A 56090-nucleotide genomic window follows, 5' to 3' on the forward strand; every position below is an offset into this window, starting at 1 on the left:
TTTATGATATTTTTTAACTTTTACATTGTATATAGTTGTTTATATTGTTATATATTGTTTATATTGTTATGTACAAAAAAAATAGCAAAAAAATATATTTAGATATATTTATTTTATTGAATTATAAGCTTATTTTAAATATCCCAATTAGATGATAATAGTTTCCCAATTAGATGATTATATTTCCCCAATTAGATGATAATAAATTCCCAATTAAATGATTATATCTTCCCAATTAGGTGATTATACTTATAATTTTGCTTTTTTTTAATTAAAATATCCTAATTAAATGATGATATATTGCGATTTTAGTTGACTTATAGTAATATCCCAATTAAGGGATAATAGTTTCCCAATTAGGGGATAATAGTTTTTAAGTTAATGTAATTTTATTAGATTGATTTTATAAAAAAATTAATAGAAGAATCCCTATAATACAATGATTTCATCCCAATTAAATGATAATAAATTCCCAATTAAAGGATAACAATTAAAAAAAATATAATGATTTTAATAAAAATCCCAATTAGGGGATAATAGTTTCCCAATTAGGGGATAATAATTTTAAAAAAATATTTGATTTTTAGCAAAAAACAAGATAATATCTATATAAATAACTATAATTTTTAGGAGAATTTACTAATAAATTTATTAATTAATATTGTTTTTTTAAACTATTATCATTTAATTGGGATAAATAATAATAGGTAATTACTTTTGGAAGGGGAAAAAGTTGAATAAAAAAATAACTAAGAAAAATAATGAGCCATGGTGGCAAGAAACCATAGAAACTCCAGAAACAGAATATGTAGAGGAGAATTTTTATATAGAAGAAACTTCTATTAAAAATAAAGAATTAATCAGAATGGATATGAATATAGTGCAATTTCCAATTTTCTCTAAAAATACACAGAGGAAAGTAAATCAGGTGGTAAAATATTATTTCAATAAGAATAGGGACACCTATATTACAGTTACTCCATCAGCAGGAAACTACATTCCAGGAGAAACAGAAGAAAAAGTATTTATAGCATTAATGCAGTTAATGAAAGAAAAAGGAATGCCTAGAAAATTTGTTATTTCAGGTGTTGAATTAAGAGATAAATTAAATATAAGTACAATAAGATACGGTAATATAGTTAAGAATGCTTTACTTAGATTATCAGAAACTAATTATAATTTTAAAAATACAATGTATTCGTCAGAATATAATGGTGTTATTAATAAAGAGATAAGTACACCAATACTAACTTTAGAAATAATAACACTGTCATTACAAAAGAATCAACAATATAGAGAAATATACGAAGATAAAAGAATAAAAGAAGTTTACGAAATAACAATAACGGACCATTTTTATCAAAATATAATTCAAAAAGGATATATGGTTTATAATTCAGGTATTCTTTTAAATATTTCGACAAGTACAGCTAGAACAATTTATATGCTTATAGAAAAAATGAGATTTGAAAATATATATTTAAAAATAGATACTATATTTTTAATAAAAAGAATACCATTAAAATATGATAAAAAGCATTTAAATACAACAATTAAAACTTTAGAAAAGGCTTTTATAGAACTTAGAGGAAAAGAGTTGATAGAAGACTTTAAAATAATAAAAGATTCAACATGGGATAAGTCAGAAATAGAAATTTTCTTCCATGAAAAATCAAAAGAAGAAAAGCAACAAAGATTTTTTGAAGACAGAAATGATTTTAGAAAAATTTTAACTGAGACAACAATTAGCGATACTGAGCATGAAATAATAGATAATCTTGAGATTATAGAAAAAGATTCATTAGTAGAATCTAAATCAGAAGTACAAGAAAAAAATAATATAGTAGTAACTGAAGAAATGATAGATAAAATTTTTGGATTAATGCCATCTAAAGCTAGAGAATTAAAAACAATGCCAAAAACTATAAAAGAATCTATAGAAAATTATGGGTATAAAAAAGTTGAATCACTGGCTATATATATGAAAAAAAATAAAGTTGAAAAAATAAGAGCATATTTTTTAAAAGCATTAAGCGAAAATTGGGAAATAGATGAAGAGACAGTTGATATATTTTCAGAAAAACCAAAGATAGAGAAAGCAGTAGTAGTTGAAAAAGAAGATATAAGTCCTGTTGTTTTAGAGAAAATAAACAATTATTTAAATAATTTAACAGAATTAGAAAAAGAAGAATTAGAAAAAAAAGTTTATAGAGATTATATAAAAAAATGTGGTTCAGAAACTAAAATACAAAAATTAGCATTTAACAACGGCAAAAAAAGAATAACAGAAAAATATATACTTGAAAATATAAATTTAGATGAAATAAACCAAGAAGTTGAAGAACCTACAAAAGAAGAAGTTAGAAATGAGCTTAATGCAAATGTAATAGGAGCATTAGAACTTAAAGAATATATATTAAATAGTTTAAATACATATAGAACATTTTTGGATTTTACAGATGAAGAATTTAAAGAATTACATACAAATGTATCTTTTAAAGTAACACCTCACTTTGTAACAAATACTATAACTCTGGAAATTGTAAATAATATTTTAGAAGTTGAGCTTAAAGAATTCCAAAAAAATAGAAAAGGATAATTTTATGACCAAAATAAAAAAATGGAATAGTTATAATATATTTACTATGAATACAGATGTTATTGAATTTGATCCAACAAATTTATTTTATTTATCAAAATTAAAAATAAATAAATCAAATAAAATTGAATTAAAAACATTAGGAATAAATATAGATATTGTTATTGAGTATACAGATTACGGATTTTGTATAAAGACTGAAGACAAAACAATTTCTCATTATTTGATCTCAAATATTTGGAATAATAGTAGGCTAGATTCGTTCAAAAGTGTAGTGTATAATTCAAAGTCTTTAAGAATTTATGATGTTAAGGAACTTTGGAATGAGATTATATTAAATTCTCCAAGAAGTCCATATTGTTTTATTTATAATGAGGCTTGTAGTATTGCATATAAAAAGCAATTGAAGCAATTAAATGAAGTTTTAGATTATATAACATATTTTATAATAAATAAAAGAGCTTAGATATTCTAAGCTCTTTTATTTTTAGAAATCAAATACAAATTTATTATTATCACTGAATTCAATAGATTCAACAGTTTTTTTTCTATTTGAATCATATTCAATACCTAAATCAAAACACACATCTTCTTTTTCCATATTTACAAAATTTTCATAAGTTTTTTTTATTTCTGCTTTTAAAGAGTTTATATAATTTACTGGAGTAAGTATATTAGAAAATATTGCAAAATAAGAATCTTTTTCTGAAGTTCTATAACAAAAGAAGTTTTTATTTAATGCTATATAATCTCTAAGAAAATTATCTCCCTCTAACTTTTTTCTAGTCATAGAAACAAAATTTATGTTTTGGCTAGTATTCAAATCGTAGATGTTGCTTTCAAATTTTATATCTGTAGAATTTCCAATAACAATATCGAGATAACCTCCTCTAAAAGAGTTTAACAAATCGGATCTATCGAAAGAAGTTTCAGCTTTACCTTCTTTTTTAAAAATAGCATTTATTTTTTTAAATACCCCTTCGTTTACACTATTATAGTCACTAGAATTTCTAATAAGCATAACATTGATATCTTCTTTAATTTTATCTAGTTCAGCGATAGCTTGAAGAGCATTGTTTTTTAGATTAGAACCTTCTAATTCAATTGGTAAAACACCTATAACAATAGTAGTTTTTCCAAGTAATTTACTTATATTTTTTGCCGTAGCAACTACAGTACCACTTCCAGTACCTCCACCAAGTGAAGAACAAAGGATTATAATATCTTTATCAGTTGAGCTATTTTTTACTTCTGCAAATATCTTACCAAAGTCATTTTTAAGTTGTTCCATAGCCAAGTTTCTATCTTTACCAGACCCGCCATGAGTACCTATTTTTATTTTTTTAATGTTATTAAGCTGAATCATATCTTCTTCAGCAGTATTTATACCTATAGAATCATAACCATTTTTACCAAAAATTTCAGATATTTTATTTCCACATTGTCCCAATCCAACAACTAAAACATTTTTCTTCATAAATTATTTCATCTCCTTATTTTTTAATATACTCAATCCGAATTTTGTAACAGAATAGAACTTTTTATTTTTTTCTTCATTACTTTGAACACAATTAACCAAACATGATTTATATAAACCATTGATAATTTTGTTTACGGTATTTCTATGATTTTTTGTTATTTCAACTAAATCGTCAACAGTAAATATATTGTTTCCAAGTACTTCTAAATACTTTAAATCTTTTTTAGTAATTCTTTTTAAAATTTCTTCAGCTAATATGTTATCTCCAGACATAATAAACACCTCCATGATATGCTGTATAACTATTGTGTTATTGTTGTTAAGTTGCACAATAGGAAACAAACATTTGATTTTATTATTGTTATTTGTTGTGCAACTATTGTTAAGTTGCACAACACCATATTTTTATAAAAAACTCCTATTTACTTAGGAGATAATAATTGATATACTAATTATATGTGTTAGAAAATATATATAGTTATAAAGTTATATATAGTTTTAAAGCTATATAGCTTACAAGCTATATATTATTTTATTTTTTATTTTTTGTCAACATTTTTTTTGGAGGCGATTTTTATAAAGATCAAATTAAATGAATTTATTAAAGAAAGAGATATAACATTATATAAGTTAGCTAAAGATGCTGGTATAGATTATTCAACACTTCATAACGTTGCTAATAACAATCCAAAATCATTAATGCTACATAACTTAGATAAAATATGTACAGCTTTAGATTGTAAAATAGAAGATATATTAGAATCTGAAAAAGTAGAATTATAAAATAAAGGGGGTTAATAATGTTAAAAATAGTTATAGCAAATAACAAAGGTGGAGTAGCTAAAACAACTTCAGTATTTAATATCATTTCATATTTTGCTAGTAATGGTTTTAAGGTTCTAGCTATTGACATGGATTCTCAAGGTAATTTAACTGAATGTTATGATGTAGGAGATGTTGAGTATACAGCTTTTGATGCGATGAAAGAGAGAGATGTTAGAAAGTATATAATTGAAAATGTAGCTGATAATTTAGATCTTCTTCCAGCTGATTGTATGTTGGAAGCAGCTAATTTAGATTTTTCTTCAGTTATAGGAAGAGAACATCTTTTAGCAAAAGCATTAAGACATGTAGAAAACGATTATGATATCTGTGTAATAGATACAGCTCCAAGTTTATCATTACTTACACTAAATTCTTTAGCAGCAGCTAATAGAGTTTATATTCCTTTAGGAAGTGGATTCTTTGAATTGAAAGGAGCATCAATATTAATGGATGCTATAAAACAAATTAAAGATGGCCTTAATGAGGAGTTAGAAATTGGTGGTATGTTTATAACAAGACATGATTCTAGAACTAAGATATCAAACGACGTAATAAATAAGGTAAAAGATGTATATGGTTCGAATATAATGGATACGATAATTAGAAATAACATAGCTCTTGTAGAATCAGCAGCAGCAGGACAAAGTATATTTGAATATAAAAATAGTAGCATAGGAGCAGAAGACTATAAGAATTTATGTTTAGAAATTATTAAAAAAGAGGGGATAAAAACTAATGGCTAAGAAAAATTTGTTAGATAGAAAAGACCTTACGAAAAGTAGATATACTGGAATAATAGCTAAAGACAAATACGTTTCTATTATAGATTATGACATTTTTGAGATTTCTTCAGAAGAAAAAGATAAATTAATAGAATTTGAAAAAATTGCATTAGATAATGCAAAGAAGATAAATGATCATTTATTTTCTTTAGGGGAAATATTTTATAATGCACAAAAGCTACTAAGCCACTGTAACAAAGGGACTTTTTTAGTATGGATAGACAAGCTAGGATTTAAAAAAACTTTTGTTTATGAAGTCCTAGATAAATATAATCTGTACTTGAAATACAATAACAATAAAGTATTTGAGCTTTCAAATAGATCTGTAAGAGAAGTAAAAAAATTAGATGAAGAAAAAGCATTAGAAGTTATAGTATCTGAAAAACCATTAGAAAAACTTAAAGAGATAAAAGCAACAATAGTTAACGAAATAGAGGAAGCAGTAATAGTTGAAGATCCAGTTGAACAAAGATTGAGAATAATTAATAATAGAATAAAAGAATTAGAAATAGAAATGGAAGAACTTTTAAAAGAAAGAAATAGATTAGAAAGAAATAGAACAAAATAAAAAAAGCCTAGTTATAACTAGGCTTTTTTTGTTAAACATATTTCTTTGAATAATGGTAAACTTTCACACCAAGTGCAAAAAGCTGTCCAATCTTCTTTTAATTTATGGTGTTTTCTCTGAAGATATATAGTTTTTAATTGTAGATATGAAGTAGTTACTCTCATTGTCATTTCAAATCCCATAGGACAGTTAGAGATAACTTTCATATAAACTTCATATTTATTTAATTTATTTTTTATAGTCCAACCTTTATTAATAAAACTTTCAATTAAAATAGGGTTAGATTCTCCTATTTCTCCAACTCTACTACTTCCTGGTATTTCTTTTTCTAAATAACAATAACTATCATCTTTTTCCATTTTATTATAAACTTTTATCCAGTAGTTAAGATTATCTACAACAGATTTATCTACATATTTATTAAAACATTTATTAGTATCCATTTTAACAAGTCTATGCATTTTAGACATAGATGACACTATGTCAGCGAAATGATAACGTTGGAATTGAGGAGTCCAGTATCCAGGATATTTAACATCAAATTGAACAAGAATACCTTTAGCAAAATTATCATGTCCTGTACCAGTGGCAACATTTCCCAAGTTACATATTCTTTTTATTGATTTAGAAATGAAGTTTTCTAAATTATCAATTTTTAATTTTTTTACAATATGTTTAAGAAATTCATCGGAATTTATTTTATCGGCTATTTCCTTATAAGTATATTCATTTATTAAAGATAAGACCGAATTTAAGATTATAGTCTGTGATTCAAATTCGTGCTCGTCCAGTTCTTCTTGTAACATAGGATAACCAGAAGCTATAATTGATTCAGCTATAGCGTATACTCTACTATTTTTAATTTCTAACATTTATATCAACCTCCATTTTTAACAAATTTTATTATAGTTTATTTTATGAAAAAATAAAAACTCAAAGTGCATGAGAATAAAAAACTTTTAATCTTTCCGTCAGACGGAAGGATTAAAAAAAGTGACGAATTCGTCACTTTCAAAATAAACTATTTTCAAAGTCATCATTTTTGATTACACCAATAACATCGTTATTACCAACAAATAAAGCTGTATCTAAAGGTTTGGAAGTGTGCTCATATGCCCATTTAATACAAGTCCTTGCGTGAATAAATAAATCAATTACAAACATTTCATTTTGGATACTCTCTAAATCACTAATATAATCTAAATCAGCACTTATACAATTTAAAGACTTAATATCAAACGTTAATGCTAAAGTTAAAAAACTTCTTAGAGTTTCTCTTTCAACAGCAGTTTTACATCTAAATCTTATTTTTATATGATTATCAAAGTATTTCATTTCTATTTTTTGATTATCTTTAAATACACAATAAACCTTTCTATCTTTAGAACCAGAAAAATAACCATTATCTCCACTGGCTAAAGCTTTTTTTAGTATATAAGCATTGCCTTCAACTCCTGAATAGTCTTTTGTATTTTGGATAGATGTTTCTTTTGAAGAACCCAAAGTTATTTTTATTTTCTTTAAAGTTCCCTCATTATTTTCTTGTAAGATATTATTTATTTTATTTTCAAAAGATGATATAAAATCTAAACTATCATTTGGATTTATAACAATTCTTTTAGTGTGTTCATCAGTGGTTATTAGTTTAATCATTATTACTCCTTATATATAACATTGTTTTAGTGTGAAAAAATACGTGGTTACAAAAGAAGAAGAAAAAATCATATTATTAAGCCTCTTTCTTTTTAGAACCAGTTATTCTATAGTAAACAAAATCATTATCATAAAACTCTATTTTATCAACAATTTTAAAGACATCTAAAACCTTTAATGGGAATATAAGGTTACTATTTTCATCATGCTCTAAAACGGCTATATGGTCCTTTAAATTTAAAAATTTATAATGTGATTCAAAATAAAATAAAACATTATCATCTTTTAAAAGCTCAAACGATTGTAATTCTGTAGCTGTAGTTCCTTCTTTTATCGCATTAACATCTGTTGTTCTTATTTTTTCACTAAGTATTCTAAAAAATTTTTTACCAGTACCCATACATTTATCACAATAAGGATCTGCTTTTTCAATTTCATCAACTATATTTGATATATCTGAAAGTCCAAGAATATTAAGTTCATTTTTAATTTTACTTTCAGGAGATTTCTTTATACAATCACAAATTCCAATATCTCTTAAAAGAAGTACTTTTCTACCTGTAAGAGAGGTTTGCTTAAAACTTTCTTTACTCATTATTCATCACCCCAGAAGTTCTGTATTCTATCTATTTTAAGCCCTTTATAATTTTTAGCAGTGGAGGTTTTCGTAGCTTGTAGATACCTAAAATGTTCAGGTAAATTTTTTTCTAATTCATCAACTTTTCTAGATAGCTCTTTATGAGTTTTTATAAGTTGAGTAGTTAGAGTTTCTAAATACTCGCCATTTTGGAAATCGCCCAATCTAACTTTTAATTTTCCTAAAGAATTTTCTGCTAATCCAGGTGTTAAATTTAAATCTCTTATAGATTTAGTTATAAAGTGTATTATTGTTTTTAAAGTTACATATTCAGTAATTATAGCTTTACTAGAATCATGCTTGATAGTATTACCACTAATCCCAGCTAAACCAAAAGCCAATTTAGAATATCTCCATATAAGAATATTTAAGTCTATTCTCGACTCTTTACCATTATCTATTAATATTCCTAATTCGTTAGACATTTGGATAACATGATATATAGAAGAGTAATAAAATGTAGGTTTATCATGTATATATATTTCTGTAAATTTTTTATTTTTATATATTATCTCAATATCATAAATATTATCTTTAGAAAAATTGTATTCAAAACTATTATTTATAAATCCTTCAGAATCTACATCAAATATAATCCTATCTTTTATTAATGGATAATCTCCATATTGTTCTAATTCATATCCTTTTATATATCCTTTTATATCTGTGAATTTAATATTTTCATTTGAAATTATTTCTATAGTTCCATCAAAAATTTCAATATTAAAATCACTATTGTTATTCTCTTCAGAATCTATACTATGAAGATCCGAAACTATTATTTCTTTAAAAACAATAGAATCATTATTATCAACAAGTTGTATAAATATAAGAACTCTTTCATCAGATAACTCATAATCAAAATTTAATTTAACAGAATTTTTTCCTAATATCTCTGATAAAAAAGGGACTGTATCCCTATCACTTTTTTCAACAACAAATGAGTTATTGTTGTAACACTGTGAATGTTCTACAAGCCCTTCTATAATTAGATGATTAGGAGTTCTTGAGTGTGTCATATATCCTCCTGATATCTATTTTTATTTAATAATTTCTTTTATTTTTTTTGTTTTTACAAGAGTTTCAGCAATTCTAATTAATTCACTATCATTTTTTATAACTAATAAAGGATTTGTTAAATTAAGAATTTCATCACCAATAGAACAAAAATTAACTTCATCTAAAACGAAAGTTCTATCTACAGGAGCAGGAGGAATTACTTCCTCTTCTCCTGGAATTGTTTGTCCAACTAAAACTTCTTCTTCACTTGCAATTTCATCTATAGTTTTTCTTTTAGCCATAAATGATCACACTACTTCTGTAAAGCTGTTTGAGCTTCAGTTAGAGATACAGAAATGTAGTTGTAAATATCTAAAGTATCATCAGTTACAACAATGTTTCTAGCTACTAAAACACCAGCACCTTCATACATTAAAGCAAAATCATATCTTTCTGTTAAATGGATTCTATGGAATTCTCTTAACATGTCATTTTCTTCAGCGGTCTTCACTTGCTCTTCTTCTAAGTGTAAAACAGCTTTAGAAGAATCTAACATTATAAGGTTAGTCATTTTATCTTTTCCACATTTAACTGGTTGTCCTGCGTTAGATCCTTCTTTAACAGTATAAGGAGTTTGGCTAACACCTTTTGTCCAAATTAAATTTTTGTAAATAGTTTGTCCTTCAGAATAGAAAGGTACAAATGGAGTTACAATAAATCTAAAGTTTACATTCATAAGTCCAGAAGGAATAGAAGGTGTAATGTGAGTTTTTTCAGGTCTAGTTCCTGAAATCATAGCTCTGTAAGGATCTAAATCCATTCCAATAGTTCCTTGCGGTCCTCTGAAAATTACTCCACCATTTTTTTCAATAAAGTTTTTCATGATAGGGTCGTTCATGAATACCATCCAACCAATAGTTGAAACCAATACTGTATCACAATAAATTCCTTTTTCAATTCCGTATAAGAACATAGCAAAGAAATCTTTTAAAGTGAAACTTCCATTTAATGAAGAATCCTTAAATGATCTTCCAGTTGTAGATCCTAAAATTGAATCTTCAGGTGCTAAGTTATCAAATAGAGTTGTAGCTCCATTAAAAGTTTTTCTAACAGCTTTAATATCTTTCCATCTTCTTAAAGAGTTTTTAGCTTCAGTTAAATATAATTTTAATAAATTAAATTTAGATAATCTAATAGCTTCGTGCTGTAGATGAACTGCAATTCCAGATCTTCCACATTTTGCTACCATAGCTGCATCTGTAGAAACAGATAAAATGTGTGGCTCTGTATTTGGTCCCATATCTAATGAAGCATTAGCAACTGAACCGATAGCTGGAAGGATAATCTCTTCGTTAGTTCTAACAGCTAATTTTTTAGTAAAATACTGGTGAATAGTTCCTTCTTCTGGTAGTTTTTCGATTGATCTTGTAATTACTTGCCTAGTAATGATAGAACCAGCACCAGTACCAAAGTCTTTTACAGTTTCAGCTAAAGCTGACATATTTTCTTGTAAATCTTTCATAGACATATAGTCACCAGTTACAGGGTCTAATCCATCATTGATTAAAACTTCTGATAAACTCTCTATATCAGAAACAAGTCTTCTTCTGAAAGAAGGGTTTTGAAACTCTCTATTAGAAGTTATTGCTCTTCCAGCATTTTCAACTTTAAATACTCTTTCGAAAGATCTTGCACCATCAGTTAATTGAGTTTCTGATATAGGCATATAATTATCTAATGTTGGGTTTAATTCCATTCTATCTTTTGCTATTTCTTTATTTTTTAAATGCTCATATGATGCGAAATTGAAGTCATTCGCCATGTGAGGGTGTTGTACTAATCCGTTCATGTTAAATTCTCCTTATACTGTGTTTTTAATTATTTTATCCTTTGATAATAGAAATTGTTACAATCTTCTTTTTATAAGTTGCATCTTTTATAACTTCTTCCTGTCCCATAAAATTATAAAGTTCCATAGGGAATCCCATTGTTCCACCGCCATGAACATATGCACCGTAAGAATTATGCATTTCTGCACCTTGTCTATCAAACTCATCTGCATCTTCTATCCACATAACTTTTCCAGCTCTTTGGTTAAGTTTATCAGTTCCTTCTTCCCATCTAATAGGCATACCATAAAATGCTGTTGGATTTTCTGCTAAGTCTGGTGCTCCATCTCCCTTAACATAATCTCCAGGTTTTAAATCATATTTAGAACCATCAGTTTTATAAACTACAGCCATTCTTATTTGTCCAACTCTTCTAAAATCAGGAGACTCTTGATTTATCATAAACTGAGTTCCATTGTAACAAGCAGGATTTTGGAATACATCTTGTAATGCCCACCCTACAGGGAAATTTCCTTTAAATACTCTAGTTTCACCAGATTTAACTCTTTTAGTTCCACTCTTATCTAAAACACCATATTCAGTGTCAAGGTTAGAGTACGTTATAGTAGAATCTGTTCCACCATTAGCTGGGACCATTCTTTTTGACTCAGGGTCAAATGCAACAATCATTCCCATTTTTATAGCTACACCAACATTAAATTCAGGATCTACATAAGCAACTGGTAATCCAAAATCTGGACCTAAGTTTCCTGTAGAACCTAAATTAGGAGATGTATCTTCTGATTGGAAAATCTGACCTTTCTGTCCCCATATAAGTCCTTGTCCATATGGTTTTCTTGTAACTCCTACGCCTCTATTACCATTATAAATTTTGTTATCCATTTTATTATCTCACCTCGCAACTAGCTATTTTAAATCTTGAATTTTTATTTGTAGAAGTAACTTTATTATTTTCGTCTATAACAGATAAAATATTAGGGATATGATTATTAACTCCATCAATATTTTTAATTGCATCTACTAATTGTCCAAACTTTGTTTGTAATTCTTCAAAATCTTTTTTTAGATTTGAATTTTCTGTTTGATCTTCAGTAGTTGCTTGTTCTGTTCCTTTTTCAGTAGTACCTTCGCCATCTTTTGTAGCAGCAGGAATTTCTGGAACTACTTTTTCACAATCAGCTAGAGCTTTTACAACTTTTAAAGCAACTTCAATTTCCTCATCTTTTAGCCCATCGAATAAAGCACTAATTACAGAATCATCTTTAACGCTTAATTTTTGTTTAGCATTAAACATGAAAACCTCTTTTGCAGAGTCTCTAAAATACATCTTTTTTACCTCACTAGAATCATTTTTTTTATTTAAATTTAAGTTAGCTAGTTCTTCATCAGACAATCCTTCAACTTTGCCGCTTTCGATTGTATTATCTGTTGTTATTTGTTGTTCTTTTCCGTTTTGTTCGTTTTCATCTGAAACTATATTGAATATATTTTCATAATCTTTGACATTCGTCAAATTTATTACCTTTTTAGCTTTCGAATCGAAAACAATTAAACTAGATGTGTCATTTGCAGGTCTTTGTACGATACTATCTTCTACAGCATCAAGAGAGCCTGTAAAAGGAACGCACTTAGTATAACTTAAAACTGTAGAGCCATCTTCAGACATATTAGGATAGTTAGTTCCTCTCATATGAGAACATCCATTCCAATAAGATTTATTACAAATATTACAAGTTAAAGAATCACTAATAGCACCTTGAGAAGTAGTCCAATAAGTACCATCAATAATTTTTCTTTTAACATCTAGTGAAGGCACTTTAATCTGGCCAATAACAGAGCCACTTCCATCTCCAAAAGATTTTCTAGAGACGAATTCGTCCAAAACAGCTTGTGGTAATTCAGAATCTCCATATTCAACTTCTAAATCAGAATGGTTAACATACCAAGAATCTGAAAATCTACCCATAGGTTCTCCATAAATATCATGATTTAGCATAAGTGGTTTAGGGTATGGAGTAGTCCATTTTTTATCTTTAGCCATATCTCTAACATGAGAGTCAGGATACATTCTTATATTTATTTCTTTATCAGAAGTAGTAACAAGACTATATACAACCAAATGGTTAGCACTCATATTTATAGAATTGTCAGCTATTTTTTTAGCTTTTGAAGAACTTGAGTCTAAAAAGCTATCAAAGAAATTACTATCGTTTATTTCGTTTTTCTTTTGAATATCTTCTATATCTCTAATAAGATACATTATTTTCACCTCTTTTAATTTTTAACAGAAGCACTAGACTTACCTCTAGCTCCATGCTGATTTGAAGGGTTTGTAGCATTGCTAGCTCCTTCTAAAGTGTTTCCTTGGGTAGCGAATAAGTTGTTGTATAATTTACTTTCATCAACTGTTTCACTTTCCCCTAATTCTTCTCTAACTTCTCCAAGAGTAGTTACTCCAGATAGAAATTTAAATATTGCATGTTTTTCTCTTCTTTCTTTTTTAGTAAAAGTTTCATTAAATTTTAATTTAACAATATTCTGACTATTAACAACTCCAAATAAATCAACTGCTAATTCTCTAAATAATTTAGTATTTAATTGATTTTCAAGTAGTGATTGAATATCCTCAACAACTACATCTTCTTGATTATCAAGAGTATCAGCATCTTGTCGTCCTGCTCCCTTTTCTCCTATATTAGTAGAGTTGCTTCTAAGTGCAGCAAGAACACGAGTTTTAAGGTTGCTGATTACATCAACAGCTTTGTCGTTATATTTAGATTGAATAAGCTCAGGAACAACGTGTCCAGAAATAACTAAATCTTCATTAACGCTAGAGCTATTAAGTTTATCAGCTACTTCATCAAGTTCAATTTGTTTAGCTGGCTTTTTATGATCTCCAACCTTGAATATCATTTTCTTTTCAAGACTATCATAATAATCTTGTATATTTTCTGTTTCAACGTCTCTTAAAATTGCAGCATCTTGAAGAGCATTTGCAGGTATTGGTGTACCAAGCACATGATGAGTTTCTTTATCAAATGATAAATGAGTTATATTTTTATTTGTATATACTGTAGAAACATCTCCTACTTCAAATTGCCACTTTATAACATTTACACCATAAGAATCTAAAGGAGTCCAACCTTTACTAGGAAGAATTGTTATCTTTGCAATTTTACCAGTGGTAATATCAATAGTTTTATGTATAAATACATTTCCAAAACTGATATAGTTGTTAAGTAATTCCTGGAAAAACATTTCTATAGAAGAACCAGAAACTATAAGGATGTCTTCTAAATATTCTTCGAATTGTTCAGCCTTTGACTTATCTCTTGAAATAAATTTAAAACCTGTTTTAGATGCTTTCTGTTTAAAGTTACTTATGGTTCTTGAGATATAACCATCAACCTCTTTAGATTTAGTTATAATATCAACTAATTCATCAATGTTTTCGTTATATTTAGAATCATCCATTTGTTGAGGTTCAGCAGATTTTTTATAAATCTTTTTGAAACTAACAGCAGAAGTAACTTCCTCTTTAAATTTTTGTATAAAATTTTTATCATCTGAAACAGCTAAATTTTTATCACTAATTCTACGATAGCTAAAAATTCCAAGATTAAAAAATTTTTTATTAAAAAAATTACTCATATGTCCTCCTCTTTGTTTTTAGAGTTTAAAATATAAAAAAAAGAGTGTCAAAATAAACACTCTTTAATCTAAATAATTAGAAAATAATTCCATTATTTTAATTCTATTTTCAGTAGATAATGATTTTAAATATTCTATATCTTCTTTTTCAAATCCAGTAAAAACAGATACAAGTTTTTTAACTTCTGTAGGAGTTAATGATTCTATAGTTATTAAAGACTTTTCTAATTTATCTTTAACGATTTTAAGTTGATATCCAGACATAAATCCGAGTTCATGTTTAAGTCTTAATAATACTTCGTTTTCAAAATACTCCATTTTTTCTAGATTATCTTCTACAGCATCATAATCAATATTGTTATAGTCATTTAATGTTTTAGAACAATGAATTATATTTTTTTCCATGTTTGAGACTAGCCAATCAATAAGAATAGGAATAGATTGGAGATAATAATATCGTTCTCGTTCTATCATTTTAATTCTTCTAACTTCTATAGTTTCAAGTGTAGATGATTTCCATTTATCGAATGTTATACCTATTATGAGATTCATAAACTGCATAAGACTATCTATAAAACTATCTAATGTTGAGATATTTGAAGCTGATTTTAGACCAAATGCCTTAGCTATAAGTTCATAAGAAGGTAACATCTTCATTGTCCAATCTACAATTTTATCTTCACTTAAATTTTTAGCTATATATTCTTTTATTTTGTTCTCATTTTTTTTGCTATTATAAAAAAATCTTTTGCTGATATTTCTTAATTCATCTACATATAGTTTGAAATCTTTATTATTAGCATTAATATCAGTAAGAACATTGTATAAGAATATAGGCATTTTAATGACGTCGACATCAATATTATTAGCTTCAGCTTGTAAATGTTTATAAAAATTAACTATATTTAAATATCCATTTCCAGAAGAATTATTTATATCATATGTTATATCTTTTTCTTTACTTTTTGAGAATAAGTAGTTAGCATACATTGAAACTTTCTCATAATAATTAAGATTGTTATATCTTCTTATTAATTCTGCTCTATTTCCAGGAGAGCATTCTTCTCCTTTTCTTCTTATATATTCAAATTCATTAAATCCAAATTTTTCATCACTAAGATAATAACCAGTTAATTCAATTTCTTCTATTTCATCAACAACTAAAAAATTAAGATTTTTATCATAAGTTAAAAAGCCTAAATTCTTAAAAGATTGAAACTGTCCTGAGTTTTCAACTAATTTTATTCTAGTATTGTAGAATTCATAAGTACCAATATCTTTTTTAGAAATATTTATAACTAAATTTAAAGTTTTTATAATATTGTTAAGATCATTTAGTGAATAATTTTTTCCGCCTATATTAATCCCAAAGTTAAATATAAAATCATATATAAGAAGAGTAGTTTGCATTTCAATGCTAGATACACAAGCATTTAAAAAAGACTGTATTATGTTTTCTATAACATCAACAGAAGTAAAATCAACTCTAAACGTCATAGGTGTTGATAACTCATATGCTAAATCTGCAAGTCCTTGAAATATAGAATATACACCATAATTTGATTTACCATCATAACTTTCATAAAAAACTGTTTTAATTTTATCAATAATTTTTGCTGCTTCTTTTTCAACATCTTTTCTTAATTTTTTAGAATGTTCTTGGCTTTTATTAAATTCTTTATCTTTCATGATGGATGTAAAATGATTATTTTTATATTCAACAAAAGGGTATAGCATAGAAAAGAATTTTTCTGTATCAGAATAATCATGTTTCCATTTTTTATTTTTCATATTAAAAAAATGTCTAGCTATTTTTGTTTCTATATCATCATTTTCTTTTTCTATAGTTACCCTTTTAAAACTTTCATTTTTCATACTGCCAAGTAGTAACAATCCATAAATTAAAATAAAAGTTTTATCACAACTAACTTTAGTTGGTTTCATTGGAACTCTAGATAAATAAGCTCTCAAGTTATCATAATCATGTTTTTTCATATTTAAAAATTCTGATTTTTTAAATATGTATGATATAGGATTAACTTCCTCTTTCTCAACATTATATTTATCATTGTAAAAAAAACTATTTATTATAGAGTTGTAGTTTTCAGGTTTTATATTAATATTATTTTCTGCATTTTGAATAGAACCAGTAAGCAAGAAATATGTTCTAGAGAATTCATTTTGTATAGCTAGTTTATATATTTCACAAAATATTTTAACTAACATACAAATATCTATAAATCCATTGGAGTTCTTAGTATCAAAAATAAATTTAGATAAAGAATCTTCTAAAAATTTTAAATTTTGATCTTGGTATAATTTTAAATCAGATGTTTCGTTGCACTTAGATAACAAATTTTTATAAAAGGTTTCAACTATACTTTTTTCACTCTCGATAGTTGAAAGTTTAATAAAAGCATCTAATGAGAATTTTAATTCAACAAGTTTTTTATCCATAGAGTAAGGTTCGATAGAAATGCTGTTTATAGCCGTTTCTAGCTCAATCTCTTTTTCTTCTATAACTTTATCATCAACAACGTTAGCTTTGTCTAAATCAGTTGATAGAAGCCCATTATTTTGATTTATATTATCTCTATTATCTTTCAGAATATTTATTATTCTATAAACTGTATCTGAATACTTATTTAGTTTTTCGCTGTTGTATAAATAATTAAACTCAGTAATGCTATATTTATTTATATCGTTAGTTACAATAATTTCACATTCAGAAAAAAATTTATCAATGGTAGTAGTGTTGTTATAAAATTCAGAGAAAATTAATAGGTGCTTATCATTAAGAATTAGCATTTTTTCTTTATTTTTAAAAACTTCGATTTGACTAGATGTCATAATTTTATTAAATGATGTAGTGAAAATAGATTCAAACAATTTACTTTTAATTTCTTCACTGAATCCATTGTATTTATTATTTATAAAGTCTTTAGCGATAGACTTTATCTGTTCATCTTTAGTCTCCACTTTATTATCTATCGGATTGTTAGGTTTTTTTATTTCAGAATTATTTATGCAAATCATGTTGTCTTGTAGAATTATATCGATAGATTTTAATATGCAATCTCCTACTTTAGTATAATCTTTTACTTTATTACAATCTCCAATATTAGAACCAAAGAAGCTTTCTATTAATAGATATGGAATGGGTGATTTTATTATTGGGTATCCACCTCTTTGTTTGGTTGATGTAATAAGAGGATTTTTCCTTTTTCTTAAACCTAATAAAAGATTGTAATTATTTGTTATTAAATTAGCTATTTTTTCAGAGCATTCAAATTTATTAGAATAGAGAGTTTCTGTTCCATGAGCATTAGTATCTTTAGCTCCATTAAAATGTAATTCAAAAGCAATATCAAATTTATTTTTTTCTATAATACTTAAAACTCTAGTCATTTGTGAAATATAAGAAGAATTAGAAGTTCTATGTATAACAGTAACACAGTCTAAATTTTCTTTAATATATTCAGCAACCTTTTTAAAATAATTAAATTCATTTATCTTTAATGTATTAGAGTATGCTCCACCGTCACTACTATTGTGGCCAACTATTAGAGCAATTTTTATATTCTTCATAAAGCACCTACTTTTTTATTTTTTCAGAAATATCAGTTTTCATAACTTTTAATATTTCTTTTTCAGAAGATAGTTTATTCATCTCTTTTTCAATCTCAGTTTCATCTTGAGAAAATCTACTTCTAAAAAACTGTACTATTGATTGAGCTGCATTTATTATTACAGGATCTTTTGTTAAGCTTCTCATTTTTAATAAACTCCTTTTTTAGTTTTTCAAGGCCTTTTCTATATGTTGAATTTATGTTTTGCTTACTACAGTTGAACTTTATAGACATTTCTATTTCTGTTAATTCTGTAGTATTTATACCAAATTTATGAATAACAAATTGAGCTTCTTTTTTACTGAGTTTAGAGGCTATTAAATCACATAATTCTTCTTCCATCAAAGAAGAAATTATTTCTTCTTCAACATTAGGAGATTCAGGTATATTAGAATAAAAAGCTTCTAAAAAATAATGTTCAGCATATAGGCCATTATCAAAATCTGATATTATTTTTTTTACTCTTTTAGTTGATATAGATGTAGATTTAGATATTTGTTCAACACTCGCACCTTTTTTATATAAAGTTAAAATATTATGCTGATATTCAGGAATTCTTATATTATCATTCTTACTCTTTAAGTATCTAAGAATCATATGCTTAATCCAGTGAGTAGCATATGTAGATAATCTACAATCAGAATCTAAACTAAATCTTCTTATGGCAGTTATTAGTCCTATATTGCCTTCTTGGATTAAATCTTCAAAATTTTCTTTATTGTATGCATTTAACGTTGCTATATTTTTTGCTATTAGTCTTTGGTTACACTCTACAAGTGTTTCTAAAGCATCTTCGTTACCATTAATTTTATAGTCAACAAGAAGTTTATTTTCTTCTTCAAGTGTAAGTAAATCATGTTTTAAATATTCGTTTATTAGTATCATCAAAATCTCCTATGAAATAAAATTAGGTTTAAACTCACTATCACTATAATCAGCTTCAAATAAATCTAGTTCATCTATAAGATCACAATTATAAGAAGCGTATAATCCCATAGTTATTATTTTATTAACATTAGAAGGGTCTGCATTAACATCAACATTTTTATAAGTATCTGAAGCAAACATCTTTGTTAAACTAGAGGGTTGTAATTTTAATTTATAACTATTTTCAAAGTTATTAGTAGCTTTACCAGTATCAGCATCTAAAAGAATATCACTATAAATAATATGATAATTTTTATTAAATAACTCCTCTATATTATTTCTATTCATTTTTCTTTTTGAGCTAATATCCAAAGTAGAGTAAAGGGTAACTATTTCATTTTTTCTAGAATCTTCAGAATAGTTATTATACTTTGTATGATAATGTGTGTAGTTCCATAATATAGCAAAATTTCTATTATAAAAAATTTCAATATCATTGGCATTTTTAGAATCACTTTTTAATTCTTCTATTCCATCAAGAACCAATCCTTCGCCATTATCTTGTATTTTAGGGATAATATATTGTGAGTTACAACCTTGAGTTTCCCTAATTTCTCCAGAAATCCATTCTTGAAGTTTACAAATACCATGTTCTAAAGTTCCACCTATACATAAAGAAGGCATTAGATTTAATTTAACTTTCCACTTCGAAACTTTAAATTCAAAGTTAAGAGAATTCATGTTTATATCAAAAATTGGAGAGAGAAAAGAATGTAACATTTGAATAAGAGAAACTTTTATACCTTGAGGATTAGTACTAGAATATCCTTTATTGTGGCCAGTTCTATATTTTTTATCAGAGCAATTACCATCAGCAGGAGATCCAACAAAACCTAAACTTTTTCTTTGAGGTTTTTCATAATATCCACAAACACTGCCATCTTGTGGTAATGGTGCTCTACCAGTACGACCTCCTCCGATTATCAGAAGAAACATAAGCCATAAATAGTTGACATGGCTAGTATTGCAAAATTGAAAACCTTCTGGGAAGTTTTTATTGCTAGTTATTACTTTTCTTAAACTTTCAGTAGGGTCTTTACCAAAAATATTTATTAAATCCTCAAGAGTAACTCCTTTGAAATTATTTATTTCTTCTTCATAGACTAAACGTTCTTCATCTGTAATATCTTCTGGAATAATAGCTATTAGTTTATCTTTATCAGTTGTAAATTCAATAATGCCTTTGTTGTTATTTATAGAATCGTTGTATTCAAAAAAATCTTTAACTTTATCTATAGGAGCTACCTTATCTAGTGAAACTAAAATCCCAGGTTTAAATTTTATTAAATTATTATTAAGGTCTATATATTCAACAAAAATTTTACTTTTATCATTAATATTAAAAACAATATCATCTTTATGATATATATTTCCATTTGCGCTAACAGAATAATCATTAGAGAAATACATTTTCTCAGTATTTAAATTTCCATTATAATCAAACTCATCAACAATATTTCCTTTATTAAAACCAAATTCATTTAATAAAAAATCCTTAGCATCTATATAAGCTTGTGTAGATAATATTATTTCTCCGTCTTCTTTTTCATAATAGTATGGAGGAAGAGAAGGGATAAGTGTTTTTAAAAAACTATGAAACTTATCTAACTCATCTAAAATTTGTTTATCAAAAAACTTATTAAGCCCTCTAATTTCTGTATTATTAAGTTCATTCTTTAGATTATTATTAAGGGTTTCATTATCTTTTATTAGTGTTTCTATTTCTTCAAGAGTTTCTATTAGTTTATCAACAGGTATTTCATCATCTTGGTTTGGATAAATTATCTTTCTTTCTCTCTCAAAATCTATCTCATAATTTTTTTTTATATTTTTATCTTCATGTTTATAACTAAAAAGGTCTTTCATTAGTTCACCTCAGTTTTAACATTTATAAGTGTTTTCATTCCTGTTTTTCTAATAGATTCTTTTTCTTTTATAAACTTACTCATATTATCTTCTGCATTTTTAAGTAGATTAGATTTCTTATCTTCAACTTTAAATCTCTTTTTATCTGACCTAGTAGCTATCATATTGTTGAGAAGTTTTAATTTATTTTTACTTTCTTTTTCTTTGATATCTAAGTATGAGTTTATTTTCTTTTCATATGATATGCCGAATTCCGTAGGTTTTTCAGATATATCAACTAGAGATGTTGAAGCTATTGCTTTCATACATCTATAAATAATTAAATCAGAAACAACCAATTGAGATACGATAGACTTATCTACTCCTTGAACAGCTATATGAACATCAAATTCTTTTAAATAACCCTCGGTCCAATCAGAAACAAGTTTGTATTCAAAAGGACATAAACACCCTTCTGGTGCATCACCACTTTTAAATAAAGGACAATTTTTAAAACTTTCACAAACAGTATCCATATATTTATGAGGATCTTTCAATTTTTTTATTTTTCTTTCTAATTTTCTAGCCTTTTTTGCTAAATCACTATATCTAGGATCTTCTTTGTCTAACTCTTCTAAATCACTTTGAATATCTTCAAGTTCTTCTTCAAATTCATCATAAGGCTCAGGAACAGAGCAAAGTCTTATAGCGTTAAATTGGTGGCCAGCAGCATCTCTAATAAGATGATTGACTATACCTTGTTTAAGTTCCTCTTTCATATTTATAATTTTTATTAATTCATTTTCAACATTAGGAAATAAATCATCCATGTTGTATTTTTCAAGTTCACCTATAGCAGCTTGTTTTAATTTAAAACTCATAAAATCCTCCTATATAAAATATAAAAAAATAGGGGAAAAATATCCCCTATTACATATTAGAATTGAAGTAATCAATTAAGATAGAAACTATCATTTCATCTGTTATTTCATCATAAGTATTAATCTTTTTTAAATTTATACGATACAATACTAAATCAAATATCTTCTCTGAAAACTCTAATCTATTTTCTTTAGCTTTTATTGTATATTTTTTTAAAAAAGCATCATACACATCGTTGAAATAATTAGATGTTCTAGCATATATCTTTTCTATATTATCCAGTATAATTTTATTGTATCCACAATTATTATAAGGCCAAAAATCAGGAATAAATTTTAATATCATACTACTTTCAGTAGTGTGTATTTTGTTAAATTTAATAAGAGAAATATTGTTATAACTATTATGAAGATTAAATATTGGATACCTAATTATAGAAACAACATCTAAAATAGGTTTCTTTTTTAAACTTAGAATAGTGTCATATTGCTTTATAAATTTAGGTTTATCACTGAACTTTATATTTGTTAAGTCAATTCTCAAGCCTTTTATAGAAGTAATCTTCACTAAAGTGTTAAGCAAAAGATTTTTTTTCATTCATTTCACCATACCAAGACATTCGTAATCCTAGTGATGTTATTTCACCAAAACTCTCTGAAAATCCTTCCTCTACAGTTGCAGTGATTTTAATATTTATAAACTCGTCATTTTCCCAGTTTTTATTTATTAAAAATAATCCATTAGAATCAGGTTTTATAAATGAATAAATACCATTACTATCTTTAACTTCTAAAGTGAATTTAATACACTTTTCAGTTGTTGTTCTAATATAAAAGACTTCGTTTGAGTTGTTACTATCTTTTTTTAGCAAAAACTCGATTTCTTTATCTATAATAGATAAGTTAGTCATAAGGTTTTTGATTGCTTTAGAACTTTTTCTTTCAACAATCAACTCAACACTTTGAACGTCTCCAGAATGAGTGTTCATAGACTCAAATAGGTTAATTCCAGAATTAATAGGAATTAGCTCATTATTTTGTTTTACATAAACTTCCATTAATATCTCCTAAAAATTTAATACTCTGAATAATTCATCTCCATTTAACGACATTAAATTAAACATAACCTTGTCACCTTCTTTTTCAATTTTTTCTCCATTTTGATAATGGAAAGTTAATTTAGAGAATCTTTTAGAGTAAGTAATTTTTTTCAAACCTATAGTACTCAAATCACTTGATACTATTCTTAAATTCTTATTAATCACATCATGTACAATAGAATGACCCTTGAATTTAATTTCTCTTTGAGGACAAATATATGAAATATCATTTTTATCCGTATGTTTGATTGCTTCTTCAATACTCTGAATTCCCAATTTCTCAAATTCTCTAAATATTTCTAAAATCATATCTTTTATAATTATCATAAATTTGGTTATGTTTAACAGTTAAATTTAAACATATAAAAAAATATTATGCAAAATTAGAACCTTTGTCGGCTTATTCTTTTACTTTTTGTTCCAAAAAACTTACTTCCTAATCTACCTTTTTGCGCAGATTGTATATATTTAATTTCTTCGTCAGCAGCCTTAGAATCTTTAACTTCCATAAAATTATCTCTCATATCTGATGTAGTGAATTTTTTAGATAGGTTATATCCATCTCCATTATTAACATTATTTACAAACTCCTCTAATTGGCTAATAGCATTTTCTAAAGAGTCTTGTTGAAGTTTAGATGTCCCATCAGCAACACCAGCTCTTTTAGAACCTTCCAAATTAAATACTTCCTCAACAAATTTTGCAATAATATAGTTACTTAGCATAAGTGCATCTAGTATGTGATCAGTACCAGGTCCAGCAGCTCTAAAGACTGGATTGTCTCTAGCATCATATTTTTCAATCTCATAGTAGTTAAGTTGAGTAGTTAGAAGTTCTCCAAGTTGGTCATCTCCTTTTAAATCTCCTTCTTCCAACGCTGACAATTCTATACTTCCATATTCAAATCTTTGCTGTAATAAATGAACCATAACACCTTTTATTCTTCTATTAATAGGTTCATCAGTCATAGGATGCTTTTCACTTATAACAGATGCAAAATCTATTGGAACAATTTTTTCTTCGTTACCTTCTTGCTGATACATCTTAATAAGAATTTCTGCGTTTAAAGCTCCGAATCCCAAGTCTAGTGCTATCTTTTCACAACCGAATCTTTTATCTAAATCTCTAATCATCATTACTGCTTCTGTTTGAAGTTGTTCTGAGAATTTTCTTTTAGAATCTTCGTTTACTGAATGTCTATACCAAACCTTTGTTCTTTTATTTTTTAGGTTAATTCCTTGTACAACTATTTGAACACCATTTTTATGAGCGTTCCAGTCAACACCAATAAAGAATCTCCAATCTTGTGCATCAGGAATTTCCATGGCACTATATGGATATCTATATGCTCTTAAAGAGTTTTTAATATCAGCTTCTTTAAATACTTTAGCAGTACCTTCATAGAAGTTAGCTTCTATTTCTTGTTCCCAACCTTTTTTAGTATACATTTTTCTAAGCATTTTTTCTTCCCCAGGGAAGTTAGGCATAATAGTATACGGGAAGTGAAAATCTTTAAACTCTTCATCTGTTAAGCACCATTCTTTAAATTTATTAGGTATTTGTGAAGGTGTAGAAGTAACTAAGATTTCAACCTCTGGATGTTCTAGCAATAGAGGGATAACTGCTTCAAGAGATTCTTGATCCATATATCCAGCTTCGTCTATAAACATTTTATCTCCAGATTGTCCTCTGGTAGATGCTCCAGCATTTCCACTTCCAGAACCAGTAGTAAATAATTTAATTTTTGCAGTATCTCCAAAGTTAGGTCTAGGTATTTCTACAACATAAGGTTTTTTTGTAGAACTATAAGTACCTCTATAAACAGAATCATCTAATTTATCTAATATTCTAGCGTGTAGTTCATCACATAAGTTCATGAATGGAGCTAGAATTAATATTCTTGGATTTTTAATGTGTGTATTCATAGCATAGTGAATTGCATCAACAGTTAAAACCTCACTTTTCCCCATTCTACGGCCAAGTCTTCCAACTTTTCTAAGAGCAGTACAAGTAAGCATTTCTTCTTGATAGCCTTGCCAACAATCTCTTTTAGGGTTATGAGGGGACCAATTTAACATATCTTTAGCCCACATTATTTTATTATTTTTATATTGTAATTGTATTTTTTGTTCACTGGTTAGTTGGTAGTATAAATCTCCATATATTTCTTCTAAAGGATAATATTTTTCATCTATTAATCTTTTGGGTATTCCTTTGCAAACGACAGGAAACTCACCATCAACAAAGCCTTTTCTATTATAATGCGATTCCTGACATTTATAGCATATGTCAGCATATTCGACAGGAAACTCATCAACATCTTTAGTTATATCTTCATGTTCTCCTTTATCTTCTTTAAAAAAACTGAGAGTTCCATCATTTTCTTCTATAAATTCTTCAGACATAAAACCTCCTTGAAATTCAATATTAAATCAAATAAAAGTTTTGTCTAAAAAACTGCTTTTTAACTATGGCTTATTCAAGTACTAAAGATGTTTTAAAACTATATACAAAAATAAAGACTTAGGATATAATAGTAAAAGCTAACTAAAAAAGGGATACATAAGGAGAAATAATGAAAAAAATAATAATCGGAATGTTTATAATTGCAGGGGTAGTTCAAGCATTTCCAGGAAACAAAAACATAGAAAATAAAGTATTGAATAGAGAAGAGGTTATATTTGTACCTCCGACAAAGACCGATTTAGTTTTTACTAAAGAAGGAGATTTGTTTACTGGAATTTTATGTACATCTGCTAAAAGTAATTTTAGTGGTAAAACACTTGAATACCTTGAGATAACTGAAGTAAAGAGTGGTTATAGAAGTGGACTACAAATTGTTGTTGAAAAAGATACGTATAAAGTTATAGGAGCGACTTCGTTTATAGGGAATTTAGAAAATGGATTAACGAAAGATGGTAATCAATATATGATGTTTTATAATGGAGCTGCAAAAAACAAGATGCAAATTGATGAAAAAGATAAAGAAGAATTAAATAAAAAAATAGAAAAATTAATAAATGATTATAAAAAAAAGCAGAGATAGTTCTCTGCTTTTCCTATTTATTCTATCTCATAAGAGATTATGATTAATATATGCAACTGAAAACATATACATAATCTAATAGAAAAAATATCCAGTTTTTTAGTTAATATAGTAAAAATAAAAGTTTAATATAACATTAGCTAAGTTATACTATAAAATAGTTAAAATTACAAATCGTTACCTGCTTAGTGCTTGTTCTAATATTTCTTCAGCTAAGTTACCAGATGATAAAACCTTTCCAATTTGATGTGATGTAATATCCATATTCCTAAGATTCATATTATTTATAGCATTAAAACGATCATCCAATTTATAGCTCATGCTTAAATCTACATTTAAACTATGTCTTGTAAAATCAGAATCTATTTGATTCTTTCTAAAATCAACAGCCGTATCAATAGCACTTTTAGCTAATCCAACATAAGGATTAAAAAAATAATTAAGAGCAGCTTTTCCAAACAAAGCTTTAGCTCCACTTTTACCAGCGAATTTTAAAGATAAAGCTAATCCGTCAGTAGCTTCTTTTCCAGCCATTTTTCTAATTTTATTATATACAAAATTGACAGGTGTACTTGTAATCTTATGTTCTCCACCTTTTATTATTGTCTTACTTATATCTTCTATATTATCCCACATAAAAAAATCTAAATATAATCCTGCTACGCTTCCCATCATATTAATACATTCCTCTAGAGCTATTACTTTGAGCTATCATAAGTTGTGCTAATTGCTGTTCTTTTCTTTCTCTTTCTTCTTGTGCTGAAGATACTAGATTGGCAGCTCCACTTATAGCCATTCCACCAGCGGCTAATGCAATTAACTTTCCACCATTGCCTTTCATGAAATTTTTAGCACCTTTAAATATTTCAGTATGTCCAGATATATGTTTTAAGTTATCAGTTGTTTCTTCTGCAACACCTTTTAATTTACTTATATCTATATCTTCATTAGATAGATTCCCTTTTATTTTTTTCAATTTATCATTAACAGCATCTTTTATAGCACCATTTGAGTTTTGAGTATCTTTTTCAAGTAAAGCTTCAGCAGTTTTACTAAATTTAACACCATTATCTAATGCATGACTTATATTTACTTTAGTTAACTCATCATCAAGATTACCTTTCAATGCTAAATCTATTCTTTTGTCTATTATAGCTTTTGATATTTCAGGATTCTCTTTAGCATACTTTCTGGCTTCTGCACCATTTTTCCATGGACTTCTAGATTCTTTTACTTCTAAAATATCATTCATTATATCCATGTCATTAGAGCTATTAACCTTATCTACAAGATTATTTATGCCATCCTTATCATTTATAGTTTTTGTTTTAATATCTTTTCCAAAGCTATAAGTACCAGTGCTTTCATCTCCTATTCCTAATATATCAGCAACGTGTTTAACTTTATCAACTCTTTTAGAACCAATATCTTTTAATTCTCCTTTATAGTTGTTACTAATAATTTTATCAAGATCATTGTTACTAACGCCTTCTAGAAATTCACTAGCAACAGAATCAGTTTTAACTCTGCTTAATTCAGATATAGCACCAATTTCTTTAGAAGTGAAATCATCAATTTTAGCTCCACTTGCTATTTTATTATTGATGTTACTAACTTCTTTTTCATTAAGAACGCCACTAAATTTAGAGGCCATTTGTTCCTCTATTGTTGAACCTCTTTTACCACCATCTACAAGATTATTTAAGCTATCTATACCTTTTTTAAAATCATCAGAAATATCTGATAATTTTTCATATTCAGTTCCGTTAGCCAAATTATAATTAGATAGCATTGATTGAGTCTCAGAATGATTAATTAACCTTTTATTATAGCCACTTATGTCAACATCTTTACTGACTTCTCCTGTTTCTAAGAAATTCTTAACACTCTTATCTTTCAATTCGTCTTCTGATAATAATCCTTTAAGAGAATTTCTATCGCCTTCATTTACTATAATCTTTCCATCAACAATATTCGCATTCATAGAACCGTTAGTATTTTTATCAAATAGAGAAAGTTGATCTTTGGTAATATTAGAGAAAGTTCCATCATAAGCAGATGCAGCATTATATAAATTAGAATAAGCATCAGAATCAGCACCAACACCAGAAGCTTTAACTTTTGCAGCAGCACCAATTATACTTTTAGCGTCACTATCTAAATCTACACCTTTATTTTTTAATTCTATTAAATTATCTATGCTATCTACTCCAAATTTAACTTCATTTTCTTTTAAATATCCACTATACCCATTAGCACCTAATCTGGCATTAGCTACTGGACCGATATTATTTATGTTATCAATGAAGCTATTTACTGTTGGTTTATCTACTACTTCATCTATTTTACTTAAATATTGAACTCCTCTAGTGGAACTTCCTGAAACTTCATATTTATTAAAGCCAGTAGACATAGCTTGGTTGAAATCATCAAATCCATTAATACCTTTTAAACTTTTATTAACATCTATTCCATTTTCTTTAGCGTCATTTATAAGGTTATCATAAGCATTAAGAGTTGATTTAGCTTGATTAAATCTTTGTATTTCATCACCAGTAAGTATCTTTTGACTTTCCATCTTAGGAGAGAGTTCAACCATTGTATCTTTAGCTTTTTTTATAGAGTCATATTCTTTATTGAAAGTTCCAGCAAGCACGCCTTCTAACTCTTTATTTGGAGCATTTCTAATGCTATCCATCTCGTTTAATAATTGACTTGTTAATTGATTTTTATCCCAGCCTTTATCTGGCAGATTAGGAATAATATCATTTGGATTCATATTATTATCAATCATATATTTAGCTAGTTTGGAATTGTTACTAGCGAATCCCTCTCCAGGACCTATTGCCATTCCCAACTCACCTAAATCAGCTTTAGACATTTTACTTTTGGTTTCTATTCCCATTGTATTAGCTAAATCTATAGCTTGAGATTTTGTATAGTTTCCACCGAAAAAGTCATTGATTGAAGTTGTTTTAGGATCTGATATATTTGGGGTAAATTTATTTATACCAGTATTGTATCTTTCTAATGCTTTACTTGGGAGATTCTCATCACCTATAACTAAATTGGCTCTCCCTCTCAATTCTTCTAATTCACTCTTACCGACTTCTGTTGAAAACTTATCACTATTTATAGCGGATAATGTGTATTCCTTATCAAGTATAGGAGTATCATAATGTATTGCATTACCCGATATACTGGCAGCTTTCTTTAAAGCTCCTTTTGCATTTCCATCTGAATCAAAATAATTTTCACTACCGAATATTTGTCCATATGTAGTGCTACTATTAATTCCACTATATTCAGGAAGAGAATCCTTTAGATTGTACTTTGAAGAATTTATTGGAGCTGTTGGGACTGAGTGTTGAGCTTGAATAGGGTTAACGTATTCTTCAACTGTAGTAGTTTTTTTAATGGGTCTAGAAGTCCCAGACGTAATTTTTATATCGGCCGTTTCTAAGCCACCGTCTCCTATCTCAACTGATTCTGGCTCAGAAAACGAACCAGAATTGATATATGCATCAAATATATCCATTTTATTATTTCACCTCTTTTTAGTTTTATATCAAATAATTTTACAACCATTATCAAAACTAATAAAAAAAGTAACAGTTAAGACAAATAAACAAATTTACCCTGTGGCTGGAAAAATTTTATTAAGTGCGCACATGGGTACCAGGTACTATATCTGCGATTAGTACTTCATACTTCGAGCCTCCCCCCCTCGTACTCGTATGTATTCTGGAGTATCCATTATTTGTGTAGTCTTTAGGATTGCATAATAAATATAAAACTTGGAGGAAACAAAATGCAAAAAGTAAATTTCATATCAAACAACATCACAATCGAGAAGAAGAAAAACGAGGGGAAAGAGTACGCATCACTGAGATATCAACATGGAGATAAGTACATGTACATAACAAGTGCGTTAATAAAAGACTTAGAAGAAAAGAATGTAGAAATATTAATAGATAATCAAAAGGTAATCCAAACTGAAAAGGGACTTTACAGTGGATTCTGGAAAAAAGTATGTACTATAAAATTTATAGAACAAACTCAAAATGAAATAGTAAAAGACTTATATGTTAAATAAGTCTTTTTTTATTTCTAAACTCAGTTAATCAATCATAGTTAACGGTTGGGGAATTGAGTTGAGAAATAAAAATAAATATAAAACTTGGAGGAATAACAATGAAGAAAATAGTATTAGCAATTTTATTAGTAGGGACAGTAGTAGCGGGAACAACAGTGTATACATCAACAGACAAGTATAAAGCTGAGAAATCTGTAAAGGTTGTTACTAATAAAATAGAGAACATCATAAGGAAACAAACAATGATGTCTAAGAATCAAAAGCATGGAGCTAGATATACAAGACAACAATGGGACGATATGCACACTGAGTTAAATCAATTAAGAAAAGAATTAGCTGAATTAGATCAATCAAGAAGAAATTTAGACAAATAATAAATGGCTAGAGTGAAATAACTCTAGCTTTTTTTAATAAAAACCTAACCCTGTAAGTAAACGGTTGGGATATACCATTATAAATAAAATACCAAAGGAGAAATGAAATGAAAAAGACAATAATTGAATTAAAAGATGGTTTAGTAGGAAGATTAGCAAAAAAGGAAATAGCAAAAATAGCATCACAATATAAGTTAGATATAGTTAATGATGATGCAGAAGTAGTGCTTAAACAAATAACAAGTGTGAATGCACTTAACTACTATAGGAATGTAAAGGATAATACATTCTTATTTACTGCAGATGGAAATGGAATAAAGTTCTATTCACCTAGAACTACTAAGATTGGTAGAAAGTTCGTTAAAGGTAGAAAAGAAGGAATAAGAACACAATCACCTTTAACAGTAGATGAGGATAAGGCTAATACGTTAGCAATAGTTGATTATCTATTAGGTAGAACAAATGAAATAACGATAAAGAACGTAGTATGTCAGCATACATGGGACATACTAGGAATGCTTAATAAGGGAAGATTATTAGATATGGATAAAGCATATTTAATTAAAGAACTAGGGGTATCAGAAAAAGAGATAGAAACACTGATACAAATAGTAGTAGCTCAAACCAACTTTGATTCTTCTGCGTTATCAGAGGTATTCAGAAAGGTGGATACTCTGTATATGTTAGGTAAACCATTACCAAATATAGGAGATAGCTTAATTGCTAACTTGATTAATGCAAGTAGTAAATTGCGTATAGTAAACGCGATTTCAAAAGGGACGAATTCGTCTCAAGAAGAGAAGGATATAAAGATAAAAGGAATGATAGAGAAGGTACAAGAAGAGTTTTCTAAAGCCAAGAAAACAGTAAGAATGTCATTACAAGGAAGTAAGGCATTTGGGAAATATGCAAAAGAAGGCATGGAAACTAAAGGTGTTTATTCACTATATATACCTGATGATACTCTAGCTGATGACGAGATAAGAATACCTCATCCAATGACAGCAGGAGGGAGAGAAGACTATCCAAAATCAGGAGAAGTTATAACAGATGTAAGACATCCAATTACTACTATAACTTTAGGATTTAAAGTAGTTGGATATACATTTGATGGTTCTATAAGAACTAATACAAAAGTATGTTTAGCATATTATGGGGATGCTGATGGAGATGCACATGCAACTCTGTATGGAGCTTGGATGAAGTACCTTAACCACGGAACTACAGAAGACTTAGATAAGTTTGCTAATGCAATGGGTCTTAAAGTAGAAGATTCATCAGCAGGATTCAAAATATCATTCGATGATTTAATTGTAGATCCAATTGATTTACAAACTAATCAAGAGAAATTAGCAGAAGACGGATTAGCACAAGGAGCTGCAAAGCTAATAACAAAATCAGTTACAGGAAGTTTTGGAGCTAAAGAGAGAGATTTAGTATTCAACACTATTTGTAACGATTGGGATATATCAGCAAAGGATATTCATAACAAATCATGGTTATCACAGATACCAGTACAATCTAAAAATATATTAGAGGATTTAAGAGCTGGAAACATGGATGATATGACTAAGAATACAATAAGACTTTTTGATTCAATGTCTAAAGATACATTAACAGCATCATCATCTATAGCAACATTATTAGATATGAATAGAGATGAAGCGTTTAATCTTCTGAATGAACTTAAAGGAATACAAAAAGTTACATTTAGAGGAACAGTGAAACAAGATGAAGTTAAGGAAGAAATAAACTTAGCTGAATTATACAATTTAAAGTTTTAATTAGGAAAAAATAAATAAAAATACCAGAGGAGAAGATTGATATGATGAATAGAATGATAAATAACATAAAGGCAGCAAAAGTAGCAGGAACTTTTACAGGAAAAGAAATGAACCCAAAGAAGTTTGATGAATCAACAGTCTTTGGACCAGGAGATGTTGTTACATATTTCAATAACAGACCTGTAGATAATACAGTTGTAAGAGATGTAGTAATAGAGAGAAAAGAAGCTAAAGAAGTGGAAGAGATTTATGTTCAGAGAGATTTGTACTCTACTGATGATATTAACTGGTTACAAGAAGTAACTAGAATGGATTTAACATCAGTAGGATTTATTTCAGCTGATGTAATAGAGTATGAATCTGATGAGGATTTAAGAACTATAGTTATAAAAATGGCTAGTGGAATTATAACACCAATATATTTCCCTAGAACTGATTCTAATGTAGGAGTATATACAAACTCTAAAGGAAGTTTATCATATGTAATAGATGGAAGAGTTATTATAAATAAAGGTAAACTAGAGTGGTTATCAACTAATCAAGAAGCTTTAATAGAGTTTGAAAAAGAGAAATTAGCAAATGGTAGAAAATCATTCTCTAAGATTTTATCTGAGAAGCAATGGAAGATAGAAGATATGGAGAAAGCACAAGAAACAGGAGATAAAATAATAAAAGCAATAACTTGGATAGGAGAATGTAGATATATATCATTCCCACAATTCAATGATAATTTCCCTATAAATGTAGTATGGGGAGCTATTGAAGAATGGAACTGGGAGAATATACTATCTCAATATCCAGAGGTAAGAAAACAAATAAGAATATCTTCATTAGCACAGAATGGTATAAACGCTAGTGCTGGAAGATTATTAAATGATGGAACTATAGGAGAAGCTAAACCATTCTTTGGAACTAAAGCTAAATTTGATATATCAGCAAATCAATTAGTAAAGAATTTTAAATCAGCTAAGAAAAATAAAGAAAGATGCTTAGTTGTATTAGCAGAGTTAACTATTCCAGGAACAACAAGTCCTATGAATGGTTTAGGAAATACATTAGCTACTAAATCAGCTTATGATGAATATAAATCATTATTAACTGATGATAAAGCTAAAAGTAAAAAGATAACATATCCAGCACATAAAGTATTTATACAAGCTGGAGATAGAGAAGTAGTAAGAGTAAAAGGAGCTACTTCAATAATAGATGCTAAAGCTACTAAAGCGGATAATAGCATTGAAGAGAAAATTGTAGTTTTACCACCGAGAGAATATACTCCAACAGGAGAATTAGGTGTGAAACTAGATCCGTTCAAGTTCTTATTAGCTTGTACAGATAATCCTGTACAAATGGTAGAGCTTGAAGTAAAAGTAGGTACAGAAATAATAAAACAAACTGTACCAGCAATATATTGTGATGTATATGAAGATGCATATCATTCAGCAGTATATTCACTAAGAGTAAAAGAGCAAAATTTCTTTTACTATGGAGCATTATATGATATGTTCAAAAACAACGGATGGAACAAAATGGCTACAGCTATATCAGTAATGCTAGATCACCAAAAGATAGCTCAAGCTATGAATTTCTCAGATTTAGAAAAGATAGCTTTTGAAGAAATAACAGAAGATGAAATATTCAATTAATTGAGGAGTCGAAAGACTTCTCTATTTTTATAACTAACAACTTGGAGGAATAACAATGAAGAAAGTAGGAAATAAAATAATAGGGACTAAAGGAACTGAATTAGAGATAGTATTAAGTGGATTAGCAATGTTAGGTATATATGATCCTTCAGATGATATGGTTAAAGCATTAATGGAAGAGGGAGAATATGAAGAAGTAAATAAAAAAGAAGAACTAGAAAAGATAGCTACAGATTCATTCAAAAATACAAGAGTAGATGATATAAGAGAAGTTATAACAGATGATAATTTCTTTGATTTTGAAGAAGAAACAAATAATGAAACTATAGGAGAATACATGTCATATTTATTTTCAGATAGTTGGAATATATATAAAGCTCAAGTTAGGAGAGGGATTGCTGTCGAAGAAACAGAATTAGAATTTCTTAATAATGGAAAATGTAAAATGAATAAAAGGACTGTAAGCGGTCCTACTATAAGTTATCTTAGAATAATTGTAAATGAAATAAAACCTACTATCACAGGAATGGATGGAAAAGTTTATTCATCAGTAATTACAAGAGAAGAAAAAAATATAAAAATGGTTAGATTTATAATAAAAGAAGAAACAGGAGAAGTAACAATTACATACTATTTAAAACAAAGGGAAACACTAGCAAAAGAAAGAGAATCAGCTATGTGGAGATAACAACAAGGTAATAGAGAGAGACGAATTCGTCCCTTTTCTGTTACCTTTTTTTCTTAGCCTACTGTTTACCCTATTTTTTTCTCTCTCCTATCAGCTGGTCTTTTTCTATAGCGTGTTGTCCTATCCTTTCTACTGCCTACTGCCTACTGCCAACAGCCTATAGCCTAATGGGGGGGTTCTTCTTTTTATGTTTTTTTTATAATATTTTTTATATATTTATAAATTTATAAAAAAAATTAAATCTTATTTTAGATATAATTTAAACTATTATTATTTAGCTAATTATAATAGAGATTATATAAAAGAATGCTAGTTATTCATTACTAATAAGCATTTGAAAACTTCGGTATTGATAGTCTAGTCCACTATTAATAAAGGAGTATAAGGGACTTATAAAATTATTGGACCAATTTTATAATAGAACTTATGGCTGTATATAAATCTACAATATACAGCACCTAACCTACGGGAAAATATAGAAATAATGTAGGATATTAAATAACAATAATAGAAATCTATACCTAAGCTAAAGATGACAATTTAGCGAACAAAGTATAGTTATAAAACTTCTTTACAAATATAAAAAAGTAGAAAATTTATATTTGTAAAGGGTCAGGGTTTTATAAAAAATAAATTACGCTCAAAAGCTAGTGGAAGTTATGACTCTATTAGCTTTTCGTTTTTTATTATTCATTCGATTACATCATATATTAATCCCCCATTTTTTCGCCGAAATATATGGTGTAGTCAAATGAGTAATAAACATTTATAAGTTGCTATGGATAACTAGAATGCATGATACATATTCCTCCAAGTTTATGAATTTAGTTTCTAGTTATCTTTAGAAGTTTATAAAACTTCATTTTCTCTTTTGATATTTTTATTTATTTGATTGGAGAGGTGGTATTCTCCAGTCAACCTAATTAAGATATCAAACAATTAATAGGAGGCTCGGATGTTACCAATAGGAGAAAGAATTATAATAGTAGGAGAATTTTTAGTTGGTGGAACAGAAATAACACATTTTATAACAGCTGAAAAGATTGGAGAAGAGTGGTTAATGACAATAGATGTAGAAAGATACAATAAAAGTACAAAGAGCGTGTCTGAATACACAACTACAGTTCTGTCATGTCAAGAAAAATTAACAGAATACTTAAACACATTAAATATGAACAGATATATTAGATTAGCATAGGAGGAATAGAAATGAAATTTGGTTTAAAAATAGGAAATTTAAAAGTATTAGAGGCAGTATTAGAAAATGTGGAGTTTGAATTCGATGGATCTTATCTAGAATTAAAAGATGCAGCAGCAACATTCTTATCACAAATACAACTACAAACTATTCCATCAAATGGAATTGTAAACGATAAGATAATCGAAGAAAAACAAGAGAAACAAACAGATAAAAGTTTAGAAGAAAAATATAACATCACAAAAGACCAAGCTGAAAAATTAGGTGAGTCATTAAATCAACTAGGAATAAGCGAAGAAGTACTTTTGAAATTAGCAGAAGACTTCAAAAAGGGAGGAAACAGATAATGTCAATAAATATAGCAACACCAGAATCACTAAAATTAGCAGAAACTTTAAAAGAGTTATTGCCAAATGAAGGTTATTGTTTGATGGGAATACATGAGAAAACACACGTATGGGCTAGAGGGATAAATAACCTAGCAAGAACAAAGCCTATAACTGTTAAAGACTCACAAGAAAAATCAGCAGAAATTTTATCAACAGGTCAGATTGGATTCTTTGGAAATTTACACAATTGTACAAAGCCAGAAAATCTAAATGACTTTAATCTTGCACCTACAATGGTTGATGATGAGCATGATACTACAGTTAAGAAACTTGTATTAGCAGGAAAGAAAATAAACAAATTAGGACAGACAGTTATTAAGATGACTGCTGTAATTTGGAGAGAGTACACTGAAGAGGAGAAGAAAGAGTACGAAGCGAAGAAAGCTCAAGCTCAAGCAATTGATTTAGGATATACTAAATCTGAAACAGATGTAATAGCATCATTAATAAGTGGATTTTAGATATAGAATTTAGTGGCTACTCATAATGGCCACTTTTTTATATATCTAAAACGAATATAACTAGGAGGAATATATATGTTTAAATTAATGGGAAAAACTTTAAAGAATTTAGGAAAGAATACAGCGATAGGAATATATAGTGCAGGAAAAACAGCTACAAATTTTGTAGGTGAATCATTAGAGAATGCAAAGTTTGAAGCTACACAAGAAGAACTAAAAGATTTTGAGGAGCAATTAGAGTTTTTACCACCCGATGAAAGAGCAGCAGTTTTAGAAATGGCAAAGCAGAAAAGATTAGAAGCTATGGCTGATTCAAAAGCTAAGTTAGTGGTAACTAACATGCAATTAGCTCACAAGAAAAGTAAAAAGGAGGGAGAAATTGATCCAGCTACCTTAAAGGCATTAGCTAAGATTTTACAAGCACAGAAATAAATGGTAATATAGATTTAGTGAAATCCAATATAAACATTTGGTTTGACAGATAACCCAATTAAAAAAACTGTCACATTAAATAATTATTGATAGTTGAATCTATCAATTCCCTTGCAACTTTTTTTTAATAAAATTAGAGATGAGTTTCCCATAGTTCTCATCTCTTTTTTTATTTATAAACTTCACTATTGCTGTAAGCAAGGTGAGGAAAAAACTTTTTCAAATGTTGCTAAATATTAAATTTTCATTTGAGACGAATTCGTCTCTTTTTTTATTTCCACAAGGTGAGGATAAGAAAAAATAAAAAAAAGCTACGGTTATTACACCATAGCCAAAACAAAAGGAAGATACATAAATGTATCATAAGTAACACTTACATAAGTAAGTTCACAAGTTACTATAACAGTTAAAATAATACTGCGATAAAAAAAAGCGGCAAAGCTCATAATCGCATTCGAAACTTTTTAAAAAGGTACGCTAACTTCTACAAAAGATTATCATAAGTTTTTTTCGAAGTCAAAATACCTAAGTTTAATTTTAACAAGCACAGATTTTATATCTCGCAATTAATTGATAAAACAATAAATTTTATAAGAGTATTTACAGATAATTACTAGATGATTATGTAGATAGTTTTATAAATAAATTTATATTATCAAGGTGAGGAAAAAATTTTATTTTTATCTGTCGCATATGTCATAACTAGGTACAAATAGCTATTTTTAATATTTACAATAAATTTCCACTATTTTTTTATGTAAAAAAATACCTAATTCAAAATCATGGCTAAACACCAGCTTATAAAAACATTTAAATAACTAAAAGAATCTTTATATTTTCCCTCTCCTAGTACAGATTAAAACCCTTTATAGTTATTAGTGCGATTTTGTGTTTATATGTAATTTATTATATAATAATAAAACTGCATATTTTTTTGTAAAAAATGACAAGCTAAAGATAAGTTTTTCCTTTTATTAATATACCTATAAATCTAGCATTAATCGAGGTGCGACAAAAACCTCTTATAAATACATTATAAACAGATTATAAAAATTAAATTTAAGGCTTATAAGAGCCATTTGTAGAGCGTTTAAGCTATTAATGGTAAATTTATATTTGTTAAATTTAAAATGCTTAAAAATAGATTATAGAGGTGTATTTAATGAAGAATAATTTTATCGGAATTGATAAAGAGTGGCAAGGTAAGAAATATAGAATGGTTTTTAAATTGCCATGTAAAAAATGTTGTTTTTTCCAAGATGATGAGTTATGCCTAGCTAGTGAAAAGGTATTAGGCAAATGTATAACAACAGATAAAACAAAAGGAGTATTTATAGAAATATTAAAGGAGTAATTATGTTAGATGTAATGAATTATGTATTGGTATCTATAGCACTTGGTTTAAACGCTTATACTGGGTACATCATAGGTAAAGGTTCTAAGTCACTAGAAGAAATGGAAAAGGTTATAAAGCTTAATATGCTTTTCAAAAAAACTTATTTAGTAAAACGTACAGTAGGTGGCTACTATCTTTATATAAAAGAAATTGATTGTTGCAATAAAAAGAAATTTAAAAACTTAAAACAAGTTAAAGAATATATTATAGGAGAGAACAAATGGGAAGCATAGGAATAAATCTTACTTTTGCAATTTTAGGATTTGCATCACTTCAGCTTGGAATAAAAGTTGCTAAGAAAAATAAAAATTTAAAAAGAATAGAAAAAATACAAGAAAAATACGAAGGATTATTCTTTATTACAATGGGAAGAAATGAAGTAGTTTTATCAGGATATACAGATAACTTTAAATCATCTATAATGAAAACTTTTAAAAGTATAGATGATTTAGAATATTTTATAAAACATGAATATAAGAATGATACTAGGGTAATTTTACTGGAGGATTAATTATGAAGTTTGTGTTTTTAACAAGACAAAGTAAAGGTATAGGTAAAAATGGTAGACCAAGTAAAGAAACAAGAAGAATGAAAGTTAATTTAGGATATAAGAAGCGTAATAATAGTTATTCAGCTAAATTGACTCTACCTTTATTATGGTTGAATGATATGGGATTAGATTTAGAAAACAAAGAAATAGATGTTAGTTACGATCCTAGAATGAGAAGAATAATAATAGATAGAATAAAGAAAGATGATAAGAAAATATTAAGTGAAGAATTAAAGGAGGGTAAATAATGATTAAAAAATCAAATAGAGAATATCTTAGCTTAGGAGAAAATCAAAGAATTATAGATTTTAATTTATACAATGAAAAAGATCATAGAAAGGTTTTTAATAAAATAGTTGATAAATATTTAGATTATAGTAAATTCCCAATTAAGAAAATTGTTTACAAAAATATAATGAATAGACACTATTATCAAATAAACAATAATGTTTTAGTAACTATATTTGAAGGAGTAGACGAACAAGATTTAGGGATTTTAAAATCTGTTGAATTAAAGATTAGACCTAGTAGAGAATTACCTAAGACATTCGATATGATAAATAAGGATACTGAATTTTGTAAAGAAGAAATTCCTGATGATGAAATATACCTAGATAGAAATTGTACTAATATTTTTGTAGTAAAACATTATAAGGAGAGAGTTAATTTAGTAGGTGGAGTTACAGGAGAAACAGCTTTTAAAACTCAAGAAGGAGCTAAAGAATATTACCAAAAGTTAAAGGAAGAAATTGTAGGTAAGTTCAAGATAGAGAATGAGAATGTAGATATGCTTGAGTATAGTTTTGAAGATGAAGGAGTTACTTGTACTGGATTTATCTTTATAAAAGTACAAGAGGTATTAAGTTAATTTCCCTCTCCAAATAATGAGAGATGAATATAAAGGAGAGTATTATATGAAAACTATTTTAACATTACCTAGTATAAAGAGTGAAGATGTTGAGAAGATTATCTCTTTCTTTAAATATTATGATAAACATTCATTTATAACAAAGGAACATTTAGTTGATAGAACTGAAATAAGTATGGAAGTAGCTGATGAAGTTATAAATTTATTATTAGAAAGAGGGATATTCAAAAAAGCTTATATATTTTGGTGCAAGTGTGATGAAGAACAACTGAATGTTATATATGAAGAAGAATATAACAAACTAGATTATGAAATGTGTGGATATTGTTGTAAAGAATATATAGGAGAAATAGCTAAGAAACAATATAAATTAAAATATCAGTTTCAAGTAGATGGTTCAGAATTATGCTTAGAGAAAAAAGAGACGAATTCGTCTCAAACTTAAATAGATATAATAGAAAAAAATTAGATTAGAGATAGGAGAGTAATTTATGTTTTCAGGAGTAGATATTGATGGAAAATCTTTTACAGATTGTTTTGAATGTAAAAAAGGAGCTAATGGAGATTTAAGTTGTTCTCCAGGAAGCAAAGTTAAATCTGTAATGCAAGGTATGTGTTTTTACGGTGATTTATTAGACGAATATAAGAAAGATGAAAACAAGATAACTTTAATATTTTTTGATACAGAAACTAATGGAATGAGTTCAAATAATAGTGTTCTTTCTATAACAGCAACGAAAGCACAAATGGATAAAGAAACATTTGAGATAGAAGTATTAGAAGAATTTACAAGATATTATTTTGCAGTAGAACCATATAATCAAGGAGCTATATCAGTAAACGGACTTACATATAATAAAGTAATGGAATTAAGGAGAGAGAATAAATCTAATTATGCTAACTACTTTAAAGATGATACAGAGGATTTGGAGAAGTTTTTCGGAGATGCTAAACATTTTATAGCTCATAATATAGATTTTGATTCTAGATTTATTAAAAGAAGCTTAGACTATAAGTTCTGTACTATGAAGTTAAATACATCAAAAGTAGGAATTTATAATCCGTATAAAGGTAATTTTAAATGGCCGAAATTATTAGAAACAGCTAAACACTATGGAATAAATATACAGGAAGAAAAGTTACACATGAGTTCTTATGATGTTGAGTTAACAGTAGAAGTGTTTAAGAAAATGTTAGAAGACGAATCTTTAAGCACATATATAAAGAACTTTGTATTAAACAACCAATCTTGTACAAATGAAATTTAATATTAGGAGAAAAAATGATAAAAGAAAAAGATTTTTTTGAAAGAATTGCAAAGGCTGGAATAAAAGATGAAGGAGATATTTTAGATTCATATAATTTATTCGTCTTTCTAGGATTATTAACTAAAGAGGGATATTGCTTATCTTTAACATGCGGAGAAGAAGATATAATAACATTTAAGAATATGAAAACTAATAACAAATTAAAGCTAAAAGAAATTATGTTGATAATTTCAGGAGTACCAGTAGAAGAAATTGAAAAAGAGACGAATTCGTCTCATTTATCACAAGGCGACAATAATGGAAAAAATTAAAATAATATTCCTAATAGTAATACTTGTATTTTGTGGGTTGAGTTTAATTAGTTATGCTGTTGATATTTTTAATAGGATGCTTATGTGGAGAATATTAAAAAAACATAAAGGTGATTATGTAATAGGAGTTATAAAAAGAAATTATGATACTGGTAAATTTGAAAAGTTATCTTATATACAAAGAATAGATCAAAATGGGTACTCACATTGGGATTTATCAGAGAAAACATTGTTTTTTAACTCTCAAACTGATGCTTTAAAAGCAATATATAAACATGAGTTTTCTAGTTCTTTAACAGTTTTACAATTGTAGAATGGAGATATAATGGTTAAATCAAAAATTATAAAAGATAAATATAATGATTTAAAATCATGGGAGATAATAAAACTTTCAGGAGGATATTATTTAAAGCAATATATATGTGGAAAACAATTTGGTAGAGGAATAAGAACTACTAAAAAATTTATTATGCAGATTTTAGATATAAAAATAGAATTTAAGAATGGAGAACTAATAATTGAAGAATAATGAGAAAGTATTAAGTAGAGAAGATAGGTTTTATGATACGGCAGCTCGTTGTTATAATTGCAATCATAAATTATTAGATGGAGATAATGATCCTTATTGTGAATTAGATAATATGACTGTAAATGATAATTACTGGTGTAATATGCATGATTAATATATGGAGGGAACAATGGTAACAAGATTTGTAAACTTAGTAGTAAACATTAATATTTCAGAAGAAGAGTTGAAAAAAAGACACTTAAATAAGGAAGAGAATTATGATGATATTTGGTATAAGTGCATTGGTGTGGTTGTAAGTGAAAGAGATTCAAAAACACAAAGAGTTAGTTTGAAATTAGAATCAGTTGAAGGAGAAGACTTAGAGAAAATCTTATCTTTAGAAAGAAAACAAAGTAAAGTCCCTCTCCTAAACGTTTCAGCATATATCTATAATTTAAATCAGGAATATAAAGATTTAATAGCATTAATACCATTGCAAAATGGAGAAATGTTTTCTAGATATTTAACTAACGACTTAGATATATATGAAGATGATTTTACGTATGTTGAAGAAACAACAGATAAAATAGCATACTCAGAAGAATGGAGAGAATGGGAGTTTCATGATTATAAATGGGTAGCAATTATAAGAGAAGAACAAAGTGGAGGATATTCTCAAAGAACATATGCTTTAAAAGATTTAAACAATTTAAATTTATGTAAATAAGGAGATTAATATGATTGATATAAAATTAGGAAGGAGAACATTTATTGGAGGGATTATCCCATTAAATGACGAAGAAAAATTTAAACTTTATTTAAACGCTCAAGAAGATATGGAAAGTGTAGTTGATTTTTTTGAAACATCAGCAAATTATAAAGAGAATTATCCAGAAGGTAATCCAGAAAGATTTGAAATAGAATTGGAAGATGATGAAGATTGCGAAGAAAAAGTTTCTAAAGTTTTATTCAATGGATATAAATATGCAATCAGATTATTTAAAATAGAGTTCTTTGGAACTTCAGAAAGGCTTGTATTTGTTAGAAGTTTAGAAGGACTTAATTTAGAAAAATACTAGGAGGAAAAATGAACTCAGATTTAGCATTAATAATAACTACTACTTTGGCAGAGTTAGAAGAGCAAACAAAAGGAAAAGCTTTTTTTAGCATTGAAGAGAATACTTGTCTTGGAGGAATTATTGTAAGAGGAATAGAGTACAATGAGGATTCAGTAATAGAGAAATTAAGTAAAATGCATATAAAATTAGGATTAAGATCACTAAATCATTTAGGTATTGGAAAGAATATAATAACTTTTTATTTGGATGTAAGAGAAAATAGATTAACAGAAGAAGAATTAGAGGAGTTAGAATTTGAAGAATTCTAATAATTTTCAAATGAATAAAATAGTTGTAGATTCTAATACTTTTGAATACCCTAAGGTATTAGAGTACAAATCATTATATAAGTATAATGATGTTGAATTATTCTTAAAATATTCATCAACTAGATTATGTGAAGGATGTTATTTTTATAAAAATAAAATACTTTGCCATAATGGATTTGAAAAATTACAGGAAAATGGAGTAATATGCCAAGAAACTTGGTTTAATGGAAACGAAATTAGAAATTTTATATTTGTTACAAAACAAGAATACTTGATTTATAAGGAGAGTTTAAAATTGAAAACAGAAAGAGAAAAATACATAGGATACATAAAAGAATATTCTGAAGAGTTAGGATTAGAAGAGCCAGATTATGAGAAAATGTCTTTACATGAACTATCAATAATGGCAGACGGATTATTAGAGATATTAGATAAATAGTGGAGGGTTTATGTATTTAGCAATTTTTTCTTGGTGTGATAATGAAGAAAGAGATTTTGGAACTGATTTTAAAATTAGTGACAATTTAGAAGAAATTAAAAAATATTCTTTAGATATTATGAGAACAGAATTACCATATCTTCCAGAAGAAGATTTGTTAGAAAAAATGGATGATATGGGTAATTGGGAAAGTACAAATTCTCGTGTAGACATTCATAATATAAAACTTGATACAATAGGAGAAATAACAAAAGATTTAGAAAATAAGTTAGTTAAAGTTGATGAGTCTGAAGATAACAAATGTTTATTAGTTAGATTTAAGAATGGTAAATATGATTGTTTAAAAACATCTAAACTAAATATAGTAGGACAAAAATTAGAATACCATACACTAGAATCAGTTTGTTTAGTTGCAGATGAGCTGAATAAAAATAATGAAATCTAAAAAGAGACGAATTCGTCTCTTTTTATTAAAAAAGGTGATTGTAATGACAGAACTAAATTTTTTATCAATTCATTTAGAAGCTGGAAATAAAATATATATAAGAAACGATAAGAAAAATTTAAAGTACATGGATGAAGGCTATGTTAGAAGAATACCCTTAGTAGATATCCTGAAAAATAGTTACATAGATATAAAAACACATAAAGTAGGTAAATACAAAGTTTATGAACTTTATGTAGAGGAAGAACAAGAGTATTGTATAAATTGTAACAAAAGCTATAAGGAAGACTCTACAAATGAATTATATTGCGATTTAGAAGAAGTAAAAGTAGATTTATATTATAAATGTAGATTTTATAATGGTGATCACCTATGAGAATAAAGTATACTCAGGGAGATAGTAAGATTTTTAGCGGAGAAAATTTTGTACAGAATGGCTTGTTATATAAAAAATCAGGTTATTCAAGTAATCAAAAAAGAATTAGAAGAGATTACTTGAGGGAAGATGGAAAAAGATTCTTTATTTGCAGTTCTGGCTTGAGATTAAACAGGACACTAATTGAATATGAATTAGTAAAAATAAATGGTGAAATTATAGAAAGAATAGTAAAATAGAAAGGGGAGGTGATAATATGAGTTTTCTTATTCATTTACCCGATTATTTAAAACAAGTTATGTTAAAACAATTAATAGTTAAAAGAAGTAAGTTAATAGAAGAATTTAAAATAGCAACTGGTTCAGAAAAAGAAGAAATAGAAAATAAAATTTTAGAGAAAAATACTAGGATAGACAGGATAAAAATAAACTTAGAAAAGAAGAATAAATATTAGTAATGGGAGGGGCGCAAATGAATTTTAAACAGACTTATTTAAAAAAAATGAAAGAAAAGAAATATATTATCGGAGGAGAGTTTGTTTATTATGTTAATAGATTAGGTTTAAATTATAATATTAGAATTAAAGAAACAATGAATTTATTAAATTTCTATAATTTAAAACTTAAAGAAACTGAAGCTTTGTTAAAAAGAAATAATTTAAAATTAAATTTTGAATTTGATGTTTTAACAGAGGCATTAGATGTTATTATCACGTCCTCTGGCTTTGTATATGATGTGGTAATTGATAGGCTTGTAAAGATGAAACTAACAGCTTATAGTTCGAAAAACAAATTTGATTTAGAATGTGATAAAAAATATGGTGATATAAGAGTAGCATATCAATATTTAGAAACAATTATAGGTTATTATTATAACTATTGTATAGAAACTGCTAATGTCTTAGAAATAGATGAGGAGATCAGATTAGCAATTATATACACAAAAAATTTATTACGTTTAATAAGAGAAAATACAAAGAAAAAAGAAAGTAAATACAACAAATTCGTAGGAATGAATTTAAAAAATTATTCAAGATTAGGAGTATAAGATGGAAAAGAAACCTTCGGAAGAATCAATATTATTAATAGAGGCAACAAAAGGATTTGTAGATAAAATATCATCAAAATATGACATTTTAAAAGTTGATGATAAATTAGTTTTAGTTACAAAAGATAGAAATAAAGGAATAGAGCTAGAAAAGTTATTTGAATCGTATCTAGATAGAAGTTATAAATCTAATAATGGAACTTCAGAAGATTTATTTAATAAAAAAATATAAAAATTTTAGAGGTTGGTAACAATCTCTTTTTTTTAAGGAGGTTTTATGTACGAATGCATATATTGCAAAGAGATAGAAATTGGATATTATGAAGAAGAAGAAATTTATAGGTGTAATAATTGTAAAAAAGAATCCATATTTATGGGAGATTTAACAGATGATATTTGTTAAATAAATTAGTTGTTGAAACAAAAAAACAATAGTTCGGCTGAATAATAATTGACTTTTAAAGTATAATATAGACAAATATTAATAAAGGAGAAAAACATGAGTTTAATTATGATTATAATATATTCTATTCTTATAGTATTTTATTATTTATTTGTTTTAAATAATAATTTGGAAGATAGAAGAATTTTTATTAATTATTCAGAAAAAAAAATTGTTGTTATAAAAACTTTGTACGGTTGGTACTTTGTATCGGAAAATAAAAATATCTTTTTAAAAAGTAAAACTTTAGCTTTATTTTATCTCTTATCTAGGGGATATATACCAAAGTAAAATATTTTTATCAAAGGAGAAAATTATGTCACAAAAGTTAAAATTATTGCTGTTTTTATTAATTTTAAATTTAATTTATTTTTATAAATTTAGTAACTTTAACTATTTTAAAATTTTAGCATTAAATACATCAATTGTTACTACATGTATATTTTTTAATAAAAGAAATGTAAAAAGAAATCGATATAAATATTATTTTAAGTAAAGTATGGTTTTTCCATACTTTTTCATTTTTTTGTAAAAAATAAAAAACTAAAGTAACATATTAAAATAAAATTTTAAAAGGAGAATAAAAATAAATGAGATTTTTTACAAAAATTTTAATATTGATTATGTTGGTTTTTGCCATATTAGAAGCCAAAAGTTTTAGAAGTTCATCGAGTACAAGTTCAAGATCAAGTAGTTTTAAATCATCAACAAGCTCCTCCTCAAGCACTAGAATATCATCACCAAGTAGAAGCTCTACAACCACGATAAAGGCTGTTAGACCTACAACAACAACTCACAAGTCTATACCTAAAGTTAACACTGTAAAAAGTACTAATAAAACAATAAAAACAAATGTTAACAATACTAACAAGAATACTATTATTAATAACACTACAATTGTTAATAAAAATGAAAGTAGAAGTTCTAATGATAGATTTGTAAATGGATTAATTATTGGAAATATGCTTAACAGACCTTCAACTCAAACTGTTGTAGTTAGTCCAACTTCATCGTCTATTGTTAGGGAACATGAAGTTATTCAAGAAGATCATATTTATTATAAAAAAAGTCCAAATGTATTTGAGATATTATTGGGAATAATAGCTTTCTTAATAATAATTTTTATTGGAATGTTCATATTTCTATAATATTTAAGAGGTGAAAAAATGATAAAGATGTTTATAAAATTAATAATTAAATTAATAAAAGGTAAAGGCAGTAAATTAGAAAAAAGGCTTATGAGAACAGAAGCTTATTGGGATGGAACTATTGAAGAGGCTAATGAAACCCAAGAGAACATAGAATCTAAATATCATAAAGCTAAAGGTATTTACGAAGCAAAATCGGAAGAGTTATCAATTGTCCAAAGAAATTTAGAAGAAATGTCTGTTAGTTTAAATGAAGCTAAAGAAAGATACAAAGAAACTAAATCAGAAGACGATAAAATTATAGCTAAAACTACATTTGATGAATATAACAAGCTTTTATCTGATGAGAGTATTTTAAAAACAGAAGTTGAAAGATTATTTAAAGTATATCAAGATTTTAGCTCTATTAGAGATAATGCAATAGAAACATTAAATGAACAAAAAAATGCAGCAAATGAAAATAAATCAAAAGTTGAAATTAGCGAGACTATAAATGAGTTAACAAAAGGTATTGATAAAATAAAACCAATAAATGAAAAAGCTAAATTTGAAGTAAATTCAAAATATTATGAAAATAAATCAAAGTTAGATTCAATGTCTTCTAAAATTCCAAAAACAAATAAAACTAAAAAATTTGAAGACTTTTTAAATTCTTAGGTGATTAAATGTTAACAGGAAGAAGTAAAAATCACCTAGACATATTAGAAGTTCTTTGGTTTGAACCGTTTGATAGTTTATTAATATTAGAATTAGATAATTATTCTAAAAACAGATATGGAAGTTTTATGAGATCTACTCAAGATGGAGTAGAGTTTAAAGTTAGCAATAAAATAGTAAAGTGTTCTTTTCATAAATTAATGGATGAAGAACATAAAAATAAGTTTATTAATGAATTATTATATTTAGGAGTTAAAGATAATAAAAAAGCAATAGCATATTTTCATGCAACATATTGCTTGATAGAGTTAATTTTAAATGGTGCAGATATGATAATAATAGAAGCTTATATAGAAGATAGATTTAGTATTAAATTATCTGAAGAAATAAAATTAAGCATAAATAATTATTTAAATAAGAATGAAGTGTGATGCACTTCATTTTTTATTTGTAATTTTTACTATATTAAAAATATCTGCTATAGTATAAAAAATACATATAATGAAGGAGAGAAAATGACAGCAAGGGATAAAGAACTACTTGGTACAATAGAATCTTGTATTGAAAAACTAGGTTTAGAACCTAAAAATATCATAGAGAGTATAAAAGAAGAATTGGAGTTAATGAAAGATTAAGAGGTGATTTAAAATAGCATCAAATTGTATAAATTGTGATAAAGCAAAATATTTTTATTTAGCAGACAATTCATTAATAGTAGAATGTTTATCTAATGGCTTAGGCACTTTGCAGAACGATTGCTTAAATTACAGAAAAGGAAATTCTCTATTTATGATGAGTATTGATTTTTCCAATGAATATCTATGTTCTTTAACAAAAGAGATGGATGAGCATCTTAAAGATGAAAAATTAAAAGAGTATTATTCAACTTATATTTATTTAACTGAAAAAGACGTTGAAGAAGTTGAAGCAAAAGATAAAAAAATAATGGCTCTTAGATTTCCAGGAGCTACAATAGGCTGTATAAAAATAGATGATGATTTTATTATAAAAGATATTGTATTGTACGAAGATATAAGTTTTGATCCTTTTAAATCAAGTGTTAAAGAGGCAATTAAAAAATATATTGGTAGAAAAATCAAAATAATAAAACTTTAAAAAGAGACGAATTCGTCTCTTTTTGTCTATATATATTTTTTGTTATATAATCATTTTTGAAATTAACTTAAATTCAAGGAGTGAAAATCAAAATTGAAAATAGTTTTAGAAAAAACGCTGAAAAAAAAGAATGTAACAATATATAGATTATCTAAAGAGCTAAATTTGTCATACAAGACAACATATAATCTTGTAAAGGGTAATACAAATACTTTAAAAATAGATATATTGAAAAAAATATGTGAAATACTAGATGTAGATGTAGCAGATATATTGATAAAAAAAAATGTTAAGGAGAAAATATAAATGAATTTAGTTGTATTAACAGGACGTTTAACAAGAGATCCAGAGGTTAAGTTTGGACAAAGTGGGAAAGCTTATACTAAGTTTAGTTTAGCTGTGGATAGAGCTTTTCAAAAAGGAGAAACTGATTTTATAAATTGTGCAGCTTTTGGTAAAACTGCTGAACTAATAGGAGAATACCTAAGAAAAGGTAGTAAAATGGGAGTAACTGGCTCTTTACTAATGAATAGATACGAAGTAAATGGAGAAAAAAGAACGAGTTACGAAGTTGCTGTAAATAATATAGAGTTTTTAGATTCTAAGCAGGAAAATAACTCAGGGAATTCAAGTGGTAATAATAACAACAATAATAACAATAATAACAATAATAGCTCACAATATTCAGGTCCTAATGATTTTGGTGGAGGATTTGACGAGAATGACTTTCCATTTTAATAATTAGATAGTATAAAAAATGTTATAATCGTTAATAAAAGATATACTACTTCCAATTGGAGGTGGTTATAGTGAATTATGATAATGTTAGCGATAAATTATTGGATATTCTAAAAGTTGTTATGAATTCAGAAGAAATAACTTTAGATACAGAAATGGATTCTTTAATTAGTACAACAGAAGAAATCCTAGATATTTGTATAAATATAGATTCTATATTTTTTATAAATTGTAATTACAAAGTAATAGAAGATAGTTTTACAGTAAAAGAAATCCTAGAACATATATTGATTTTATTGGATTAAAATAAGTTTATAAAAAGCAAAAAAGTGCAGGGATTGGGTAGATCCTTGCACTTTTTTATTTACTTCTACGAATGTAAAACAATCAAATACTTACTTAGACACTATACAACTTTTTTTATATATAGTCAACTTTTTTTCTATTTTTATGGATCTAAGATTGTGAAAAAAGTATTTTTAAAAAGTTGAACACCCCCTTATAGAGAGCATGTTTGTGAAAGGTATATGTTATTTTTTTAAAAATCTGATTTTGTATTTTGATTTTTATAATTTTGAATATTATCATTATATATAAATATATATTAAGGAGAGTATTTATGAAAAAGATATTTTATAATAAAGATGCAAAAGACAAGATAGAAGAAGCCGTAAATATAATTTATGAAGCTGTAGCTCATACATTAGGACCGAAGGGAGGGAATACAGCATTCAGTATATCGAATTCAACCCCTATAGTAACTAATGATGGCGTGTCAATAGCTAAAGAAATTTCCGTAAAAGATCCAGCTATAAATATAGGAATAGAACTAATAAAACAGGCAGCAATAAAAGCAAATGAAGAGGCTGGAGACGGAACTACGACTTCAATAGTTCTAACAAAGTTTATATTTGAAGAAGGAATGAAATTAATAGAATTAGGTGCAAACCCAATATCTTTAAGAGATGGGATGTACAAAGCACTTAATGAAATATTAGAGTTAATAAGTAAATCAGCAAAGGCCGTATCAACAAATAATGATATACTTAATATAGCTACAATATCATCTGGTTCTAAAGAGTTAGGAGAAGTTATTTTAAAGGCTTTTAGTGAAATAGGAGAAGATGGGATATTACAGGTGGAAAAAGGCAATAATGAAAAAACATTTATAAATACTATAAATGGTTTTCATATATGTACTGGACCTGTTGACGAACATTTCTTAAAAGAAAAAGAATTAAAGTTGGAAAATTGTTATATACTTAATACAAACATTGATTTTGATAAACCAAAAGCAATAAGAAGTTTGTTGAATATGTTAAACAATCAAGAAAAACCTTGTATATTAATAGGAAATTCTTTCTCGCAAGAAGTTATAAGCAACCTATTAATAAACTTCCAAAGAGATATAGTGTGTATTCCTATAGAAGCACCAAGTTTTGGGCCAAAAAGAACTGAAGTTTTAGAAGATTTAGCTTTTATAACAAAATCAGAATTAATAGATAAAAACGACAATATTCATTTAGAAGTATTGACAGAAAAGGAATTAATAAATAAACTAGGTGTAGTGAAAGAATTAAAGATAAAAAAAGATTTGATTATTTTCACAGAATTGCTTGATGAAAAACTTTTGAAAAAAAGAGTTGAAGAATTGAAAGAAAAAAATGTTGATAAAGAAAGAATCTCTAAGTTAGTTGGAGGAATATCTACAATTTATGTGGGTGGACTTTCTAGATTAGAGGTTGATGAGAGATATTATAGAGTTGAAGATGCAATAAATGCAACAAATTCAGCAATAAAAGAAGGTATAGTTCCAGGAGCAGGAAGTGTATTTTATAATATTTCTACAACTAAAATTTCTTTAAAAGAAGAAACGGATTTTGACAAAGGCTATAATATGTTGTACAAAGTTCTTATAAATCCATTTGAAGTAATATGTAAAAATAGTGGATTACAAGTAAAAGAATTATCTTTTGTAAATAAAGAAAATAGTGGAATAGATGCATCAACAGGAGAAATATGCAATCTTATAGAAAGAGGTATAATTGACCCCGCAAAGACTTTAAAATCTTCATTAAAAGCTGCTGTATCTGTAGCATCAACTATTTTAACAACTAATTGTATAGTTGTTGATGAAGAAGAAAAGAAAGGTTATAAAAGTTTCTTATAGAAACATAATTATATAATATAAACAAACAGGAGGAAACAAAATGACAAAAAAAGAATTCGCAAAAGTATTATTTGAAAAAGGTATATTTTCTTCAAAAGCTGAAGCTGAAAGAAACTTCGATACAGTTCTAGAGACAGTAGAAGAAACATTAAAGGCTGGAGAAGAAATTAACTTTATAGGATGGGGAAAGTTTGAAGTAGTTGAAAGACCCGCAAGAACTGGAAGAAATCCTAAAACAGGAGAAGAAATTAAAATTGAGGCTAAGAAAACAATCAAATTTAAAGCAGGGAAAACTTTATTAGATAAAATAAACTAATTTAATAAATAAATTTAGAGGAAGAGCATATTGCCTTCCTCTTTTTTATTAAAATATAAACATATATATTTTATAGTTTTTATAAAAATATTTTTTAATAATATTAAGAATTAAGAAAACTATAAAGTATATATAATTTAGGAGATATAAAAGAGATATTTTCAATATAAAATAGCTAATAGATAATACATGGAGGGATTAAAACACTATGAAAAAAATTTTTACTTTAATTATAGTACTATCATCATTTGCTTTTGGAAAAGGTTTAGATAATGTTTTAGATAGTAAAATTGAAAATGAATTAAGAAGAAGAAATGTGATTCAAGTATCAAATTATAAAGTTGATTATGATGTTGATGTATATGCAAATCAAATGAATATAGAGATTGAATTTGATGGAATAAGAGAACCAAAACTAGATTGTAAAAAGATCGCATTAAAAGTAATAACTATAGCTAGAGAAATTGCTCCAAATATAGATGATATTTATATTGATATTAAATTTGATCCATTGATAGGAGAGGATAGAGTTTTATTTTCAAAAAGATATTCGAAATAGTATAAAAACGGGATATTTATTTATCTCGTTTTTTATTTTTTTGATTGTATGTATTAAAGTATTAATATATAAAATTTAAAAAATAATAGGAGAAGATGATGGATGAGATAAATAAAGAAAATTTAATAAAAATTATAGAAGATTCTATAAAATTTAAAAATATCAATAGTGCAATATTATCAGTAACTTCAAAAGATGAAGATAAGGAAGTTATTATAACTGATGAATCAAAAATTAAAGAGTTTACATTCCCGAGAGGAGATATAATTAAAATTGCGTTATATTTTATTGATAAAGAAGATAGAGAACGTGAATTTAAGGTGGTTTAAATGAGTATAGGAAAAAGAATAGGTAAAACTGTATATATACATAAGAGATATATAGATAGATTGGATAGCGAATATCAAAATATGTTACAACTTATAGAAAACAAAAATAAAGAATTTTACAATAACTTATTAGATAAATCTACAATTATAAAATTTGATTCGAAAGAATTATCTTTTATAGAATGTATAAATTTTGATAAATCTTTAAATCCTCAAATAAGAAAATGGCATAAATTTTCATTTGAAAATGATAATTTTAAATATTTGGGATTCAAGACAAATTCAGCTACCAATCCATTGATATTACATAAAAAAGAATTAATGGTATGCAATGATTATGATGGTTTTTCAGTTGACTTGGCTAAAAAGTGGGATAATATGTTATTTACATCTAACATTTTAGAATTTTCAGAAAAAAAGAAAATAGGAAGATTAAAATACTGGAAAAACGCTATCACTCTTTTTGCAAAAGAAAATAAAATAATTTATGATAACTTTATTAAAGAATGGGAAGCTTCATTTAATAAAAAGGTTCAATAAATATAAGGAGGATGCAAAAATGTGTTACATAATGTTGCATGAGTCAGTAAGAATTAATTGCTCTGATAAAAGGAATTTTATTCCAGAAATTAAAAGAAAAACTGAAAAAGGAGAAGACGTATGGAAACCTTATGGATATTTTAGTACTTTAAATCTAGCAGTTGAAAAGGTAATTGATTTAAAAATATTTTCAGATAATGTCAATTATCAGTTAAAAGGGTTTATAGATAATTTTAAAAAAGCTAAGGAAGAATTAATAGAAACAGTTGTAAAAAAAATAGAAAAAGAACTGAAGTCTTGATTTTTATATTTATTTTCAATCATGTTATAATTCCTATTATTTTTTATGTAGGAGGTAAAGATGAAATTAAATTATAATTTTTTTGAAGTATTAGAAAATATAGATGGAAAAAAAGAAGATGGAACAACGTTTCCTTTATTAATGAAAGGTGAAATAGTAATGAGAGTAGGTGGAGGATTAGTAGCACCTTCATTACCTATTTCAACTTTATATACGGTTCCTTACCAAAAATTATTTGATAAAAAAGTTATTAAATTAATAGATAACGAGAAAGAAATTATTGAACTGAAAGATGTATTTAAAGATTTAATAACAGAGGTTAAATTAGAAGTATCTACTTCTGTTTTAACAATGTTAGAAACTCATGCAGAGTTTATAGACATACCAGAACATTTAACAGCATATGTTAAGAGTATATTAAAATTAAAATAGGGCAGATTTATCTGCTCTTTTTTTTTGGAGGAAAAATGATGGAAAGTAAAAAATTATTAACTGTTGGAATAAAAAATTCACTTCCTTTAGAACTTACAATGCTTTTATGGAATTTACATCAAAATAAAAAAGATAGAGATTATTTAACTGTATTTAAATTTAAAAAAGAGAACGGGATTTTAATAGCAGAACATAGGCAAGAAGAACCAGAATATTCAAAAGAATATGAAATAAAAATTGATATAGAAGAACCAGAAACTATATTTATAATAGATGATGTTATAGATAAAATTAAAATATCAACTATGATGTTTGCATCAGAATATTAATATAGTTCAATGATTTTGTATTTTAGCATTTTAAGTTTTAAAATTAGTGCAGGAGGTTTTATGAAAATTAAAATAAAGAATTATCAAAGAATAGAAGATTTAGAAATAAATCTCTCTCCTGGTATTAATTTAATAACAGGAAATAGTAACAATGGAAAATCATCAACAATTAGAGCTATTAGAGATTTTGTATTTAATAAATTTTCAAATGACAAGATAAGACATGGAGAAACAAAACTAGAAGTCACTTTAGACGACGTAAAATCGTTTAGAACTAAACTTGGAACAGTTTTCGATATAAAAGGCGAACTAATGGAGAAGGTTGGTAGAAATCCACTACAAGAGGTTTATGACATTTTTAAAATAAGTGAATTGGACGTTAATGGAGTAAGTATAAAACCTAACTTTTGGTTTCAAATGGATAAACCTTTTTTATTTGATAAAACCGCAGGACAAAAACATGATTTGATAATAGGATCTAAAAATGATAAATATTTAAAAGCTTTAAAATCTATCAAGAATAATCAAAACTATTTATCTAAAACAGAAACTAAATCAATAAAAGATTCTATTAACTTAATAAAAAAGCAGAATTTAGACACAGAAATAGAACTTGGAAAATTAAAAGGAATAGAAGATTTATATAAAGAAATAGAAGAATTTGAAAAAGAAAAAATCAAATATGAGAAGACAATGTCTATTATAGGAGAATTAAAGAGATTAAATCAGAGTTCTTCAGCTTTAAAATTAACATTAGAAAATATTAATTCACTTTTAACTGAATATGATATTTATTCTGAAGAGTTTAAAGATATAAATAAAACTATAGATATTATTTCTAAGTTAGATGATTATGAAAATAACATAAATAATTTGAA

The 56090-nt window shown here is 26.8% G+C and carries 75 protein-coding genes (1 of these 75 running past the window's edge); 53 read left to right on the plus strand and 22 right to left on the minus strand.

Annotated elements, in window-relative coordinates:
- The first annotated feature begins 733 nt into the window (after positions 1 to 733).
- Both ACRCYC_RS04310 and ACRCYC_RS04315 read left to right on the plus strand, forming a co-directional pair.
- The gene (locus tag ACRCYC_RS04310; RefSeq protein WP_438533032.1) at positions 734 to 2599 is read left to right on the plus strand and encodes a hypothetical protein; all 1866 of its coding nucleotides are present in this window, start codon (positions 734 to 736) and stop codon (positions 2597 to 2599) included.
- Between the two features lie 4 nt (positions 2600 to 2603).
- On the plus strand, positions 2604 to 3065 hold the full coding sequence (locus ACRCYC_RS04315; RefSeq protein ID WP_438533034.1) for a hypothetical protein: 462 nt from the start codon (positions 2604 to 2606) through the stop codon (positions 3063 to 3065).
- 21 nt (positions 3066 to 3086) lie between these two features.
- Here ACRCYC_RS04315 and ACRCYC_RS04320 read toward each other — a convergent pair whose 3' ends face one another.
- Positions 3087 to 4076: a tubulin-like doman-containing protein gene (locus ACRCYC_RS04320; protein WP_438533035.1), complete on the minus strand. Its 990-nt coding sequence runs from the start codon at positions 4074 to 4076 to the stop codon at positions 3087 to 3089.
- Between the two features lie 3 nt (positions 4077 to 4079).
- Complete coding sequence (locus ACRCYC_RS04325) at positions 4080 to 4352, minus strand: hypothetical protein (protein WP_438533036.1); 273 nt, start codon at positions 4350 to 4352, stop codon at positions 4080 to 4082.
- 273 nt (positions 4353 to 4625) lie between these two features.
- On the opposite strand from ACRCYC_RS04325, the gene ACRCYC_RS04330 reads away from it, so the two are divergent.
- The 3 genes from ACRCYC_RS04330 to ACRCYC_RS04340 are packed head-to-tail and all read left to right on the plus strand — an operon-like array spanning position 4626 to position 6254.
- Positions 4626 to 4862 carry a helix-turn-helix domain-containing protein gene (locus ACRCYC_RS04330; protein WP_438617954.1) on the plus strand — a complete coding sequence of 79 codons (237 nt, stop codon included), beginning with the start codon at positions 4626 to 4628 and terminating at the stop codon, positions 4860 to 4862.
- Between the two features lie 17 nt (positions 4863 to 4879).
- Positions 4880 to 5647: a ParA family protein gene (locus ACRCYC_RS04335; RefSeq protein ID WP_330112463.1), complete on the plus strand. Its 768-nt coding sequence runs from the start codon at positions 4880 to 4882 to the stop codon at positions 5645 to 5647.
- Positions 5640 to 6254, plus strand: a complete 615-nt coding sequence (locus tag ACRCYC_RS04340; protein WP_330112464.1) for a hypothetical protein — start codon at positions 5640 to 5642, stop codon at positions 6252 to 6254. The genes ACRCYC_RS04335 and ACRCYC_RS04340 overlap by 8 nt, the downstream gene beginning before the upstream one ends.
- 17 nt (positions 6255 to 6271) lie before the next feature.
- On the opposite strand, the gene ACRCYC_RS04345 is transcribed toward ACRCYC_RS04340, so the two are convergent.
- The 18 genes from ACRCYC_RS04345 to ACRCYC_RS04430 all read right to left on the minus strand — a co-directional run bounded on the left by ACRCYC_RS04345 (position 6272) and on the right by ACRCYC_RS04430 (position 25831).
- The gene (locus tag ACRCYC_RS04345) at positions 6272 to 7126 is read right to left on the minus strand and encodes a hypothetical protein (RefSeq protein WP_438533038.1); all 855 of its coding nucleotides are present in this window, start codon (positions 7124 to 7126) and stop codon (positions 6272 to 6274) included.
- A 139-nt stretch (positions 7127 to 7265) separates the two neighbouring features.
- The gene (locus ACRCYC_RS04350; protein WP_438533039.1) at positions 7266 to 7907 is read right to left on the minus strand and encodes a hypothetical protein; all 642 of its coding nucleotides are present in this window, start codon (positions 7905 to 7907) and stop codon (positions 7266 to 7268) included.
- 76 nt (positions 7908 to 7983) lie between these two features.
- A complete protein-coding gene (locus tag ACRCYC_RS04355) occupies positions 7984 to 8502 on the minus strand; it encodes a hypothetical protein (protein ID WP_438533040.1) in 519 nt (172 codons plus the stop codon).
- Positions 8502 to 9563 carry a hypothetical protein gene (locus tag ACRCYC_RS04360; RefSeq protein WP_438533041.1) on the minus strand — a complete coding sequence of 354 codons (1062 nt, stop codon included), beginning with the start codon at positions 9561 to 9563 and terminating at the stop codon, positions 8502 to 8504. The genes ACRCYC_RS04355 and ACRCYC_RS04360 overlap by 1 nt, the downstream gene beginning before the upstream one ends.
- Before the next feature lie 21 nt (positions 9564 to 9584).
- Positions 9585 to 9845, minus strand: coding sequence for a hypothetical protein (locus ACRCYC_RS04365; RefSeq protein WP_330112469.1), 261 nt, complete (start codon positions 9843 to 9845; stop codon positions 9585 to 9587).
- Between the two features lie 11 nt (positions 9846 to 9856).
- Positions 9857 to 11392 carry a hypothetical protein gene (locus tag ACRCYC_RS04370; RefSeq protein WP_438533042.1) on the minus strand — a complete coding sequence of 512 codons (1536 nt, stop codon included), beginning with the start codon at positions 11390 to 11392 and terminating at the stop codon, positions 9857 to 9859.
- Between the two features lie 34 nt (positions 11393 to 11426).
- A complete protein-coding gene (locus tag ACRCYC_RS04375; protein ID WP_438533043.1) occupies positions 11427 to 12275 on the minus strand; it encodes a hypothetical protein in 849 nt (282 codons plus the stop codon).
- A gap of 4 nt (positions 12276 to 12279) precedes the next feature.
- Complete coding sequence (locus ACRCYC_RS04380) at positions 12280 to 13653, minus strand: hypothetical protein (protein WP_438533044.1); 1374 nt, start codon at positions 13651 to 13653, stop codon at positions 12280 to 12282.
- A 14-nt stretch (positions 13654 to 13667) separates the two neighbouring features.
- Positions 13668 to 15044, minus strand: coding sequence for a hypothetical protein (locus ACRCYC_RS04385; RefSeq protein WP_438533045.1), 1377 nt, complete (start codon positions 15042 to 15044; stop codon positions 13668 to 13670).
- A gap of 63 nt (positions 15045 to 15107) precedes the next feature.
- A complete protein-coding gene (locus ACRCYC_RS04390; RefSeq protein WP_438533046.1) occupies positions 15108 to 18632 on the minus strand; it encodes an N-acetylmuramoyl-L-alanine amidase in 3525 nt (1174 codons plus the stop codon).
- Positions 18633 to 18639: 7 nt separating this feature from the next.
- The gene (locus ACRCYC_RS04395) at positions 18640 to 18819 is read right to left on the minus strand and encodes a hypothetical protein (RefSeq protein WP_438533047.1); all 180 of its coding nucleotides are present in this window, start codon (positions 18817 to 18819) and stop codon (positions 18640 to 18642) included.
- Positions 18755 to 19558, minus strand: coding sequence for a sigma-70 family RNA polymerase sigma factor (locus ACRCYC_RS04400; RefSeq protein ID WP_438533048.1), 804 nt, complete (start codon positions 19556 to 19558; stop codon positions 18755 to 18757). Before ACRCYC_RS04400 ends, ACRCYC_RS04395 begins: the two co-directional genes overlap by 65 nt.
- A 9-nt stretch (positions 19559 to 19567) precedes the next feature.
- Positions 19568 to 21466: a hypothetical protein gene (locus ACRCYC_RS04405; RefSeq protein ID WP_438533049.1), complete on the minus strand. Its 1899-nt coding sequence runs from the start codon at positions 21464 to 21466 to the stop codon at positions 19568 to 19570.
- Positions 21466 to 22326 carry a hypothetical protein gene (locus tag ACRCYC_RS04410; RefSeq protein WP_330112478.1) on the minus strand — a complete coding sequence of 287 codons (861 nt, stop codon included), beginning with the start codon at positions 22324 to 22326 and terminating at the stop codon, positions 21466 to 21468. The genes ACRCYC_RS04405 and ACRCYC_RS04410 overlap by 1 nt, the downstream gene beginning before the upstream one ends.
- Positions 22327 to 22375: 49 nt before the next feature.
- Entirely contained in the window at positions 22376 to 22924 is a 549-nt protein-coding gene (locus tag ACRCYC_RS04415) for a hypothetical protein (protein WP_438533050.1), read from the minus strand.
- Complete coding sequence (locus tag ACRCYC_RS04420; protein ID WP_438533051.1) at positions 22902 to 23384, minus strand: hypothetical protein; 483 nt, start codon at positions 23382 to 23384, stop codon at positions 22902 to 22904. Before ACRCYC_RS04420 ends, ACRCYC_RS04415 begins: the two co-directional genes overlap by 23 nt.
- Before the next feature lie 9 nt (positions 23385 to 23393).
- Entirely contained in the window at positions 23394 to 23753 is a 360-nt protein-coding gene (locus tag ACRCYC_RS04425; RefSeq protein WP_438617956.1) for a hypothetical protein, read from the minus strand.
- A 56-nt stretch (positions 23754 to 23809) separates the two neighbouring features.
- Positions 23810 to 25831: a hypothetical protein gene (locus tag ACRCYC_RS04430; protein WP_438533053.1), complete on the minus strand. Its 2022-nt coding sequence runs from the start codon at positions 25829 to 25831 to the stop codon at positions 23810 to 23812.
- 170 nt (positions 25832 to 26001) lie between these two features.
- On the opposite strand from ACRCYC_RS04430, the gene ACRCYC_RS04435 reads away from it, so the two are divergent.
- Positions 26002 to 26472, plus strand: coding sequence for a hypothetical protein (locus ACRCYC_RS04435; protein ID WP_438533054.1), 471 nt, complete (start codon positions 26002 to 26004; stop codon positions 26470 to 26472).
- Positions 26473 to 26649: 177 nt separating this feature from the next.
- Here ACRCYC_RS04435 and ACRCYC_RS04440 read toward each other — a convergent pair whose 3' ends face one another.
- Complete coding sequence (locus tag ACRCYC_RS04440) at positions 26650 to 27147, minus strand: hypothetical protein (RefSeq protein WP_438533055.1); 498 nt, start codon at positions 27145 to 27147, stop codon at positions 26650 to 26652.
- 1 nt (position 27148) lies between these two features.
- A complete protein-coding gene (locus ACRCYC_RS04445; RefSeq protein ID WP_438533056.1) occupies positions 27149 to 30010 on the minus strand; it encodes a hypothetical protein in 2862 nt (953 codons plus the stop codon).
- 273 nt (positions 30011 to 30283) lie between these two features.
- Between ACRCYC_RS04445 and ACRCYC_RS04450 the strand changes: the two genes are divergently transcribed.
- The 47 genes from ACRCYC_RS04450 to ACRCYC_RS04680 all read left to right on the plus strand — a co-directional run.
- Positions 30284 to 30568, plus strand: a complete 285-nt coding sequence (locus ACRCYC_RS04450; protein WP_438533057.1) for a hypothetical protein — start codon at positions 30284 to 30286, stop codon at positions 30566 to 30568.
- A 98-nt stretch (positions 30569 to 30666) separates the two neighbouring features.
- Entirely contained in the window at positions 30667 to 30942 is a 276-nt protein-coding gene (locus ACRCYC_RS04455; protein ID WP_438533058.1) for a hypothetical protein, read from the plus strand.
- Between the two features lie 107 nt (positions 30943 to 31049).
- Positions 31050 to 32726: a hypothetical protein gene (locus ACRCYC_RS04460; RefSeq protein ID WP_438533059.1), complete on the plus strand. Its 1677-nt coding sequence runs from the start codon at positions 31050 to 31052 to the stop codon at positions 32724 to 32726.
- A 41-nt stretch (positions 32727 to 32767) separates the two neighbouring features.
- Positions 32768 to 34372: a hypothetical protein gene (locus tag ACRCYC_RS04465; protein WP_438533060.1), complete on the plus strand. Its 1605-nt coding sequence runs from the start codon at positions 32768 to 32770 to the stop codon at positions 34370 to 34372.
- A 55-nt stretch (positions 34373 to 34427) separates the two neighbouring features.
- Complete coding sequence (locus tag ACRCYC_RS04470) at positions 34428 to 35060, plus strand: hypothetical protein (protein WP_438533061.1); 633 nt, start codon at positions 34428 to 34430, stop codon at positions 35058 to 35060.
- A 955-nt stretch (positions 35061 to 36015) separates the two neighbouring features.
- Positions 36016 to 36258: a hypothetical protein gene (locus ACRCYC_RS04475; RefSeq protein ID WP_438533062.1), complete on the plus strand. Its 243-nt coding sequence runs from the start codon at positions 36016 to 36018 to the stop codon at positions 36256 to 36258.
- 11 nt (positions 36259 to 36269) lie between these two features.
- Complete coding sequence (locus ACRCYC_RS04480; protein ID WP_438533063.1) at positions 36270 to 36605, plus strand: hypothetical protein; 336 nt, start codon at positions 36270 to 36272, stop codon at positions 36603 to 36605.
- On the plus strand, positions 36605 to 37108 hold the full coding sequence (locus ACRCYC_RS04485; RefSeq protein ID WP_438533064.1) for a hypothetical protein: 504 nt from the start codon (positions 36605 to 36607) through the stop codon (positions 37106 to 37108). The genes ACRCYC_RS04480 and ACRCYC_RS04485 overlap by 1 nt, the downstream gene beginning before the upstream one ends.
- Positions 37109 to 37183: 75 nt before the next feature.
- On the plus strand, positions 37184 to 37540 hold the full coding sequence (locus ACRCYC_RS04490; RefSeq protein WP_438533065.1) for a hypothetical protein: 357 nt from the start codon (positions 37184 to 37186) through the stop codon (positions 37538 to 37540).
- 1162 nt (positions 37541 to 38702) lie between these two features.
- Positions 38703 to 38894 carry a hypothetical protein gene (locus ACRCYC_RS04495; protein WP_438533066.1) on the plus strand — a complete coding sequence of 64 codons (192 nt, stop codon included), beginning with the start codon at positions 38703 to 38705 and terminating at the stop codon, positions 38892 to 38894.
- Positions 38895 to 38896: 2 nt separating this feature from the next.
- Positions 38897 to 39169 carry a hypothetical protein gene (locus ACRCYC_RS04500; protein ID WP_438533067.1) on the plus strand — a complete coding sequence of 91 codons (273 nt, stop codon included), beginning with the start codon at positions 38897 to 38899 and terminating at the stop codon, positions 39167 to 39169.
- The gene (locus ACRCYC_RS04505) at positions 39157 to 39447 is read left to right on the plus strand and encodes a hypothetical protein (RefSeq protein WP_330112497.1); all 291 of its coding nucleotides are present in this window, start codon (positions 39157 to 39159) and stop codon (positions 39445 to 39447) included. Before ACRCYC_RS04500 ends, ACRCYC_RS04505 begins: the two co-directional genes overlap by 13 nt.
- 2 nt (positions 39448 to 39449) lie before the next feature.
- Complete coding sequence (locus ACRCYC_RS04510; RefSeq protein WP_330112498.1) at positions 39450 to 39734, plus strand: hypothetical protein; 285 nt, start codon at positions 39450 to 39452, stop codon at positions 39732 to 39734.
- On the plus strand, positions 39734 to 40354 hold the full coding sequence (locus ACRCYC_RS04515; protein WP_438533068.1) for a hypothetical protein: 621 nt from the start codon (positions 39734 to 39736) through the stop codon (positions 40352 to 40354). The genes ACRCYC_RS04510 and ACRCYC_RS04515 overlap by 1 nt, the downstream gene beginning before the upstream one ends.
- A gap of 46 nt (positions 40355 to 40400) precedes the next feature.
- Positions 40401 to 40799 (plus strand): hypothetical protein, encoded by a 399-nt coding sequence (locus ACRCYC_RS04520; RefSeq protein ID WP_438533069.1) that lies wholly within the window; start codon positions 40401 to 40403, stop codon positions 40797 to 40799.
- 46 nt (positions 40800 to 40845) lie between these two features.
- Positions 40846 to 41622, plus strand: coding sequence for a 3'-5' exonuclease (locus tag ACRCYC_RS04525; RefSeq protein WP_438533070.1), 777 nt, complete (start codon positions 40846 to 40848; stop codon positions 41620 to 41622).
- A 14-nt stretch (positions 41623 to 41636) separates the two neighbouring features.
- Positions 41637 to 41933: a hypothetical protein gene (locus tag ACRCYC_RS04530; protein WP_330112502.1), complete on the plus strand. Its 297-nt coding sequence runs from the start codon at positions 41637 to 41639 to the stop codon at positions 41931 to 41933.
- Positions 41920 to 42246, plus strand: a complete 327-nt coding sequence (locus tag ACRCYC_RS04535) for a hypothetical protein (RefSeq protein ID WP_330112503.1) — start codon at positions 41920 to 41922, stop codon at positions 42244 to 42246. The genes ACRCYC_RS04530 and ACRCYC_RS04535 overlap by 14 nt, the downstream gene beginning before the upstream one ends.
- A 12-nt stretch (positions 42247 to 42258) precedes the next feature.
- Positions 42259 to 42462 carry a hypothetical protein gene (locus ACRCYC_RS04540; protein WP_330112504.1) on the plus strand — a complete coding sequence of 68 codons (204 nt, stop codon included), beginning with the start codon at positions 42259 to 42261 and terminating at the stop codon, positions 42460 to 42462.
- The gene (locus ACRCYC_RS04545; protein WP_438533071.1) at positions 42452 to 42616 is read left to right on the plus strand and encodes a hypothetical protein; all 165 of its coding nucleotides are present in this window, start codon (positions 42452 to 42454) and stop codon (positions 42614 to 42616) included. Before ACRCYC_RS04540 ends, ACRCYC_RS04545 begins: the two co-directional genes overlap by 11 nt.
- A 15-nt stretch (positions 42617 to 42631) precedes the next feature.
- Positions 42632 to 43168 carry a hypothetical protein gene (locus ACRCYC_RS04550; protein WP_438533072.1) on the plus strand — a complete coding sequence of 179 codons (537 nt, stop codon included), beginning with the start codon at positions 42632 to 42634 and terminating at the stop codon, positions 43166 to 43168.
- A gap of 10 nt (positions 43169 to 43178) precedes the next feature.
- Complete coding sequence (locus ACRCYC_RS04555) at positions 43179 to 43520, plus strand: hypothetical protein (RefSeq protein ID WP_438533073.1); 342 nt, start codon at positions 43179 to 43181, stop codon at positions 43518 to 43520.
- A gap of 8 nt (positions 43521 to 43528) precedes the next feature.
- Positions 43529 to 43828 carry a hypothetical protein gene (locus ACRCYC_RS04560; protein ID WP_438533074.1) on the plus strand — a complete coding sequence of 100 codons (300 nt, stop codon included), beginning with the start codon at positions 43529 to 43531 and terminating at the stop codon, positions 43826 to 43828.
- Positions 43815 to 44267: a hypothetical protein gene (locus ACRCYC_RS04565; protein WP_438533075.1), complete on the plus strand. Its 453-nt coding sequence runs from the start codon at positions 43815 to 43817 to the stop codon at positions 44265 to 44267. Before ACRCYC_RS04560 ends, ACRCYC_RS04565 begins: the two co-directional genes overlap by 14 nt.
- Positions 44268 to 44277: 10 nt before the next feature.
- A complete protein-coding gene (locus ACRCYC_RS04570; RefSeq protein WP_438533076.1) occupies positions 44278 to 44712 on the plus strand; it encodes a hypothetical protein in 435 nt (144 codons plus the stop codon).
- A 43-nt stretch (positions 44713 to 44755) separates the two neighbouring features.
- Complete coding sequence (locus ACRCYC_RS04575) at positions 44756 to 45088, plus strand: hypothetical protein (RefSeq protein WP_330112511.1); 333 nt, start codon at positions 44756 to 44758, stop codon at positions 45086 to 45088.
- Positions 45085 to 45327, plus strand: coding sequence for a hypothetical protein (locus tag ACRCYC_RS04580; protein WP_330112512.1), 243 nt, complete (start codon positions 45085 to 45087; stop codon positions 45325 to 45327). Before ACRCYC_RS04575 ends, ACRCYC_RS04580 begins: the two co-directional genes overlap by 4 nt.
- Positions 45328 to 45344: 17 nt before the next feature.
- Positions 45345 to 45542: a hypothetical protein gene (locus tag ACRCYC_RS04585; protein WP_330112513.1), complete on the plus strand. Its 198-nt coding sequence runs from the start codon at positions 45345 to 45347 to the stop codon at positions 45540 to 45542.
- A gap of 17 nt (positions 45543 to 45559) precedes the next feature.
- Positions 45560 to 46135: a hypothetical protein gene (locus ACRCYC_RS04590; protein ID WP_438533077.1), complete on the plus strand. Its 576-nt coding sequence runs from the start codon at positions 45560 to 45562 to the stop codon at positions 46133 to 46135.
- A 1-nt stretch (position 46136) separates the two neighbouring features.
- Positions 46137 to 46367 carry a hypothetical protein gene (locus tag ACRCYC_RS04595; RefSeq protein ID WP_330112515.1) on the plus strand — a complete coding sequence of 77 codons (231 nt, stop codon included), beginning with the start codon at positions 46137 to 46139 and terminating at the stop codon, positions 46365 to 46367.
- Between the two features lie 45 nt (positions 46368 to 46412).
- Positions 46413 to 46538 carry a hypothetical protein gene (locus tag ACRCYC_RS04600; protein WP_330112516.1) on the plus strand — a complete coding sequence of 42 codons (126 nt, stop codon included), beginning with the start codon at positions 46413 to 46415 and terminating at the stop codon, positions 46536 to 46538.
- 629 nt (positions 46539 to 47167) lie between these two features.
- A complete protein-coding gene (locus tag ACRCYC_RS04605; protein ID WP_438533080.1) occupies positions 47168 to 47725 on the plus strand; it encodes a hypothetical protein in 558 nt (185 codons plus the stop codon).
- Positions 47726 to 47743: 18 nt separating this feature from the next.
- The gene (locus ACRCYC_RS04610; RefSeq protein WP_438533081.1) at positions 47744 to 48382 is read left to right on the plus strand and encodes a hypothetical protein; all 639 of its coding nucleotides are present in this window, start codon (positions 47744 to 47746) and stop codon (positions 48380 to 48382) included.
- 8 nt (positions 48383 to 48390) lie between these two features.
- Complete coding sequence (locus ACRCYC_RS04615; RefSeq protein ID WP_438533082.1) at positions 48391 to 48813, plus strand: hypothetical protein; 423 nt, start codon at positions 48391 to 48393, stop codon at positions 48811 to 48813.
- Positions 48814 to 49171: 358 nt separating this feature from the next.
- Entirely contained in the window at positions 49172 to 49498 is a 327-nt protein-coding gene (locus ACRCYC_RS04620; protein ID WP_438533083.1) for a hypothetical protein, read from the plus strand.
- Positions 49499 to 49591: 93 nt separating this feature from the next.
- Positions 49592 to 49804, plus strand: coding sequence for a helix-turn-helix domain-containing protein (locus tag ACRCYC_RS04625; RefSeq protein ID WP_330112526.1), 213 nt, complete (start codon positions 49592 to 49594; stop codon positions 49802 to 49804).
- A complete protein-coding gene (locus tag ACRCYC_RS04630) occupies positions 49805 to 50236 on the plus strand; it encodes a single-stranded DNA-binding protein (RefSeq protein WP_438533084.1) in 432 nt (143 codons plus the stop codon).
- A 71-nt stretch (positions 50237 to 50307) separates the two neighbouring features.
- Positions 50308 to 50541, plus strand: a complete 234-nt coding sequence (locus ACRCYC_RS04635) for a hypothetical protein (RefSeq protein WP_330112528.1) — start codon at positions 50308 to 50310, stop codon at positions 50539 to 50541.
- Positions 50542 to 50855: 314 nt separating this feature from the next.
- Positions 50856 to 52406: a chaperonin GroEL gene (gene groEL, locus ACRCYC_RS04640; protein WP_438533085.1), complete on the plus strand. Its 1551-nt coding sequence runs from the start codon at positions 50856 to 50858 to the stop codon at positions 52404 to 52406.
- Positions 52407 to 52446: 40 nt separating this feature from the next.
- Complete coding sequence (locus ACRCYC_RS04645; protein ID WP_438533086.1) at positions 52447 to 52722, plus strand: HU family DNA-binding protein; 276 nt, start codon at positions 52447 to 52449, stop codon at positions 52720 to 52722.
- A 208-nt stretch (positions 52723 to 52930) separates the two neighbouring features.
- The gene (locus ACRCYC_RS04650; protein WP_438533087.1) at positions 52931 to 53281 is read left to right on the plus strand and encodes a hypothetical protein; all 351 of its coding nucleotides are present in this window, start codon (positions 52931 to 52933) and stop codon (positions 53279 to 53281) included.
- A 98-nt stretch (positions 53282 to 53379) separates the two neighbouring features.
- Entirely contained in the window at positions 53380 to 53610 is a 231-nt protein-coding gene (locus tag ACRCYC_RS04655; protein WP_330112532.1) for a hypothetical protein, read from the plus strand.
- Entirely contained in the window at positions 53611 to 54150 is a 540-nt protein-coding gene (locus tag ACRCYC_RS04660; protein ID WP_330112533.1) for a hypothetical protein, read from the plus strand.
- Between the two features lie 19 nt (positions 54151 to 54169).
- Positions 54170 to 54451, plus strand: coding sequence for a hypothetical protein (locus ACRCYC_RS04665; protein ID WP_330112534.1), 282 nt, complete (start codon positions 54170 to 54172; stop codon positions 54449 to 54451).
- A gap of 60 nt (positions 54452 to 54511) precedes the next feature.
- Positions 54512 to 54883 carry a hypothetical protein gene (locus tag ACRCYC_RS04670; protein WP_330112535.1) on the plus strand — a complete coding sequence of 124 codons (372 nt, stop codon included), beginning with the start codon at positions 54512 to 54514 and terminating at the stop codon, positions 54881 to 54883.
- 35 nt (positions 54884 to 54918) lie between these two features.
- Positions 54919 to 55212, plus strand: a complete 294-nt coding sequence (locus ACRCYC_RS04675; protein WP_330112536.1) for a DUF960 family protein — start codon at positions 54919 to 54921, stop codon at positions 55210 to 55212.
- A 60-nt stretch (positions 55213 to 55272) separates the two neighbouring features.
- A protein-coding gene (locus ACRCYC_RS04680) for an AAA family ATPase (RefSeq protein WP_438533089.1) crosses the window boundary here: on the plus strand, positions 55273 to 56090 show its 5' portion. 268 nt of this gene lie beyond the right edge of the window; only the first 818 of its 1086 coding nucleotides appear in the window; its start codon is at positions 55273 to 55275; the stop codon falls past the right edge of the window.

This window comes from Paraclostridium sp. (assembly GCF_051657365.1).
Lineage (GTDB): Bacteria > Bacillota > Clostridia > Peptostreptococcales > Peptostreptococcaceae > Paraclostridium.

Excerpts from the sequence above, each read along its gene's own strand:
- ACRCYC_RS04320 (WP_438533035.1), bottom strand. The coding sequence starts at position 4,076 with ATGAAGAAAAATGTTTTAGTTGTTGGATTGGGACAATGTGGAAATAAA.
- ACRCYC_RS04590 (WP_438533077.1), top strand. The coding sequence starts at position 45,560 with ATGAATTTTAAACAGACTTATTTAAAAAAAATGAAAGAAAAGAAATAT.
- ACRCYC_RS04490 (WP_438533065.1), top strand. The coding sequence starts at position 37,184 with ATGTTTAAATTAATGGGAAAAACTTTAAAGAATTTAGGAAAGAATACA.
- ACRCYC_RS04390 (WP_438533046.1), bottom strand. The coding sequence starts at position 18,632 with ATGAAGAATATAAAAATTGCTCTAATAGTTGGCCACAATAGTAGTGAC.
- ACRCYC_RS04475 (WP_438533062.1), top strand. The coding sequence starts at position 36,016 with ATGTTACCAATAGGAGAAAGAATTATAATAGTAGGAGAATTTTTAGTT.
- ACRCYC_RS04380 (WP_438533044.1), bottom strand. The coding sequence starts at position 13,653 with ATGTATCTTATTAGAGATATAGAAGATATTCAAAAGAAAAACGAAATA.
- ACRCYC_RS04410 (WP_330112478.1), bottom strand. The coding sequence starts at position 22,326 with ATGAGTTTTAAATTAAAACAAGCTGCTATAGGTGAACTTGAAAAATAC.
- ACRCYC_RS04615 (WP_438533082.1), top strand. The coding sequence starts at position 48,391 with ATGTTAACAGGAAGAAGTAAAAATCACCTAGACATATTAGAAGTTCTT.
- ACRCYC_RS04555 (WP_438533073.1), top strand. The coding sequence starts at position 43,179 with ATGATTGATATAAAATTAGGAAGGAGAACATTTATTGGAGGGATTATC.
- ACRCYC_RS04395 (WP_438533047.1), bottom strand. The coding sequence starts at position 18,819 with ATGAGAAGCTTAACAAAAGATCCTGTAATAATAAATGCAGCTCAATCA.
- ACRCYC_RS04645 (WP_438533086.1), top strand. The coding sequence starts at position 52,447 with ATGACAAAAAAAGAATTCGCAAAAGTATTATTTGAAAAAGGTATATTT.
- ACRCYC_RS04345 (WP_438533038.1), bottom strand. The coding sequence starts at position 7,126 with ATGTTAGAAATTAAAAATAGTAGAGTATACGCTATAGCTGAATCAATT.
- ACRCYC_RS04335 (WP_330112463.1), top strand. The coding sequence starts at position 4,880 with ATGTTAAAAATAGTTATAGCAAATAACAAAGGTGGAGTAGCTAAAACA.
- ACRCYC_RS04480 (WP_438533063.1), top strand. The coding sequence starts at position 36,270 with ATGAAATTTGGTTTAAAAATAGGAAATTTAAAAGTATTAGAGGCAGTA.
- ACRCYC_RS04425 (WP_438617956.1), bottom strand. The coding sequence starts at position 23,753 with ATGATAATTATAAAAGATATGATTTTAGAAATATTTAGAGAATTTGAG.
- ACRCYC_RS04430 (WP_438533053.1), bottom strand. The coding sequence starts at position 25,831 with ATGTCTGAAGAATTTATAGAAGAAAATGATGGAACTCTCAGTTTTTTT.
- ACRCYC_RS04530 (WP_330112502.1), top strand. The coding sequence starts at position 41,637 with ATGATAAAAGAAAAAGATTTTTTTGAAAGAATTGCAAAGGCTGGAATA.
- ACRCYC_RS04525 (WP_438533070.1), top strand. The coding sequence starts at position 40,846 with ATGTTTTCAGGAGTAGATATTGATGGAAAATCTTTTACAGATTGTTTT.
- ACRCYC_RS04440 (WP_438533055.1), bottom strand. The coding sequence starts at position 27,147 with ATGATGGGAAGCGTAGCAGGATTATATTTAGATTTTTTTATGTGGGAT.
- ACRCYC_RS04460 (WP_438533059.1), top strand. The coding sequence starts at position 31,050 with ATGAAAAAGACAATAATTGAATTAAAAGATGGTTTAGTAGGAAGATTA.
- ACRCYC_RS04435 (WP_438533054.1), top strand. The coding sequence starts at position 26,002 with ATGAAAAAAATAATAATCGGAATGTTTATAATTGCAGGGGTAGTTCAA.
- ACRCYC_RS04445 (WP_438533056.1), bottom strand. The coding sequence starts at position 30,010 with ATGGATATATTTGATGCATATATCAATTCTGGTTCGTTTTCTGAGCCA.
- ACRCYC_RS04610 (WP_438533081.1), top strand. The coding sequence starts at position 47,744 with ATGATAAAGATGTTTATAAAATTAATAATTAAATTAATAAAAGGTAAA.
- ACRCYC_RS04540 (WP_330112504.1), top strand. The coding sequence starts at position 42,259 with ATGGTTAAATCAAAAATTATAAAAGATAAATATAATGATTTAAAATCA.
- ACRCYC_RS04595 (WP_330112515.1), top strand. The coding sequence starts at position 46,137 with ATGGAAAAGAAACCTTCGGAAGAATCAATATTATTAATAGAGGCAACA.
- ACRCYC_RS04340 (WP_330112464.1), top strand. The coding sequence starts at position 5,640 with ATGGCTAAGAAAAATTTGTTAGATAGAAAAGACCTTACGAAAAGTAGA.
- ACRCYC_RS04455 (WP_438533058.1), top strand. The coding sequence starts at position 30,667 with ATGAAGAAAATAGTATTAGCAATTTTATTAGTAGGGACAGTAGTAGCG.
- ACRCYC_RS04485 (WP_438533064.1), top strand. The coding sequence starts at position 36,605 with ATGTCAATAAATATAGCAACACCAGAATCACTAAAATTAGCAGAAACT.
- ACRCYC_RS04600 (WP_330112516.1), top strand. The coding sequence starts at position 46,413 with ATGTACGAATGCATATATTGCAAAGAGATAGAAATTGGATATTATGAA.
- ACRCYC_RS04450 (WP_438533057.1), top strand. The coding sequence starts at position 30,284 with ATGCAAAAAGTAAATTTCATATCAAACAACATCACAATCGAGAAGAAG.
- ACRCYC_RS04400 (WP_438533048.1), bottom strand. The coding sequence starts at position 19,558 with ATGATACTAATAAACGAATATTTAAAACATGATTTACTTACACTTGAA.
- ACRCYC_RS04535 (WP_330112503.1), top strand. The coding sequence starts at position 41,920 with ATGGAAAAAATTAAAATAATATTCCTAATAGTAATACTTGTATTTTGT.
- ACRCYC_RS04630 (WP_438533084.1), top strand. The coding sequence starts at position 49,805 with ATGAATTTAGTTGTATTAACAGGACGTTTAACAAGAGATCCAGAGGTT.
- ACRCYC_RS04675 (WP_330112536.1), top strand. The coding sequence starts at position 54,919 with ATGATGGAAAGTAAAAAATTATTAACTGTTGGAATAAAAAATTCACTT.
- ACRCYC_RS04665 (WP_330112534.1), top strand. The coding sequence starts at position 54,170 with ATGTGTTACATAATGTTGCATGAGTCAGTAAGAATTAATTGCTCTGAT.
- ACRCYC_RS04325 (WP_438533036.1), bottom strand. The coding sequence starts at position 4,352 with ATGTCTGGAGATAACATATTAGCTGAAGAAATTTTAAAAAGAATTACT.
- ACRCYC_RS04650 (WP_438533087.1), top strand. The coding sequence starts at position 52,931 with ATGAAAAAAATTTTTACTTTAATTATAGTACTATCATCATTTGCTTTT.
- ACRCYC_RS04495 (WP_438533066.1), top strand. The coding sequence starts at position 38,703 with ATGAAGAATAATTTTATCGGAATTGATAAAGAGTGGCAAGGTAAGAAA.
- groEL (WP_438533085.1), top strand. The coding sequence starts at position 50,856 with ATGAAAAAGATATTTTATAATAAAGATGCAAAAGACAAGATAGAAGAA.
- ACRCYC_RS04560 (WP_438533074.1), top strand. The coding sequence starts at position 43,529 with ATGAACTCAGATTTAGCATTAATAATAACTACTACTTTGGCAGAGTTA.
- ACRCYC_RS04550 (WP_438533072.1), top strand. The coding sequence starts at position 42,632 with ATGGTAACAAGATTTGTAAACTTAGTAGTAAACATTAATATTTCAGAA.
- ACRCYC_RS04370 (WP_438533042.1), bottom strand. The coding sequence starts at position 11,392 with ATGAACGGATTAGTACAACACCCTCACATGGCGAATGACTTCAATTTC.
- ACRCYC_RS04510 (WP_330112498.1), top strand. The coding sequence starts at position 39,450 with ATGAAGTTTGTGTTTTTAACAAGACAAAGTAAAGGTATAGGTAAAAAT.
- ACRCYC_RS04515 (WP_438533068.1), top strand. The coding sequence starts at position 39,734 with ATGATTAAAAAATCAAATAGAGAATATCTTAGCTTAGGAGAAAATCAA.
- ACRCYC_RS04405 (WP_438533049.1), bottom strand. The coding sequence starts at position 21,466 with ATGAAAGACCTTTTTAGTTATAAACATGAAGATAAAAATATAAAAAAA.
- ACRCYC_RS04505 (WP_330112497.1), top strand. The coding sequence starts at position 39,157 with ATGGGAAGCATAGGAATAAATCTTACTTTTGCAATTTTAGGATTTGCA.
- ACRCYC_RS04580 (WP_330112512.1), top strand. The coding sequence starts at position 45,085 with ATGAGAATAAAGTATACTCAGGGAGATAGTAAGATTTTTAGCGGAGAA.
- ACRCYC_RS04415 (WP_438533050.1), bottom strand. The coding sequence starts at position 22,924 with ATGAAAAAAAATCTTTTGCTTAACACTTTAGTGAAGATTACTTCTATA.
- ACRCYC_RS04620 (WP_438533083.1), top strand. The coding sequence starts at position 49,172 with ATGATGAGTATTGATTTTTCCAATGAATATCTATGTTCTTTAACAAAA.
- ACRCYC_RS04315 (WP_438533034.1), top strand. The coding sequence starts at position 2,604 with ATGACCAAAATAAAAAAATGGAATAGTTATAATATATTTACTATGAAT.
- ACRCYC_RS04670 (WP_330112535.1), top strand. The coding sequence starts at position 54,512 with ATGAAATTAAATTATAATTTTTTTGAAGTATTAGAAAATATAGATGGA.
- ACRCYC_RS04350 (WP_438533039.1), bottom strand. The coding sequence starts at position 7,907 with ATGATTAAACTAATAACCACTGATGAACACACTAAAAGAATTGTTATA.
- ACRCYC_RS04360 (WP_438533041.1), bottom strand. The coding sequence starts at position 9,563 with ATGACACACTCAAGAACTCCTAATCATCTAATTATAGAAGGGCTTGTA.
- ACRCYC_RS04655 (WP_330112532.1), top strand. The coding sequence starts at position 53,380 with ATGGATGAGATAAATAAAGAAAATTTAATAAAAATTATAGAAGATTCT.
- ACRCYC_RS04375 (WP_438533043.1), bottom strand. The coding sequence starts at position 12,275 with ATGGATAACAAAATTTATAATGGTAATAGAGGCGTAGGAGTTACAAGA.
- ACRCYC_RS04520 (WP_438533069.1), top strand. The coding sequence starts at position 40,401 with ATGAAAACTATTTTAACATTACCTAGTATAAAGAGTGAAGATGTTGAG.
- ACRCYC_RS04605 (WP_438533080.1), top strand. The coding sequence starts at position 47,168 with ATGAGATTTTTTACAAAAATTTTAATATTGATTATGTTGGTTTTTGCC.
- ACRCYC_RS04420 (WP_438533051.1), bottom strand. The coding sequence starts at position 23,384 with ATGGAAGTTTATGTAAAACAAAATAATGAGCTAATTCCTATTAATTCT.
- ACRCYC_RS04660 (WP_330112533.1), top strand. The coding sequence starts at position 53,611 with ATGAGTATAGGAAAAAGAATAGGTAAAACTGTATATATACATAAGAGA.
- ACRCYC_RS04470 (WP_438533061.1), top strand. The coding sequence starts at position 34,428 with ATGAAGAAAGTAGGAAATAAAATAATAGGGACTAAAGGAACTGAATTA.
- ACRCYC_RS04585 (WP_330112513.1), top strand. The coding sequence starts at position 45,345 with ATGAGTTTTCTTATTCATTTACCCGATTATTTAAAACAAGTTATGTTA.
- ACRCYC_RS04575 (WP_330112511.1), top strand. The coding sequence starts at position 44,756 with ATGACAGAACTAAATTTTTTATCAATTCATTTAGAAGCTGGAAATAAA.
- ACRCYC_RS04465 (WP_438533060.1), top strand. The coding sequence starts at position 32,768 with ATGATGAATAGAATGATAAATAACATAAAGGCAGCAAAAGTAGCAGGA.
- ACRCYC_RS04385 (WP_438533045.1), bottom strand. The coding sequence starts at position 15,044 with ATGAGTAATTTTTTTAATAAAAAATTTTTTAATCTTGGAATTTTTAGC.
- ACRCYC_RS04365 (WP_330112469.1), bottom strand. The coding sequence starts at position 9,845 with ATGGCTAAAAGAAAAACTATAGATGAAATTGCAAGTGAAGAAGAAGTT.
- ACRCYC_RS04355 (WP_438533040.1), bottom strand. The coding sequence starts at position 8,502 with ATGAGTAAAGAAAGTTTTAAGCAAACCTCTCTTACAGGTAGAAAAGTA.
- ACRCYC_RS04500 (WP_438533067.1), top strand. The coding sequence starts at position 38,897 with ATGTTAGATGTAATGAATTATGTATTGGTATCTATAGCACTTGGTTTA.
- ACRCYC_RS04570 (WP_438533076.1), top strand. The coding sequence starts at position 44,278 with ATGTATTTAGCAATTTTTTCTTGGTGTGATAATGAAGAAAGAGATTTT.